Origin of the sequence: Aeromonas sp. DNRA1, assembly GCF_963888745.1 — a bacterium.
Classification (GTDB): Bacteria; Pseudomonadota; Gammaproteobacteria; order Enterobacterales; family Aeromonadaceae; genus Aeromonas; species Aeromonas hydrophila.
The window spans coordinates 228,818-286,488 of the sequence record NZ_CAWPKQ010000003.1; the positions used below are offsets into that span (position 1 = coordinate 228,818).

A 57,671-nucleotide genomic window follows, 5' to 3' on the forward strand; every position below is an offset into this window, starting at 1 on the left:
GGAGAGGATCGCCTGGCTGCTATCGAGCGGCAGCAGGGTCGCGCCGGTGGCCACGTTCATTTGGCCGCTTACCAAGGCTTGGCCATAGCTGGCGATATGAGGGGCAATCCAGGGGGCGCCCAGACCCAGCACCAGACAGACGGCGGCCAGCAGCAGGGTGCCTGCCACCATGGCGCCCGGCACTTCGCGGGCGTGGCTCGCGTGTTCGCTGCGCGGTGCGCCGCAGAAGCAGATGCCGTACACCTTGACAAAGCACATCACCGCCATGGCGCCGGTCACCGCCAGCATCACTACCGCGAGCGGCGCGACGACAGAGGTGCCGAGCTTGGTCATGGAAAGGAGCGACTGATAGATAAACCATTCGCTGACAAAGCCGTTGAGCGGCGGCAGCGCCGAGATGGCCATGGCACCGATCAGGAACGCCAGCGCCGTCCAGGGCATCAGCTTGGCCAGGCCCCCCATCTTGTCCATATCGCGGGTGTGCAGGCGGAACATCACCGAGCCGGTGCCCATAAAGAGCAGGCTCTTGAAGATGGCGTGGTTGAGCAGGTGATAGAGGGCGCCGAGCAGCCCCAGCACCACCAGTGCCGGTTGCTGGTTGGCGATGCCGATCATGCCGATCCCCATCCCCATCAGGATGATGCCGATGTTCTCCACCGTGTGGTAGGCGAGCAGCCGCTTGAGGTCATGCTCGGCCAGCGCAAACAGCACCCCGAGCACTGCCGAGCAGGCGCCGAAGATCAGCACCACATAGCCCCACCAGAGCTGGCTGGCGCCGAGAAAATCGATGCTGACCCGCAAGATGCCAAAGAGACCCAGCTTGACCATGACGCCGGACATCAGCGCCGAGATATGGGACGGCGCAACGGGCTCGGCCACCGGCAGCCAGCCGTGCAGCGGCACGAAACCGGCGCGCAGGCCAAAGCCGCAGAAGCTGAGCAGGAACACCAGAGAGGCCAAAGCGCCCGCCAGATGGTGCTCGCGTAGCGCAGCGAACTCCAGCGAGCCGCTTTCGCGGCAGAGCAGCCAGAAGGCGATCAGCACCAGTGCCATGCCGATATGGTTCATCACCAGATAGAGACGGCTCTGTTTAGCGGCCTCGGGGTTGGTCTTGACCAGCCAGTAGGTGGTGAGGGTCACCAGCTCGTAGCAGAGCAAGAAACCGAGCGCGTTGTCGGCCAGCACCATGCCCACCATGGCAAAGAGGAAGAGGTTCATCAGCGCGCCGATGGCCACATCCCCCTTGCCCTGATATTCGCGGATATAGGCAAAGGAGTAGAGGGCGACGGTGACCCCGACGGTGCTAATCACCAGTAGCATCAGCGCGGAGAGCATGTCGAGGTGAACCGAACCCAGCAGCCAGAGCTGGCCATCGACGGGTGCGCCATGAGCAAAGGTCTGGATGGCGGCGATCAGGCCCGCGAGCGAGCCCAGCAGGGCAAAGCCGCTATTGAGGCGGTTGGCCAGTGCGGGCAGCTTTTGCAGGAGCAAACCGGCGGCAGCGCCCAGCAAAAAAAGCAGGAGCGTGGCCATTACAAGGGGGGACAACATCAGCGAACTCCCTCTGTGGTGGATAAATCGGATGCAGGGATCGCCGTGGCAGGCGCCGAGAAGGCTGAGGCCCCTTGCGGGTTGGTGTCGGCCGCTTGCTGGCGACGGATACGGGCGGCGCGTTCGGTGTCGCCGTCATTGACCAGCTTCAGTGCCTGGGAGGGGCAGGCACCGACACAGGCGGGGCCGCCCGTGCGAAACTCGCACAGGTCACACTTGACCGCGATGCTGCGCACGCCCGGCTCCCAGCTCAGCAGATCCTCTCCAAAGCAGCGCAGGCCGGCAGAGGTTGAGGGGTTGCTGGAGCGGATGGAGCAGGGGATATAGGTGTCGTAACTGGTGGCCACGGCCACCGGACGGCTGCCGCCGCTCTGGATGGCGCCAAAGGGGCAGGCCACGGCGCAGAGATTGCAGCCGATGCAGAGCGACTCGTTGAGTTGCACGCAATCGCCGGTCTGGCGAATTGCCTCGACCGGGCACACCTTGATGCAGGGGGCATCGTCACAGTGACGGCACTGAACCGGCATGGTCGCCTGCTCGTGTCGCATAACGGTTAAACGGGGGGCTTGCTGCAAACCTTGTGCCTTGTGTACTTCACTGCAGGCCGCCATACAGGTGCCACAGCCGATACAAAGCTTGGGGTCAGCGATAACGAAGCGGTTCATAGCCTACCTTGTCGTGTCGCGAACGGAGAAAGTAGGGGCAGGTTGGCAAGATACGGGCCAGCTTGGCTTTGCCTGGCTGAATGAATCTAACTGTTTGTTTTTAAATGATGTTTAAAGTCGAGTCGACGGGTGTCGAGGGCTTGCCTCACTGTCGAACCGTGACGTTCGTCACTTGTGACGACGCCGCCGGGAGGGTTCGTCATCAGCAGTTTCCCACCGGGTTTGGTGGTCTGTTGCCTGAGCCGCGGGCCCTGTTTACCAGCAGCCGGCAACCAGTGGTGTGATGCCGTGAACACAGGGGATGTCGGACCGGGCTTGCTCAACCTTCCTCATCTCTCCTTAAAAAAGAAATAAAACACTGTCTTTTTGTCAATGTAATGAGGGAAATATGCGAATTTGGTTTTTATTTTGGAATTTAAATCTGGAGTTAAAGTTTTTAATTGCCTGGCTCTGCCGGATGAAATCGCTTTCGTGGGTTCGGTTGGAAACTATTGGGTGACATGCGAATCCATATGAGATATTTCTATTATTACTATTTGTTGGTGGTGATTATTTATGACGGCAGGTTGTGCCTATCGCAGAGATATATAAGTAGCCAGAGCATTATCCATGTAGCTGTTTATTTAGGGTGTCCTCGCCACTTTCACGTGCATGTTGATGCTATGTCTATGAGTCTTTCCGACGGTCAAGAGGCCAGTCAGGTGATATATGCCAGTGAATATCATCTGCCGATGCGCACAAGGGCATGAACACCAGCAATATATAAGCAGATGGTCACCCATGTGTGAATGGCTGACGTTGGTTATTCAACTATCTTGTCAATTATTGCGACCAGAACTGCAGTGACTTTATTTAAGAAGACATGCTGCTGATCCTGTTTCGCTGTGATGGCATGCGTCTGCACGTCGTCTGATATACCTGCACGCAAATATAACGCGGTCATCAACGCGGTAATTTTATATATGCAAATCAAGGAATGTATAAATGGAAGATCTTTTTGAAAAAAACATGTCACGGTATCGTGGGGATGGGCCCTATTTGTATGTCGATGGTTTTAAACTCATCGATGCCGCTTCCGGCACCTTCAACCTGCCGCTTGGGTATACACACAAGCGGCTGGCCGAGAAATTGAAACAACAGATTGATCGATGTGCGCATCTGAGTTCTGCTTTTACATGGGAGATCTCGCAACATATTCTCGAAAAGCTGACCAGATATACACCGCCAGCAATAGACAGGATCTGGCTGCGCGATGTGTCCGGCTCCGGGGCCGTCGAGTGTGCCATCCGGATGGCTCAGAAGTACACAAGACGCTCGGGCGTCATCTCGCTCTACCTGTCGCACCACGGGCAATCCCTGGCGACGGCCCAGATCTCGGGCAACGCGTTTCGCATCAAGCACTTCAATGTCAATATTGCTGGCTCGTTCAAGATCCCCACACCACCGAGCGTACTGGCGACGGAAGTTGATGAAACCTCGCTGGCAGGGTATCCCGACCTGGAGCAGATCCTGCAATTGGGATCCAACGATAATATCGCGTGCCTTATCATAGAGCCGGTGATGGGCAATGGCGGCAATATCGTTATTCCACAGGCGTTCTACCGGGCTCTGCGAGAATTTTGCCACAAGAATGGCATCGTCATTATTGCCGATGAGGTCCAGACGGGATTTGGTCGCACCGGTACTTTCTTCGCCAGCAACGGTTATGCCAAAGAGCTGGACCCGGATATCATCGTATTTGCCAAAGGGGCCGGTGGCATCGGCATTCCCACGGCAGGTGTATTGATGAAACAAAAACTCGACGTGCTGGAATCATTTGAACATTCCAGTACCTCAGGGGCCAACCCGTTATCACTGGTCGCCCTGAACGAGGTCATTGATATCATTGAGGATGAACAGCTTCTCGCCAATGTGCAACAGAATGAGGCATTTTTACGCGATGGTCTGTTGGCATTGCAGGATAACCACCCCGATATATCTGGTGTGCGTGGGCTGGGTTATATGTTCGGATTTGATACTCCCTCGCCGGAATATGCGGCCCAGGCAATCAAGGTCGCAGCCAGCCATGGTCTGATCATTCGTGGTGCCCGTTATGGCAAGAGCAATGCATTGAAGATTCGCCCTCCCTTGATCTGTACCCAGCAACATTTGCAGGAAATTCTCACCAAGCTGGATGAAACATTTACCCAGATGCGCCGGGTTTATTCCCTGGACAAGGAGGTGGCGTGATGCAGGCATTGAAATATGTGAAAACATGGCAGGTCGAGGTGATTGAGTGCGCCGATCTTGTGTGTCTCGAAGCGGATGATGTGGTGGTCGATATTGCAGTGTGCGGTATTTGCGGGACGGATGTCGGCATCATCAGCGGTGCCTATCCGGTCGCGGTGCCAGGGACGACGCTGGGGCATGAAACCAGCGGGGTGGTACGGCGGATTGGCCGTGGTGTGAGCCGGTTCCAGGTCGGTGATCGGGTCGTGGTGAACCCGACCTATGCCTGCGGTGAGTGCAGAATGTGCCAAACGGGCAATCCCAACCACTGCGAGCAAAAGATGGGTACCGAAGCCGGTGTCTCCTATGATGGCGCCTTTGCTCACCAGTATCGGGCCAGGGAGGGCTTCCTGCGCAAGCTGGATGATCACGTGAGCATGGAGGCGGCGTCACTGACCGAACCCCTGAGCTGCACCATCACAGGGGTCGACAAACTGGCGATCACCCACACCAATATCCGTGCCGCCGTGGTGGGTGCCGGCCCCATGGGCATGCTCTATCTATGGGTCTTGCATCATCGGGGGCTCAAGCCATTTCTGGTGGAAAACAACCCGGGTCGCCGTGAGTTCGCGAGGGCACACCTACCGCCGTCAACACCCATGTACGAGGATTTCGAGCAGGCCCTCGAGCAGGAATATGGCAGCAAGCAGAGCAATATCGACCTGTGCGTGGATACCACTGGACAACTGACCGAGCTTGTCTTCTCCCGGCTGGCACCGGGCGGCAAATTGCTCAACGTGGCCCTCAAAGACAAGCAGGCCAGGCTGGACGTGCTGCGCATTGCAGACAAGAGCCTGTCGGTGATCGGCTCCATCGACTCATTGAACAACAGCTTTGAACGGGCCTACGCCATGATCCGGGATGGTGCTGTGCCGGTTGCCGGATTGATCAGCCATGTATTTGATTTCTCGGACTATCAACAGGCATTCAAGACGGTCGGTTGTGACATTGCCAACCAGGCCATGGTGCCGTTCTCCACACCGAACTGCAAAGTGCTGGTGCGTCTTGCGGATATCCACTGACCATGAGAGACACCATGCAGTCCATGACGGTTATTTTTGATATCGACGGGGTGATCGTCGACAGCGAACAACTTCACTTCGATGTGTTGCGCCATCTTGCGCCAGAGCATGCCTGTTATTACCAGCCACAACAGCTGATCGGGTTGAGCCTGGAGGAGACGCTTGATCATATAAGGGTGCCGCGGGAGCACCATGCCGACATCACGGCGAAGACGGTGGCAACCTACAAGGCGCAGCTGGGGGAGGCGTACCTTCGCCCCGGCGTCCGAGCCTTGATCGCCGCCTTGCAAGTGGCGGAGATCCCGTTCGGATTCGTCTCGACAGCCCCTCGGGATATCTGTCTGGCCAATATCGCACTGCTTGGTTTGCAGGATCCTCCGAGGCTGATTTCCGGTGATGACGTCTTGCGGACCAAGCCCAGTCCCGACCCCTATCTGGCCATGCTCGACATCCTGGAGGCAAGGGCGGATCGCGTGATCGTGGTGGAAGACACCGACCTTGGTGTGCTGGCGGCGACGCGGGCGGGGATCGCCGCGGTGTATGGCTGGCCCCACGGGTTGTCTGAGCAACAGCACTACAGGGGTGCAACCGCCACCATCGAGCGGCTGGGCGACATTCCTGCCTTTGCCGCCTTGTGTCCCGCCATTTGATCGTTTGCTCCCTGGCAGCAGGGAGCTTGTTAGGAAGTCAATCATGTCAGAACTAGCCATGCCGGTGCTTATCCAGCAGCCCATCCAGGCCACCCGAAAAGCCTTTTTCATAGCCGGTTTCAGCCTGGCCACATGGGCCCCTCTTATTCCGCTTGCCAAAGAGCGGCTGCATGTCGATCACGGTGCCATGGGCGCCATCTTGCTGGCCTTTGGCCTCGGCTCTTTGCTGATGATGCCGTTGTCGGGTCTGCTGGCGGCACGCTACGGCTGCCGGCGCGTCTTTACATCGGCCTTGTTGGTGGTGTTGCTCACCATGCCCGCACTGGTGCTGTTGGAGCAGATGTTGCCGATGGCGCTGGCATTGTTCGTGTTCGGGGCAGGGGTTGGTGCCATGGATGTCGTGGTCAATATTCATGCGGTCATCACGGAAAAACGAGCCGAAAAGCCCATCATGTCCGGCTTTCATGCCCTGTTCAGTCTGGGCGGCATTATGGGGGCCGGCGTAGCCAGTGCGTTGCTGGTATCCGGGGGGTCGCCCCTCCATGTGATCTTCATGGTGCAGGCGTTGTTGCTGCTACTCATGCTGTCGGCCTGGCCGGGGCTGTTAAATGAGTCGGAGCAGCGGGATACCCCCTTTTTTGCGTTGCCCCATGGCAGCGTCATCATGCTGGGGGCCCTGTGCTTCATCGCCTACATCATGGAGGGCGCCATGCTCGACTGGAGCGGGATCCTGCTGCTGGGGCTGCCGGATATTCATGCCAGCCAGGCGGGGATAGGATATACCCTGTTTGCCATCACCATGACCATTGGCCGCTTTAGCGGCGATCGCCTCATTGCCCTGTGTGGGCAGCAGCGGGTGTTTGTCGCCAGCGCCCTCTTGGCGACCTGCGGCTTTGCCATGCTGGTGCTTGGCGCATCACTATGGGGGCTGGCTTGCGCCTTCTTGCTGACAGGCTTGGGTCTTGCCAACATAGCGCCCATGTTGTTCACCGCCACGGGGCGCCAGCAGGCCATGCCGGATGCATTGGCGGTGGCCGCCGTATCGACCATGGGCTATTCCGGCATTCTGCTGGGGCCGGCCATGATAGGGGGGCTTGCCCACCTGTTCTCATTGATGGGGGCATTTGCCTGTATCACGGCGCTCTCTTGCGCGCTGTTTCTCTGTGCCCGCCGGCTCCGGCTGGGTGGATGTCCCGAATAGATTGCTGAGGAGATAACGCCTATGAACAACGAACTCAAAGCATGGTCCTGGCTCAACGAGCCGGCCAGTTGGCAGCTGGATGGCGACCGCGTGCGGGTGGTGACCGACCATCAGAGTGATTTTTGGCAACGCACCTGGTACGGCTTTCAGCGCCATTCAGGCCACGTCTACGGCTGCGAGGTGGAGGGGGACTTCACCTTTCAAGTGTGTGTGGAAGGGGACTACACCACCCTGTATGACCAGGCCGGCCTGATGCTGATCCAGAATGAGCAGCACTGGCTAAAGGCGGGTATCGAGTTCAATGATGCCCAGCCCATGATCGGCAGTGTGCTGACCAACATCCAATCGGACTGGGCGACCGGGCTCTTTCCGGGGGACGCGGGCCGCTTCTGGCTGCGTCTGACCCTGGTCAACGGTGCCTTGCGTCTGCAGTACTCCTGCGACAAGCTGCACTGGCCCTTGTTGCGTCTGTGTCCCTTTCCGGCCGGCCCCCGCCACTTCATCGGCATCATGTGCTGTACACCGGAGCGCGAGGGGCTGGCGGTCACCTTCTCCGATATTCGTCTCTCCCCGCCGCTTGGCAAGGCATTGCATGATTTGAGCTGACGCCACCCTCTGTTCGCCATGGTTCGCATCAGAAGGGCCGGGGATGAGGGAAAGTCAGCCATATGATCGCCGTGGTGTGCTCCCTTCTCCCCTCGTGGGAGAAGGGTTGGGGATGAGGGGGCAGCCATCGGGGTTCATGCCAAAAAAGAGGGAGGCCAATGCCTCCCTCTCTCTTTAGCGCAACTCATGTCATCAGATATCCACCTGGGATCCCAGCTCGATGACCCGGTTGGGCGGGATCTCGAACTGATCCGGTGCGCGCAGGGCGTTGCGCTGCAGCAGCATAAAGAGTTTGCCGCGCAGGTAGAGGTACCAGGGGCGCTCCTTCATGATCAGCGACTCGTGGGCCATGAAGAAGGAGGTCTCCATCATCCGGCAGCTCAGCCCCTCGGCGTTGCAGCGGTGGAAGATCTCCTCCACGTTGGGGGTCTCGCGCCAACCGTAGCTTGCCACCACCCGCCAGAAGGTGGGAGAGAGCTGCTCGATGCAGACCCGGCGCACGTTGTGGACGTAGGGCACCTCTTCCACCCGCAGGGTGAGCAGGATGATCCGCTCGTGCAGCACCTTGTTGTGCTTGAGGTTGTGCAGGAGCGCGTGTGGGATCACGTTGACCACCCGCGACATATAGACCGCCGTGCCGGCCACCCTGGTCGGCGGGGACTTTTCCAGCGAGGCGATCATTGGCTCCAGCGAGTTGCCGTGCTCGTTCAGGCGGCGAATAAGCTGAAAGCGCTCGCTCTTCCAGCTGGTCATCACGGTGAACATCACCGCTCCCAGGGTGAGCGGCAACCAGCCGCCGGAGAAGATCTTGGCGAGGTTGGCGGCAAACAGCGGCACGTCGATGGCCAGCAGCGCGATAAACAGGGCGGCCACCAGGTACTTGTTCCAGTGCCAGCTGTGGCGAGCCACCGAGCAGGAGAGGATCGAGGTCAGCACCATGGTGCCAGTGACGGCGATGCCGTAGGCCGCCGCCAGGTTGCTGGAGTGCTCGAAGCTCATGATGACGATCACCACCGAGATATAGAGCATCCAGTTGATGACCGGAATATAGATCTGGCCGGACTCCTGCTCGGAGGTGTGCACGATGCGGATGGGTGAGAGATAACCGAGCCGCACCGCCTGCCGGGTCAGCGAGAAGACCCCGGAGATCACGGCCTGCGAGGCGATCACCGTCGCCAGGGTTGCCAGCAGCAGCAGCGGCAGCAGCGCCCATTTCGGTGCGAGCAGGAAGAAGGGGTTGGTGATGGCCTCGGGATGGGCCAGCAGCAGCGCCCCCTGGCCGAAGTAGTTGAGTACCAGGGAGGGCAACACCACCATAAACCAGGCGCGCCGGATCGGGCTCTTGCCAAAATGGCCCATGTCGGCGTAGAGCGCCTCCACCCCTGTGATGGCCAGCACCACGGCACCGAGAGCAAAGAAGGAGGCGGTCTGGTACTTGGCAAAGAAGCGCAGCGCCCAGACGGGGTTGAGCGCCCCCAGCACCTCGGGGTGCTGGAAGATGCTGTTCAGGCCCAGCACCGCCAGGGTGATGAACCAGGTGAGCATGATGGGGGCGAACAGCTTGCCCACGGTGGCGGTGCCGTGTTTCTGGATGGCGAACAGCAGGGTCAGCACCAGCACCGAGAGCGGCACTATATAGGGGTCCAGGGAGGGGGCGGCGATGTTCAAGCCCTCGATGGCCGACATCACCGACATGGCCGGGGTGATCACCACCTCGCCATAGAAGAAGCTGCCGCCAATCAGCCCCAGGATGATCAGCAAGGGGGTCCACTTGGCCGGGGTGTTGCGGGTGGCCAGCGACATCAGGGTGAGGATGCCCCCTTCGCCGGCGTTGTCGGCCCGCATCACGAAGGAGAGGTACTTGACCGAGACCACCAGGATCAGCAGCCAGAAGATCAGTGAAAGAAAGCCCAGGATGGAGGCGGGCTCCACCCCGAAACCGAACTGGCCGGAGAGGCACTCGCGCAGGGTATAGAGCGGGCTGGTGCCGATGTCGCCATAGACCACGCCGATCGCCGCCAGCGTAACGCCGGACAGGGCTTGTTTGTGATTACCGTTCATGAAGTTGTCTGTCAGTTTGATGGTGACGATTGGCCAGCACGGGCCGCCCCCGTCTATCGGGCGTGCGGCAGGTGCCGCAGGAACGTATTAATGGATTGCGATGGGAAAGGGAGCTAACTGGATATAAAGAGGCTCATCATGGGACACAGTCTGTTCATCTGCCGTTAAGGGTATAATGACACACCCATCGTGGGTTTATGCTCAGGTATAAATAATCAAAAAGGGGTGGCTAACGAAATTATTAATTGGCCACTGATTGAAATACCCCGTCCAGCCCCTGGCAAGTGATTGTTTTAGCTGGCTATCCATTTTTGCCAGCGTTTTGCATCAAGCTGGCTAAGAAATAAACGATAAAATGCTGACCAATAAATTACCTGCCTGAATCGTAAATAAAGTGGAATAGGGAGGCAATGGAGTCTTTATTTAGAGAGGGAGAGTAAATAGCAGGAGTGGAAAGTGATCGCACCAAGGGTGGTTACTATACAACAAAAGATAAACAGAGATACTAAATATAGTGGTGCAATGAACGAAATGAGTTGCACCACTATAAAGCGGTGCAATGTACTTATCATATCTTATATGTACTTGTTCATATATGGTCAGAATAGTTAGGTGTCTGCCGCACCAGACCATCGAATATAAAATAAGAAGTATGGGTCACGGATATCGAAAACATCATGCTCACCATCCCATTCGACAATTTTTGTACCAGCGGCATCATTAACTATCTTTGCTGAGTGAGAGCAAGCACTTGTAATACTTGAACCACTTGGACTTTCTCTTGTACACATACCTAATATTCTTTCACTAAGTGGGCTATATCTAAATGTTAATTTCGGTGGGTCAAGTGAGATCGCTTTAACAAGAAGTCGATATACATCACCATTCCAACCAAATGTCGTAAAATAAAGATTTCTATCAGAGCCACGAGTCTTTGGACCTTCTTTCATAAGCTGTACAACAGAGCCATAATCTGTTGATTGTACAGTTCTGCCGCATATTTTTTCGTGAAGATCTGGCGCATCTAATTGCTCAGGCGCTATTGTTTTTTCGCCTTTGAATTTTAGTCCAAGCTCATGACAGGCATTTAAGCAGAGATATTGCATTAGCTGCGGAGAACCTGCGGCTTCTGCAGCCAAATGTTCTATTGCTGTATCTCTATAATCTATACCAAGTTCTAGGAAACCTTTGTATGCAATTTTTTTGAGAGTTTCCCCTCCCCAATACTCAAAGTCAATGGTAAATACTCTTCCACGTAAATCTGGATTGCTTCTTATTACATCATCGGAATGGTATGGAACAGAAGCACATATAAATTTCACATTGTTTCTAATAGCTTCTTTTATTTGACGAGCCACCTCAACTTGAACCTCTCTTGGGATGTAGTGGAAATCATCAATAAAGACAACAAAATCCGTGTTAGTGAGCTCACGGATTAGCAGTTGTAAGCAATCTGAAGCCAATGATGCTGATGTTGTTTGGGATTTAGTATTGGTTCTGTCTATTGATACTTCAGCCTTTCCTTTTGCTACTAATATACCTCCTTCTATTGCGCCTTTACCGCCTACGCTACTCTGCGCTGAGGTAACATTAGAAATAGCACTTGGTACTTCTGTTCCAATAATATCAAAAACCCGCATCCACAGATCTGACGCCTCCGTTACACCAGCACCAGTGACTTGAATTAGGCTTGTTCGACCAAGGCATTCCTCTATAAATACAGTTTTACCTGATTTAGATGGGCCAGAAATAGATACTAGCATTGCGCCAGCATCAAGGGTATCTAGAAGTTGAGTCCTTTTATCTTGCAAATGGTCATCAACGTATGTGTAAGTTGGGTACCTGCCAGGTGTAAAAACATCGGATACTTTCATTGGTGCTCCTGTATTTTACGTTTAAATTTTAAAAAATGTAGAGCTCTATCATGCGAACAGTTACCACATAATAACAAACCATTTTTTATATGTTCAAAAAAATAGTTTGTTATTTTAAATAAACATCTTTTAATTCTACGTATCGATAGTTCAGGGATGCCATGTCTATATATGACAAAGCCTGTTCTATATCCATGTTAGAGGTTGATGTTCTAGTTGCCCAATGTGTGCAGACAAGGAAGGTCATTTCTAGTTAGCATGTTTATTAGCTCCCGCTCCTGAATTACAGTCCCCAGTTTTCTGCTATTAACCCGCGCTGTTTGATCTATCCATTTCATGGAAACACCCTCAACGGAGTTGGTTGTCATCTGGGACATGTTAACTGTTCGGATAAAAAACAGAAGCAGGAAGCGTTGGAAACAGGATCTTGCTCAATAAATTTATCAGTAGAGGATTTTTTTGTTCGATCTTTCTTTGTGTATCCTTTTACCTGGATGGCAAAGTTAAACAACTTTTTCCCCATTTTTCCTCACCAGAGCCTGTGGGCGCTGTCTTGAGCCCTCTTGTCGCCACTCCCTCCATGAGCCATCGACATGTCGTTGAGAAGTCGGTCAATCCGATGGAGCAGGGGAGTGGCCATTGGGTGTCGACCTCGTCACTTTTGTCATGTCGAGCAGGGAGTTGGCCCCTTCGTCACCCTCGTCAGTTGCGGCAAATACCGCCTTTATCATCAAGATTATCTCTTTATTTTCATTGGCTTGTGATTTTATGACGGGCCATCTGCCCGTGTTGGTCTGATAAATGCTTTGTGGGGGCAGACCGCGTTGTCGCCTGCCAGGTGGGTGAGGGCGGTCGGGTGTAACGAACCATTTAGGATCCCTCTCTATGAACAGCTTCGTGATTGCAGATCCCAGTCTCTGTATTGGGTGTCGTACCTGTGAGGTGGCCTGCGCCGTTTCACACCAGTCAGGGTCCTGCAGCGGGACCCTTGAGCGGGAGGGCGGCTTGCATCTTGCCATCGAGGATGGACATCTGGTCTCCAAGGACAGCCATTTTCAGCCGCGCCTGAAGGTGATCGTGGGCAGCAAGGTGACCACGCCGGTGCTCTGCCGCCAGTGTGAAGACAAGCCGTGCGCCATGGCCTGCCCCAACAATGCCATCGTCACCGAGGATGGTTGCGTCAAGGTGCTGCAGGCGCGCTGCATCGGCTGCAAGTCCTGCGTGGTGGCCTGTCCTTACGGCGCCATGGCGGTGGTGGTGAAAGAGGTGGCCCCCACGGCCGATTCGCTCTTCAAGCGGCCGCAGACCAAGGCGCAGGCGCTCAAGTGCGATCTCTGCCAGCACCGCGAGGCGGGCCCGGCCTGTGTCGAGGTGTGCCCGACCCAGGCGCTGCGGCTGGTCACGCCGGCCCACCTTGACACCCTGAACCGGCAGAAGCAGCTGGCCAGTGCCGAGGCACTGCTGGCAATGCCGGCGCGGGTGTGAGCGGGCTTGCCGAGCCGTTTTTCGTTAACAAACAAGAGTGTGAGTCATGAAAAAAGTCATTACCGTGTGCCCCTATTGCGGCACCGGTTGCAAAATCAACCTGCTGGTTGAAAACGACAAGGTGGTGGGGGCCGAAGGCGCCAACGGCCGGACCAACGAGTGGCAGCTCTGCCTCAAGGGCTATTACGGTTGGGATTTCTTGAACGACACCAACCTGCTGACCCCCCGTCTCAAGAGCCCGATGATCCGCCGCGAGCGCGGTGGCAAGCTCGAAGCCGTCTCCTGGGACGAAGCCATCGAGTTCGCCAGCAGCCGTCTCTCCGCCATCAAGGCGAAATATGGCCCGGACGCCATCATGACCACCGGCTCTGCCCGTGGCCCCGGCAATGAAGCCAACTATGTGATGCAAAAATTTGCCCGCGCCGTGCTTGGGACGAACAACGTCGATCACTGCGCGAGGGTGTGACACGCACCCTCAGTCTCCGGTCTGGAGACAACGGTAGGCAACGGCGCCATGAGCAACGCCATTCCCGAAATTCAAGAGACCAAGTGCCTGCTGGTGTTTGGTTACAATGCTGCTGACTCTCACCCCATCGTCGCCCGCCATATCCTCAAGGCGAAGGCCAACGGGGCCAAGGTAATTGTGTGTGATCCCCGCATGGTGGAGACCGCCCGTATCGCCGATCAGTGGCTGCCGCTCAAAAACGGTTCCAACATGGCGCTGGTCAACGCCTTCGCCAACGTCTTGATCAATGAAGGGCTCTACAACAAGGAGTTCGTCGCCAACTACACCGAAGGGTTCGACACCTTCAAGGCCACGGTGGCCAAGTACACCCCGGAATATGTCGAGGGGATCACCGGCCTCAAGGCCGCCGATATCCGCGCCGCCATTCGCACCTATGCCGCATCGCCTGCGTCCATGATCCTGTGGGGCATGGGGGTGACCCAGTACGGTCAGGCGGTGGACGTGGTCAAGGGGCTGGCGGGGATTGCGCTTTTGACCGGCAACTTCGGTCGCCGTGGCACCGGCTGCGGGCCTGTACGCGGTCAGAACAACGTGCAGGGCACCTGCGACATGGGGATGCTGCCGCACCAGTTCCCGGGTTATCAGTCGGTGGCCGATCCCGCCATCAGCGCCAAGTTCGCCAAGGCGTGGGGGGTGGATGCGCTCTCCCAAAAGCCCGGCTATCGCCTGACCGAGCTTGGCCACAAGGTGGAGGAGGGCAAGTGCAAGGCCTTCTATATCTTTGGGGAAGATCCGGCCCAGACCGAGGCCGATCTCGGTCAGTTCCGCCGAACGCTGGCGGGGATGGAGCTGGTGATCGTGCAGGATATCTTCATGACCCAGACCGCCGAGATGGCCGACGTCATTTTGCCCGCCACCAGCTGGGGCGAGCACGAAGGGGTTTACAGCTCGGCGGATCGCGGCTTCCAGCGCTTCTACAAGGCGGTGACGCCGCCGGACAACGTGAAGCCCGACTGGGCCATCTTCTCGCTGATGGCGACCGCCATGGGGTATCCCATGGAGTATCGCGATACCCAACAGATCTGGGATGAGCTGCGCGGACTCTGCCCGCTCTACGCCGGGGTCAGCTATGACAAGATGGCCGATCTCAAGAGCGTACAGTGGCCCTGTCCGACCGAGGATCACCCGGGCACCAGCACCCTGTTCGAGGGGAATGTGTTTACTACCCCGAGCGGCAAGGGCCAGCTGATTGCCTCCGAGTGGCGGCCGCCGCTGGAGCAGCCCTGTGCCGAGTACCCGCTGGTGCTCTCCACCGTGCGCGAAGTCGGCCACTACTCCTGCCGCTCCATGACCGGCAACTGCTCGGCGCTGCAAACCCTGGCCGATGAGCCTGGCTATGTGCAGATCCACCCGAGCGATGCCAAGAAGCTGGGGGTGAAGGATCAGGCGCTGGTCTGGATCTCGTCGCGCCGCGGCAAGGTGATCACCCGGGCCAACTACAACGAGCGGGTCAACGCCGGGGTGGTCTACATGACCTACCAGTGGTGGATCGGGGCCTGCAACGAGCTCACCATCGAGCACGTGGACCCTGTCTCCTACACGCCGGAGTACAAGTACTGCGCAGTGAAAATTGAGCGTATCGAGGATCAGCCGGGGGCGGAAGTGTACGTCCAGACTGAATACAGCGCGCTCAAGGCGAAATTGCGCAGCGCCGCCAAAGGGTAATCGTCGTTAATAAAGTGGATCCAGGCTCTGTATACAGGGCCCGGATCCGCTCATCCTTTTTTCAGCTGGCAGGTGTCCATCATGAAAAATGAATTAAATCTTTCGTTCGGGATCTTTTATGTCTCCGCTTATTTGCTGGTGATGTTGTTAGGGATTGGGTGTTTTCTATGGCACGACGAATTGATATTTCTGCTGGGGTTTGCCTTCTTCGGCTGTTTTATCTCCGCGCGCATCGCCATGAGCGCCGTGCTGGCGGCGCTGAGCGTGCAGGCGGCCTGGCTCATCGCCTTTCTCTCCACCACCCTGGTCAACTGCCTGCTGGCGGGCGTGTTGGGGCTCGGGGCCTACCTCACCCATCGGGTGGTGTCGGTGGAAATAGCTGACAATATCAGTGGGTTATTGCTGGGGCTTCAGCTCTTTTCGGCCGCCTTCATCTTCGGCGGGCTGAAGCTTCACAACTACCGGCTGCTCTCCTCATGAGCCTGCGACAGCGTCAACAGGGGCAGAGGATGGGCCAGTTGGCGGCGATATGCGGCGAATGACGGCGATAGTGACGCCATATTTGGGCGTGGCGGGAAATATCCGCTGACGGAGCTGTAATATGTGCCAGGGCCGGCTTGGTTGTAATGGGGATGGGGCTAACTTATTATGCCAGCCATCCTGCGATAATCTGCGCGATGCTATTTCGCTGCATGTTAGTTTTTATAATTAAGCGTTAAGTTTTTAAAAATTAATTATAACATCTGACTGCGATGGCTGATGCATTGTTTACCGTTGTTGCCGTGCTGCAATTGACCGGCAAGGGTACCCATCTAGATGTAATGCGAGGCCTGAATGCTGAATGTGAGTGCCATTCCGTTGACCGACATCTCACCCATCTGGGATGACGGCTTTCTCTCCCTCTCCAAGAACCTGCTCTCCGCCGTCACCCTGGATGACTTCATCAAGAAGCTGAACCGGATCCAGCCCTGCTTTCACCAGGTGGATCGGGTCAACCTCATCCTCAACCTGGGGACGGGGGAGGAGGCTGTCTTCTACTACTTGGGGGAGCAGGGGCCGGCTCACCTCATCTGCCGCAAGGCCGATCTCCATTTTTCCCGCGAGCAGGCCATCGTGCTGCCGGCAAGCCGCTTTCGCCACCGCTGCGAACAGCTGGCGAGCACTCCTGTCTATGACGGCTTGCACTCCTACTGCCAGCTGCCCATCACCACAGCCCGCAGCCACTTGGGCGGGGTGGAGTTCATCAGCCGCGAGGCCAATGCCTTCCCGATGGAGACCCTGGCCAAGCTGACCCAGCTGGCGGCCATCGTCGCCATTGCGCTGGAGAACGTGCTGGACAAGGAGCGCACCCTGGAGCAGGCCAACTCCCTGCGCCTTGAGCGCGACAGCTGCAAGATCCTGGTGGACGTGACCAACGCGGTGATCAAACTGGTGCGCATCGCCGAGCTGCCCCAGAGCCTGTTCACCATCCTGCACCACCACTTTGGCATCAGCAGCCTGTGCCTGGCCGAGTACAACGCCACCTCCGACAGCTTCAAGAGCTACCTGGTCAATCAGCAGCAGCGCGAACAGCCCGGCATCATCAACCATTCGTGTTTTGAGAAGAACTGCCTGCAGGGGGCCCTCGGTCACAGCGAGCCCTTCTTCCTCTATCGCGAGCAGGGCCACGGCTGCCAGTCTAGCTGCCGTTTCACCTCCCAGATCCTGCCCCCCGACGCCGACAGCTCCTGCATCCTGCCGCTGCGCTATCGGGGCAACCTGCTGGGGGTGCTGATCCTCTCCCACCCACAGGCGGATTTCTTCGCCGATCTCGACATCTCGCTGCTCGAACAAGTGGCGGCGCGCACGGCGATTGCCATGAACAACGTGCAGGCGCAGCAGGAGATCTCCAACACCACCGGTGCCAGGGAGAAGACGCTTCGGGTCGACGGACCCGCGCCGCAGGGGGACTTTGCCAACATCATCTACCAGAGCGCCGTGATGGAGAAGGTGCTGGAGAAGGTGAAGCTGGTGGCCCAGAGCGACTGCACCGTGCTCATTCTGGGGGAGACCGGCACCGGCAAGGAGCTGATCGCCCAGGCCATTCACGCCCTGAGTGCCCGCCACGATCACGAGATGGTCAAGGTGAACTGCGCCGCCATTCCCACCGGCCTTATCGAGAGCGATCTGTTCGGCCACGAGAAGGGGGCCTTCACCGGGGCGCTGACCCAGCGCATCGGCCGCTTCGAGCGGGCCCACAAGGGCACCCTGTTCCTCGACGAGGTGGGGGACATGCCGCTCGATCTGCAGCCCAAACTGTTGCGGGTCTTGCAGGAGCATGAGCTGGAGCGGGTGGGCAACAGCAACCCCATTGCCATCGACGTGCGGCTGGTAGCAGCCACCAACTGCGATCTGCTCTCCATGGTCAAGAACAAGCGCTTTCGCAGCGACCTCTATTACCGCCTCAACGTCTTTCCCATCGAGCTGCCGCCCCTGCGCGAGCGGCGCGAGGATATTCCGCTCTTGGTCAATTTCTTCATCAAGAAGATCGCCAAGCGGATGCGCCGCACCATCACTTCCATCCCGGCCGACGCCATGAAGATGCTGGTGTCGCTCCCCTGGTACGGCAACATCCGTGAGCTGGAGAACATCATCGAGCGGGCGGTGGTGATGACCCGCGGCCACGTGCTCAACCTCTCGCCGGACGAGCTGCTGCCCCTCAAGGGCTTTCACAAGATAGAAACCCTGGTCTATGACGAGCCGGCCCGGGAGCTGTTTCGCGAGCCGCTGCCCGCCTTGCCGGAGGGTGAAGGTGAACAGGGCGAGGATGAGCGGGTCAGCATCATCCGGGCGCTGAAGGCGTGCAACGGCATCGTTGCCGGCGAGCGGGGCGCGGCCCAGCGCCTGGGCATGAAGCGCACCACCTTGCTGTCGAAAATGAAAAGGCTCGGGATCTCGGCCAAAGATCCCCGCACTCTCAACTAAGGGGCCCCAGATGTTGCTTGAACCCGACCCCGATACCCCGCAGGCGCTCAGCGCCCATCGCGAGGTGGTCCATTACCATCAGCGCGGCGTCACCACCGACAGCGCCATGCAGTTGCCCTGTGAAACTCCGGTGGCGCTGGTCTACAACGGCATCGCCCACAGCGTGATGATGTGCTCGGCCGCCGATCTGGAGGATTTCGCCATTGGCTTCTCGCTCTCCGAGGGGATCATCGACAGTCTGCTCGATATCCACGACATCGAGCAGCAGAGCGCCTGCCGCGGCATCGAGCTGCAGATCACCCTGGCCAATCGCTGCGTTCATCGCCTGAAAGAGAAGCGGCGCACCCTGGCCGGGCGCACCGGCTGCGGCATCTGTGGCAGCGAGAGCCTGGAACAGGTGGTGCGCGCCCAGCCAAGGCTGCCCGACAGCCAGCGCTTTGCGGTGGGTCATATCGACAAGGTGCTGGCGGCGCTGCGCCCGCTCCAGCTGCTCGGGCAGAGCACGGGGGCGACCCATGCCGCCGTGCACGTGGACGGCGAGGGCAACATCCTCGCCATTCGCGAGGACGTGGGGCGCCATATCGCGCTGGACAAGCTGGTGGGGCACCTGCAGCGAAGTGGCCGGCGCGACGGCGCCATCCTGGTGACCAGCCGCGCCAGCTTCGAGATGGTGCAAAAGTGCGCCAGCGCAGGGGTGGAGATCTTGCTTGCCATCTCGGCCGCCACCGAGCTTGCGGTCGAGCGGGCCGAGCAGACCGGGCTCACCCTGGTGGGTTTTTGCCGCCCGGGGCGGGCGGAGATCTACAGCGGTCGCCAACGCATCCTGCTGGCAAGCGCAACATCATCCCCCGTTTCGGCAGAGGGCTGAGGGCACAAGGCCATTGGCGCTCGGGGTCGGCTCGGGTATAGTCCTGCGCCAACAAGATAGGTTCGGTCGCGCTCCTTGCCCGTCAGGGCGCCGCGGCCGACACAGCGTCAAAGGATACCAAGCCCATGAAATTCAGCCCGCTGCTGGATGAGATGATGAAAGCCCTGCAGGTGCTGCCGGGTGTCGGCCCCAAGTCGGCCCAGCGCATGGCATTTACCCTGCTCGAGCGTGAGCGCAGCGGCGGCCTGCGGCTGGCCCAGCTGCTCTCTCGTGCCCTGACCGAGATTGGCCACTGCAGTCACTGCCGCACCTTCACCGAGAACGAGCGCTGCGAGATCTGCGCCAATCCCAAGCGCGAAGAGAATGGCCTGCTGTGCGTGGTGGAGAGCCCGGCGGACGTGGCTGCCATCGAGCAGACCGGCCAGTTCTCCGGCCGCTACTTCGTGCTGATGGGTCACCTCTCGCCGCTGGATGGCATTGGCCCCGAGGAGCTGGGGCTGGAGATCCTGGAGCGACGGTTGAAAGACGAGGCGATCAGCGAGCTGATCCTGGCCACCAACCCCACCATCGAGGGGGATGCCACCGCCTGGTACATCGCTGACATGGCCCGCGCCGCCGGCGTCAAGGTGAGCCGGATTGCCCACGGGGTGCCGGTGGGTGGCGAGCTGGAGCTGGTGGACGGTACCACGCTCTCCCACTCCCTGATGGGGCGCCAGCCTTTGAACTAAGTCAGCGTCAGCCCCTCAACTCAGTCAGCGTCTGTTCTTCAACAGGCGGCCCTGCGTCACGACTCAGCAGCAATACCAGAACCCGCCCCGGCGGGTTTTTTGTTGGGTAACAGGGTCGATTGGCGCAAAAATCGCCATTCGCACGCCTCGGCGTTTTGTCCCCCTTGAAATGGCGATCGCTGGCCCCATCTTGGATCGGGAATATGTTCAACCCGAATCGCCTGAGGATAGTGTCGATGACCCAAAGCGTTCATGCCGAAACCCACGGGTTTCAGACTGAAGTCAAACAACTGCTGAGCCTGATGGCTCACAGCCTCTACTCCAACAAAGAAGTGTTCCTGCGTGAGCTTATTTCCAACGCCTCCGATGCGGCGGACAAGCTGCGCTTCAAGGCGCTTTCCGATGCCTCTTTGTTCGAAAACGACGGCCAGTTGCGCGTTCGCCTGGTGGTTGATAAAGAAAATCGGACCCTGACCATCTCCGACAACGGGATCGGTATGACCCGTGATCAGGTGATCGAGCACCTGGGCACCATCGCCAAGTCCGGCACCGCCGAGTTCTTCAAGAACCTCTCCGGTGATCAGGGCCGCGACTCCCAGCTGATCGGTCAGTTCGGGGTGGGCTTCTACTCCGCCTTCATCGTCGCCGACAAGGTGACCGTGGTGTCCCGTGCCGCCGGTACTGCTCCGGAGCAGGGCGTGCAGTGGGAGTCGGAAGGGGAAGGCTCCTTCACCGTGGCTGACGTGACCAAAGAGGGTCGCGGTACCGACGTCATCCTGCACCTGCGCGCCGAAGAGGACGAGTTCCTCGACGACTGGCGTCTGCGCTCCGTGGTGAGCAAATATTCCGACCACATCAGCGTGCCGGTGGAGATGTTCAAAGAGGGCACCCCGGATCGCGAAGAAGACGGTGAAACCATCGTCGGCACCCCGGGCGAGTGGGAGCAGGTCAACCGCGCCACTGCGCTGTGGACCCGCAACCCGAAAGAGATCAAGGACGAGGAGTATCAGGAGTTCTACAAGCACGTCGCTCACGACTTCGAAGATCCGCTGTTGTGGGGTCACAACCGGGTGGAAGGGGCGCAGGAGTACACCAGCCTGCTCTACGTGCCGGCCCGCGCCCCGTTCGATCTCTACAACCGGGATCAGAAACACGGCCTGAAGCTCTACGTGCAGCGCGTCTTCATCATGGACGACGCCGAACAGTTCATGCCGGCTTACCTGCGCTTCGTCAAAGGGGTGCTGGACTCCAACGATCTGCCGCTCAACGTCAGCCGTGAGATCCTGCAAGACAACAAGGTGACCGTCTCCCTGCGCAAGGCCTGCTCCAAGCGCGTGCTGACCATGCTGGCCAAGCTGGCCAAGGACGATGCCGAGAAATACGCCAAGTTCTGGAGCGAGTTCGGCAATGTGCTGAAAGAAGGCCCGGCCGAGGATTACGCCAACCGCGAAGAAATTGCCAAGCTCTTGCGCTTTGCCAGCACCGCCGGCGAGGGCGAAGCCCAGACCGTGTCGCTGGAAGATTACGTTGGCCGCATGAAGGAAGGCCAGCAGAAGATTTACTACATCACCGCCGACTCCTACGCTGCCGCCAAGAACAGCCCGCACCTCGAGATCTTCCGCAAGAAGGGCGTCGAAGTGCTGCTGATGTGGGAGCGGGTCGACGAGTGGCTGATGAGCCACCTGACCGAGTTCGATGGCAAGCAGCTGGTCTCCGTCACCCGTGGCGAGCTGGATCTCGGCGATCTGGAAGATGAAGCCTCCAAGCAGGCGCAAGAAGAGGCCGAGAAGGCCAACGTCGGTCTGGTGGAGCGGGTCAAGCAGAGCCTCGGGGATGCGGTAAAAGAGGTACGGGTCACCCACCGTCTGACCGATTCACCGTCCTGCATCGTCACCGATGCCCACGGCATGAGCACCCAGATGATCAAGCTGATGCGCGCCGCCGGCCAGCCGGTGCCGGAGCAGAAGTACATTCTGGAACTGAACCCCGACCATGCCCTGGTGAAGAAGTTGGGCGCCATCGAAGACGAGGCGCTGTTCGGCGAGTGGGTCACCCTCTTGCACGAACAGGCCCAGCTGGCCGAGCAGGGCGGGCTCAATGATCCGGCGAGCTTCGTCTCCCGTATCAACCGTCTGTTACTCCAGGCATGATGTTTGGGCCCACTGCGTGCAGTGGGCTCTTTCTTTTCTGGCGCCTGCCCCGTCCGGGACGGGCGCCAGTTGCGTGCAGCGCTGCTGCATTTTCACTCATTTTTCGTACACGGATCTGCGCCGATGGTCGTATTGCCATGTCGGAAAGATGGTGAAAAATAAGCCACTCACACGGGGCAAGCTTGTGAAAATGGGCGAAACCGTGTAGTTTTTTGCCTTCTCAAGAATTGAATAACCAATCAATAGGAGCGTGTATGCGCATTGTTCTGTTGGGGGCTCCGGGTGCCGGCAAGGGTACTCAGGCTCAGTTCATCATGGAAAAACACGGTATTCCGCAGATCTCCACCGGCGACATGCTGCGTGCCGCGATCAAGGCGGGCACCGAGCTGGGCCTCAAGGCCAAAGCCGTGATGGACGCAGGTCAGCTCGTCTCTGACGACATCATCATCGGCCTGGTCAAAGAGCGTATTGCCCAACCGGATTGCGCCAACGGCTTCCTGTTGGACGGTTTCCCGCGCACCATTCCCCAGGCGCAGGCCATGAAGGACGCCGGTGTTGCCGTGGACTTCGTACTGGAGTTCGACGTGCCGGACGAAGAGATCGTCAAGCGCATGAGCGGTCGTCGCGTTCACTCCGGCTCCGGCCGTACCTACCACGTGGTGTTCAACCCGCCGAAGGTGGAAGGCAAGGACGACGTGACCGGTGAAGATCTGGTGATCCGTGCCGACGACGAAGAGACCACAGTGCGCAAGCGTCTGGATGTATACCATCAGCAGACCGCACCGCTCATCGGCTTCTACGGCAAGGAAGCGGAAGCGGGCAACACCCGTTACGTCAAGATTGATGGCACCCAGCCGGTAGATCTGGTCAGCAAGCAGCTGGCGACCATCCTGGGCTAAGCCCGCCATTGCCATCGTCCCCAAGGGGCCTGCGGCAATGTGCCAGTGAGACAAGGGCCCGGCATGGGCCCTTTCTTGCATTCAGACATAACAACAGAACGACAGGAAGCATACGTGACCACGAAAACCGGGATCTTGCTGGTCAATCTGGGTACCCCAGCCGCGCCCACCACGGCCGCCGTCAAGGCGTTTCTCAGCCAGTTTCTGCACGATCAGCGGGTCGTCGACCTGCCGCGCTACCTCTGGTGTCCTCTGCTCCACTTCATCATCCTGCCGACCCGCTCTCCCAAGGTGGCCAAGCTCTATCAGCAGGTGTGGACCGCGCAGGGCTCGCCGCTGATGGTGATAAGCAAGCAGCAGCGCGCGGCGCTGGAGCAGGAGCTCAAGCGCGAAGGGGTCGAGGTGCCGGTGGAGCTGGCGATGACCTACGGCTCTCCTTCGCTGGATGAGGGCTGGCAGGCGCTCAAGGCCAAGGGAGTCAACCGGGTGATCCTGTTGCCGCTCTATCCCCAGTATTCGGTCAGCACCACCGCCTCGGTGTTCGATGGCTGGGCCAAGGCGATGAAAAAAGAGCGCAACCTGCCGGTGGTGCGGCTCATTCGTGATTACCATGCTCACCCCGAATATATCCAGGCGCTGGCCATGAGCGTGCGCCGCCACTGGGAACAGCACGGCCAGGGCGAGCACCTGCTGATGTCGTTCCACGGCATTCCCGAGCGCTACGAGCGGGAAGGGGATCCCTATGGTCACCAGTGCCGGCGCACCGCCGCCTTGCTGGCCGAGGCGCTCGGGCTGGAGGCCAGCCAGTGGACCGCCAGCTTCCAGTCCCGCTTTGGCAAGGAGGAGTGGCTCAAGCCCTACACCGACGTGACCATCGGTGGCCTGCCGGCCACCGGGATCAAGCGGCTTGACGTGATCTGCCCCGCCTTTGCCGCCGACTGTCTCGAAACCCTGGAGGAGATCCAGGTGCAGAACCGGGAGATCTTCATGGCCGCCGGTGGCGAGCAGTTTGAATACATTCCGGCCCTCAACAGCGATCAGGCCCACATCCGCATGATGGTGTCGCTGATCTGCCGCGAGCTGGCCTGATAGACATGCAGCCGGTGCCGCCCATCGGCACTGGCTGCCAGCCGTTCGCTATCCAAGGAGAAGGAGTTTCACCATGATGCATATCACCCTGATTTACGCCGGCCTCTTGGGGCTGCTGTTCCTCTTGCTCTCCTTCTGGGTGGTCAAGCGCCGGGCCCAGTTCAAGGTGATGATAGGGGAAGGGGAGGCGCCGGAGATGCGCGCCGCCATCCGGGCCCATGGCAACTTTGCCGAGTACGTGCCGCTCACCCTGCTGCTGATGGCACTGTGCGAGCTGGCGGGCGTCGGGGCATTCTGGCTTCATGTCGGTGGCCTGGCGCTGCTGGTGGGACGCATCCTGCACGCCATCGGCATCCAGATCCCCAAGGCACCGAACATGCCGCGCCTCTTCGGCACCCTCTTCTTCTGGCTCTCGCTCGGGCTCTTCTCGGTGCTGGCGCTGGCACAGGGGCTCGCCGCCGGCTGAGTCTTGTTCGCTGCAAAAACCACCTCCTTGTGAGGTGGTTTTTTTGATGGGTTCTGGTAAACGTTTTCCTCTGCAGGCCGTGTCTATACTGACTTCATATTTTAATCAGGCGACTTTTCGGCGCGGCGGATTGTGTTAAAATCCCGCCCCTCTTTCCCCCAGAGCACAAGAACATTGCCATGAAATTTCCCGGTCAGCGCAAGTCCAAACACTACTTTCCTGTGGATCGTCGTGATCCCCTCATCTCCCAGAGCGCGGTGCTTGCGGAGCGGGGCAAGGCCTATGTGGTCGGGATTGACCAGACGCTGGTCGACATCGAGGCGCACGTTGATCTGGCATTTCTCGAGCGTTACGGCCTGAGCCGCGGCCACTCCATGCTGATCTCCGATGACGTGGCCGAGCAGATCTACGACGAGCTCAAGAGCAACAACATGGTGGTGAGCGAATTTGCCGGCGGCACCATCGGCAACACCATGCACAACTACTCGGTGCTGGCGGACTCCCACTCCATCCTGCTCGGCGTCATGAGCCAGGACATCCGCATCGGCAGCTACGCCTACCGTTACCTGTGCAACACCTCGTCACGGGTGAACCTCGACTACCTGCAGCCGGTAGACGGCCCGGTCGGCCGCTGCTTCACCTTCATCACCGAAGGGGGCGAACGCAGCTTTGGCATCAACGCCGGCAAGATGGATCATCTGGATGTGGCCCACATCCCCGAGACCATCATCAAGGAGTCCTCCGCCCTGGTCATCACCGCCTACCTGGTGCGCGGTGAAGATGGCACCCCGATGAAGGACGCTGCCATGACTGCGGTGCGTTATGCCCGCGAGGCCGGCGTACCGGTAGTGCTGACCCTGGGTACCCGCTTTGTCATCGAGTCCGACCCCCAGTGGTGGCGCGATTTCATCAGCGAGAACGTCACCGTGCTCGCCATGAACGAGGAAGAGGGCGAGGCTCTGACCGGCTTCTCCGATCCGCTGGCTGCCGCCGACAAGGCGCTGGACTGGGCCGACATGGTGCTCTGCACCGCAGGGCCGGTGGGGCTCTACATGGCTGCCTACACCGAAGAGGACTTCAAGCGCGAGACCACGCTGCCGCTGCTGCCCGGTGTCATCCCCGAGTTCAACATGTACGAGTTTAGCCGCCCCATGACCCGCAGCGGCTGCCGCGTGCCCAAGCGCATCTACTCCCACATCTCTCCCTACATGGGCGGGCCGGAGAAGATCAAGAACACCAACGGGGCAGGGGACGGGGCACTCTCCGCCGTGCTGCACGACATGGTGGCCAACGCCTATCACCGCAGCGCCGTGCCCAACTCCGCCAAGCACGTGGCCGAGTTCCTCACCTACTCTTCGCTCTCCCAGGTGTGCAAGTACGCCAACCGGGTGAGCTACGAGGTGCTGGCCCAGAGCAGCCCGCGCCTGTCGCGCGGTCTGCCGGAGAAGGAAGACAGCCTGGAAGAGGTGTACTGGGAGCGTTGATCCCGCCCCTTGCGCTGAAAACGCCTCCTTCGGGAGGCGTTTTGTCAGGTAAAACCCGGCAGCGGGCAGTTTTTTGTGTGATAAACCCCAAGATGCTTGAGTCCATGTCACTTTTACGACACCATTTGGCCACCGCATTGCCACTCGGCACTGCCGTGGCCGCAGCACCCGATAGAGAGAGAGCCCCATGAGTAAGTTAACTGACAATCTTGACGCCAATTTCCAACTGTTCATCGAAGAAGTCCGCGAGTCGGGTCAGGTATGGGGCTTGCGTTACGGTGAAGACTGGGTCGTCTGCCGCTCTGCCGAGTTCGAAGATGCCGACGTGATGCCGCTCTGGTCCGCCGAAGGGGATGCCCGCTTGCACTGCGTGGACGAGTGGGCCGACTACGAGCCGGAAGTGATCGAGCTGGAAGAGTTTCTCGATATCTGGATCAACGATCTGGACGAAGACGACGTGCTGGTCGGCCCGAACTGGAACGCCGATCTGGAAGGGCAGGAGCTCGAGCCCATCGAGCTGGCCAAGGCGCTGGTGGAACTGGACGCCTGAACCACACTGCATTGAGCCGGGCCAGGGCCCGTCTGACGAGAACCGATATCCGCAAGGATGTCGGTTTTTTTATGGCCGGCTTGCAGAATACTGAATGAAAAGGCGATTTGGCTTTGCACCCGTCAGAGGGATGGTCCATCATCAACCTTTTGCCGAGCGGGAGGAGCCATGTTTGTATTCGACGTCACCGGCGTTGCAGGGGCGCGAGCCGAGATCCGGGTTCAGGCGCTGGACTGGGGGCAGAGCGGCCCCGTCACCTTCCGCTGCGATGACGATCAACTGGCGGTGCTGCTGCTGACCGACTGCCGCTGCGATGCGGTGGGCTTCTTCAATCTGCTGGCGGGCTGCAAGCCGCTCTACCTGGAGCAGTGGCTCAGCTACCTGCAGGAGACCGGCCGCATCGCCAAGCAGAGCTGCCAGCTGGAGAGCCCGGCCCAGGAGGATTACCTCGCCAAGGCTGGCCTTGAACACGAGGAGCTCAATGCCCTGCTGGGGCAGGTCTATCAGGTGGCGGGTTTCAACCGGCTGCAGATCAACCGTTACCTCAAGAATCGCCACAATCCCACCACCCTGGCGACCCGCTACGATCAGAAGGAGCTGGAGCGTTATCGCCAGCTCAACGACATCATTCTGACTCTGTTGAAGTTGAAGCATCCTCAGTAAACAGCCCGAGCTGGCTGATATCCGGTCGCAACTGCTGGGGCTTGGCGATGAGATAGCCCTGCAGTCCGTCCACATACATGCCCTGCAGCAGCTGCTTCTGGCCCAGCTGCTCCACCCCTTCCGCAATCACCTGACACCCCATCCGGTGTGACACGTCGACGATCATCCGCACGAACTGCTGATTGGTCAGATCCTGCTCCAGCCCGGTGATGAGGGCGGGATCCAGCTTGATGTAGTCGGGCTTGAGCTCGCGAAACAGGTTGAATGACCCTATCCCCTTGCCGAAGTTGCAGATGGCGGAGCGGCTGCCGTTGCGCCTGAGCAGTTCGAACACCCGCTTGGCCCCGGTCAGGTTGCGCTCCAGATGCTCTTCATCCAGTTCGAACACCAGGTTGGCGCTGGTGTTGGGGTCGTTGAGCAGTTGTCGGTCAAGCCAGATCAGAAAGGCGCTGTTTTGCAGCAGGTTGCTGGAGAGGTTGATGCCCCAGCGACTCTGATTCGCGCCAAAGGCCCGGTACTGGCGCATGACGTGGGTCACCAGCATCTGCTCCAGCCGCATCACCATGTCCAGCCGCTGGGCCATGGCGAACAGGGTGTCGGTGGGCAGCACAGTGCCGTCGGCACTGCTGAAACGGGTGTAGATCTCGTTGTAGGCCAGCATGCTGCGGTGCATCGGCTGGATCGGCTGGTAGGTGAAGCTGATGCGCTCCTGCTCCAGCAGCTCGGTCAGCACCAGCTTCCAGTGATGCTGCCCCTGCAGCTCCACCATGCTGTCATCCTGCTGGATGGCCCAGCCGTTGACCGTCTCGGTCTGGGCGCGGGCCAGCGCCAGATCCGCCCTGGCCAGAATGGCCTCTATCTTCTGGCCGCTGCTGAGCCGGGTCAGCCCGGAGTAGGCGGCGCTCTCCAGTTCATGCTGCTGCTGATAGTGATCGAAGGCGATCTTCAGATCCCGCCCGAGCAGGGGGGGCGGGATGTTGGCGACCGGCTGCACCAGCACCGCGAAGTCGGCCCCCGAGATGCGATAGACCTGATGGCCCGGGAAGCGGCTCACCACCCTGGTGATGATATTGGCGATATCCTTGATGTAGGCATCCCCCGACTGAAAGCCGCGCTGGGCGTTGAGCTTGCCAAGCTCGGTGGCGCGGATCAGCACCAGGGTGGCGGTCTGGGTGTCCTGATCCCGCTGCAGCAGTTCGGTCATGTCGCGGCGAAAGGCGTGGCGGTTTTGCAGTTGTGTCAGCTCGTCCTGGGTTGCCTGGTTGTGAAGCTCGCTGATCTGGCGGTGGGCATCGCGTTCGGCCTCGTTGAAGTGGGCGAGCAGTTGCTGCAGGGCGGCCTGGGCCTCGGGGGGGGTCAGGCAGGTGGGGTCACGCAGCTGCAGTGCCCGGCACCACACCTGTTCCTGGTGGCTGCGCTCCACCTGTTGAAGGCGCAGGGTCAGCATGCTCAGCAAGCCGAAGCCGAGCAGGCTGGTGGCGAGGATGATAAGCAGGGTCAGCAGCGTACTGGTGAAGGCGAGCCAGAGCCCCTGCAACAGCAGCAGGGGAGCACAGAGGAGAGCGATCACCAGCAGCTGGTTGCTCCCGAGCTTGTTCAACATGGTGTCATCCTTGATGATGTCGTTGATGCTGAAATTCTAACCAAGCTCGCGCTGCAAAGCATGAGATCCCGCTCAACTCCTGGAAAAGGGCCAATTGAAATCAGTTAAATGTGAGTGAAACCACTTTCATGGCGCCGGAAACAGGCGAAGATGAATCGAAAATGGACCAAAACAAGGCAGAGGTAATTATGTTGTTAGAACCCGTAAATACTGCCAAAGCACGGCAACTATTGAACCAGAGTATGGCCTTGGTGCTCGCGGGGGGACGGGGCAGTCGCCTGAAGCAGTTGACCGACAACCGCGCCAAGCCTGCCGTCCATTTTGGCGGCAAGTTCCGCATCATCGACTTCGTGCTCTCCAACTGCATCAACTCCGGCATTCGCCGGGTCGGGGTGGTGACTCAGTACAAGTCCCACAGCCTGCTGCGCCACCTGCAATCGGGCTGGTCCTTCCTGCGCTACCAGATGAACGAGTTCATCGACTTGTTGCCCGCCCAGCAGCGGGTGGACGAGGTGCACTGGTATCGCGGCACCGCCGACGCCATCTACCAGAACGTCGACATCATCCGTGACTACGGCCCCAAATACATAGTGGTGCTGGCGGGGGATCACATCTACAAGATGGACTACGCCGCCATGCTGCTCGATCACGTGCGCCTCGGCGCCAAGGTGACGGTGGCCTGCATCGAGGTGCCGCGCGCGGAGGCCTCCGCCTTCGGGGTGATGGACATCGACGAGCAGCGCAAGATCCGCGCCTTCGTGGAGAAGCCGGCCAATCCGCCCGCCATGCCGGGCAACGAGAACGTTTCCCTGGCCTCCATGGGCATCTACATCTTCGAGGCGGAGTACCTCTATCAGCTGCTGGAAGAGGACATCCACAACCAGGAGTCCAAACACGATTTCGGTATGGACGTGATCCCGCGCATCGTGGGAGAGGGCAAGGCGTTTGCCCACCCGTTCACCATGTCCTGCGTGGGGGCCAAGGAGGGGCAGAAACCCTACTGGCGCGACGTGGGTACCCTGGATTCGTTCTGGGAGGCCAACATGGATCTCGCCTCCGTGGTGCCCGAGCTCGACATCTATGACGAGAACTGGCCCATCTGGACCAGCCAGACCATGACGCCGCCGGCCAAGTTCGTGCAGGACAGAAACGGCCAGCACGGCATGACCATCAACTCCATGTTTGCGGGGGGCTCGATCGTCAGCGGCTCCTTCGTGCTCAACTCCGTGCTGTTCACCCATGTGCGGGTGCACTCCTTCTGCACCCTGGATCAGGCCATCATTTTCCCCGGCGTCGAGATTGGCTCGGGTTGCCGGTTGCGGCGGGTGGTGGTGGACAAGGGCTGCAAGCTGCCCGACGGGCTGGTGGTGGGGGAAAACGCCGACGAGGACAGCCGCCGCTTCTATCGCTCCGAGCAGGGTATCGTGCTGGTGACCAAGGAGATGCTGGCCAAGCTGGGGTGATGTCACGCCCAACGCCAGACGCCACAACTAAAAAGGGAGCCGATATGGCTCCCTTTTTCTGTTCAGCGAGTGGCTGATTATTTTTCGGTGATCAGCGCCTTGGCGGCCATCACCATGGCGGTGCCGTGCTTGCCACCGGCGGCGGTCACTTGTGGGACGCCATCTTCGTCGGTGTCACCACCGGCCCCTTCGATGACGTTCTCGCCGGAGTCGCCGATCCACTCGGCCATCTGCATGCCGCCGTTGACGGTGCCACGGAACCAGCTCACGTAGCGCTGGGTCAGCTGGGCCAGCTCCAGCGCCGGGGCTTTCTCGCCGCCTTCGTTGCGCAGGTTCAGCATGGCGGAGCGCAGGGCACCGGAGATGGCGGCCTGGGTCCAGGGGGTGTATTCACCCTGCTTGCCGGCGAGCCAGGTACCAGCCTTGGCATTGAAGTAGGCCTTATCGGCGGCGATGAACAGCTCGCGCGCCGCCGTGCGGTACTTGGCATCCGAGGTTGCCAGGAAGGCGGCGGTCAGGCCGCGGATGGCGGCAAACTGCGCGTCGATGGACTGGCCGGCATCGAGCTTGCCACCCAGGGTGATCCCATCGTGCACCAGCCCATTTTTGCCCTTGAGATTGGCCAGGATGAAATCTGCCTGCTGGCGAATGAGCACCAGCGCCTGCTGGCCTTGAGCGGTTTTCAGGTTCAGCTCGCCATTGTCACCGGCGGCGTAGCCGACCGGCAGCGCATCCTGGGCACGCTGGAAGATCTGCAGGGCGACCAGGCTGTAGGCAGCGTCAAAAGTGGTGACGTGCTTGCCCTGTTTGCCGGCCTGCCAGCTGTCCACCAGGGTGCCGGCCTTGGGTTCGAAGTGCAGGGCATTGAGGTTCTTGAACACCATGCCGGAGAGGTTAAGTGCCAGGGAGAAGGCATCGTCACCCGCCACCAGCTTGGCGGCATCGCTGCCCTTGTTGGCGGCCGGTGCAGCGGCGAACGGGGCACCGTCGAACACGGCGTGGAAGGCCGGGTTCTGGTTGGTGTTGGCGCTGCGCTGATCGGTGAAGGCGTAGAACTCGGAGAGCGGCCACAGCATCATCCAGGCGTCGCGCAGCTGGGCGGAGCCGTCCACCACCTCGAGCTTGCCGATGGCGCCAACGTCATTCTTGCCAGTCTCGGTCACTTTCACCTGATGGGGGAAGTAGACGATCCCCTTGGCCGGATCGTACTGCGGGGTGATCTTGGCGCCCAGCTGCTTGCCGTCAAAGCCGAGCTGACCCTGCAGGATGGCCAGCTTGTCGATGGACTGCTCGGTCAGCATCATGCCGTTGAAGCCGTCGGCGGCAGAGACCCCCAGCTTGTGCTTGCCGTCCTGATCCATGGTGGCGGACGCGGCTTCCACCTCTTCATCGGTCTCGGCCACGTGCATGCCGCCGAGGAAGTCCTGGGACCACATCACCTCTTTGAGCAGGATGCCGCCCACGGCCGCCGGCACCAGCAGGTTGTCACTACCGCTCCAGCGCAGGGTGGCGTAGTCGCGGAAGTAGGCAGGCACCTGGGTCTTGACGCTCTTCTCGTTGCCCTTGGCGGTCTTGATGGTGATCTGGTCGCCGTTGACCGGGGTGGCGTTGACTGCTTGCGCGAACTCCGGGTTGGCAGAGGAGTAGGGCAGGGAGAGGGGGTACATGCCCTGTGGCACTTCATCGGCCGGGAAACCGACCGCATCGGCCATGGCCAGCACCCGCTGGCCGAGGGAGGCCATGGTGCCGCCGCGAGCCTGGTTTTGCGGCCCGTTCACCAGATGGGGACCCATGCCGGATTGGTAGTTGAGGGCGTACATCGCCTCTTCGGAGTATTCGTAGGATTCGATGCCGGCGGCGAAGTCGAACGGCGTCGGCTCATCGGCGCGGTTGGCGTCCAGCACATCCAGATCCAGACCGAGGGCCTCGGCCAGCGGCTCGCCGGAGAGTTCGAACTCGGTGTAGGCCAGCATGTTGGCGGCGGTGTTGAATGTCTTGTCTTCTACCTTGACGGCGGCGTGTGCGGCGCTGCTCAGGATCGCGCAGGCGATCGCCTGGACCAGTACGGTTTTTCTCATGTCCCTTCTCACCATATGTTTGATTTTATTATGACGCTTCTCATGAATCTAAATGAGAATGGTGTGCATTATGAGGCAAAGGGGGGAGCTTGAGAAGAAAAAACCGCGCCCCTGGAGGTGAAGAGAAGAGGGGCGCGGTTGGGGGTCAGAGCAGCTTGAAGGGGATGACCAGCCGGCCGGGCTCCACCTTGAGCGCCTCGACTTTATCCTTGATCCTGGCTTCGTTCTTGCGACTGCCGTCGAGCCGGTAGACGGGGGTCTGGGAGAGGAACAGCGAGAGCGATTGGTTGAAGGTGGGCAGCAGCGGAGTGAGGGCGGTGCCCACGTCGGCCGGCTCGGTCTTGACCGAGATGAGCTCGAGATCGCGCAGATAGATGGCGCCCTGCTCGGCCACGTAGTCGGGGCGGGCGCTCAGGGAGAGGCGGATCTTCATCTGCTGGTTGCCAAGGGGGCTCGCTACCTGCAGATCGCCGGCGGCATCCAGTTCGACCCGGTCGGCCTGGCGGCGACCGATGCGACTTTGCATCTCATCAAGGCGGATCTTGCTCGACATGATGCCGGGGATCCCCAGCTGTTTTTCGAAGGCGACCCTCTCTTTGAGGTATTGGTTGATCTCCCCTTCGCTGACGTTGTACTGGGTGAGTGAACAGGCGGCCAGCAGCAGGCTGAGGGGGAGCAGAAGCAGGTGCTTTAACATCGAGGATCCCGTGGGTTGAGGCAATGGTCATAAAGATGGCGCCATCTTAGGGGGAAATGGCGTTCGCTGCCAGCGTGGGCGGCGAGCCCGCGGTTTTTGTCGCAGCCTTATATGGGGGGTTGGCTGCGGTGCTCATACGGGCAAGGCTGGCCGGACCTGCACGGCGGGCCAAGACGGGCAATATCCACAGATAAGTTCCAGTTTTATCGGCATAAAAATCCCATTGACCGGGGGATTTCAAAGCGAGTATTTTACCGCCGCACAAATACAAATTGATAATCATTATCATTTTGAATCATGTTTGAGGGTGTAACGTGGATACTCTTGTGATGGAAAATAGCGCGCCTGCCCAGGCTGCGTCTTCGCCCGAATTCTTGTTTACCTCGGGTCAGGGCACGATCAGTGCCACTGACCTGGGCCAGCCTATCACCACCCCCGCCTGTGAATGGCCCTTGCTGGAACAACAGATTGCCGACGCGCTGGCAGCGGCCAGCGCCGCCGGCCAGAGCAACCCCCTGCTGATCGGTGCCTTTGCGTTTGATCCGGCAGAGGCCTCCTGCCTCTATGTGCCCGGCCGCTATAAGCGGGGCGAGAAACTGGCCCCGACAGAGCCGTCATCGGTGACCGCGGCAGAGCAGGCCGTCGAGGCCAACCGGGTCATCTCGGTGCAGAGCACCCCGCCGGCCAGCGAATTCCAGGCCTCGGTCAGCGCGGCGCTGGATGCGTTTGCCGAGGGCCGGCTCGCCAAGGTGGTGCTGTCGCGCAAACTCACCCTTACCCTGCACCAGCCCGCCGACCCTAAGCGGGTGATGGCCCGCTTGATGGCTCAGAATCCCCACGCCTTCCACTTCTCCCTGCCGCTCGGCAAGGACCGCCGTCTGCTTGGCGCCAGCCCGGAGCTGCTGCTGCGGGTCAGCGGGGGAGAGGTGTTCACCCATCCGCTGGCGGGCTCCGCCAGACGGGCGAGCGAACCGGCGCAAGATGAAATGGTGGCCAGGGATTTGCTGGCTTCTCGCAAGGATCTGCATGAGCACAAGTTGGTGATCGACGAGATCCGCCGGGTGCTGACCCCCCACTGCCGCGAGCTGGCGATCCCATCCAGCCCCTCCCTGATGAGTACGGATACCCTCTGGCATCTGGGCACCCCCATCGCCGGCCGGCTCAATGGCGGCGAGGCATCGGTGCTCTCCTTGGCCTGCCAGCTGCATCCCACCCCGGCCCTGTGCGGCTATCCCACCGATCTGGCCCGCCAGTTCATACGCGAGCAGGAGCCCTTCCGGCGCGCCCTGTTCAGCGGCATCGTTGGCTGGTGCGACAGCCAGGGCAACGGCGAGTGGGCCGTGGTGATCCGTTGCGGGGTGCTCGATGGCCATCAGGTCGAGCTGTTTGCCGGCGCCGGTATCGTCGCGGGCTCGGATCCCGCCATGGAGTGGGCCGAGACCGGCACCAAGCTTGGCACCATGCTCAAGGCACTGGGCCTGGATTTGGAGGTGGCGCAATGACGCAGCTTCAATATCTGGGCTGGCAGAGTGGACAGCCGAATCTGGAAGCCCTGGGCCTGAGTTCGGAGGTGGCGCAATGAGCCAATTAAACCACTTCCTGCCCTATACCCGCTGGCCCGACGAATTGGCCCGGCAGTACCGCGCCAAGGGCTATTGGTGTGGCGAGCCGCTGACCGCCATGCTGGCGCGTCAGTGCGAACTGGCCCCCGACGCCGAGGCGATCCTCTGCGGCAAGCGCCGCTTCAGCTATCGCGAGCTGGACACCGCCTCGAGCCGGCTGGCCGCAAATCTGGCCCGCCACGGCCTGGGGGTGGGGGATACCGCGCTGGTGCAGCTCCCCAACGCGGCCGAGTTCTATCTGGTGTTCTTCGCCCTGCTTAAAGTCGGCATCGCGCCGGTCAACGCGCTCTTTAGTCACAGCCGGCTGGAGCTCCTCTCTTATGCCGAGCAGATCACTCCGCGCCTCTTTATCGGCTCGCTGGCTCACCCGCTGTTTGCGAGCAAGGGTCGCGAGAGCGAGCTGCTGACAACCATCGGCACCGAGCTGGTGCTGCTGGATGGCGACGCAGGGGCGCTGGGGCTGACCCACTGGTTGACGAAGGGGGATGAGAGTGAGCCAGTGAAATATGGCCCGACCCCGGCGGACGAGGTGGCCTTCTTCCAGCTCTCCGGTGGCAGCACCGGCACCCCCAAGCTCATCCCCCGCACCCACGACGATTACCTGTACAGCGTGCGCCGCAGCAATGAAATCTGTGAATTGGGGCCCCACACCCGCTATCTGTGCGCCCTGCCGGCGCCCCACAACTTCCCCCTGAGCTCCCCGGGCGCCCTCGGGGTATTCGAGGCGGGCGGCACCGTGGTGCTCGCACCCGACCCCAGCCCCATCAGCTGTTTCCCGCTGATCGCCCGCCACCGGGTCAATCTCACCTCGCTGGTGCCGCCGGCGGTCTCCCTCTGGCTGCAGGCAGCAGAAGCGGACCCCACTGCGCGCACTCAGCTCGAGAGCCTCGACTTGCTGCAAGTGGGCGGCGCCAAGCTGGGGGAGGCGGTGGCCAGCAAGATTGGGCCACTGCTCGGCTGCCGGCTGCAGCAGGTGTTCGGCATGGCGGAGGGGCTGGTCAACTACACCCGGCTGGACGACCCCGACGAGAAGGTCATTCACACCCAGGGCCGCCCCATGAGCCCGGACGACGAGGTACGCATCCTCGATGAGACGGGTAACCCGGTCGCCCCCGGCGAGCCTGGCGCCCTGCACACCCGTGGCCCCTATACCTTCCGCGGTTACTACCAGAGCCCGGCCCACAACGCCCGGGTGTTCGATGCCGAGGGCTTCTACTGCTCCGGCGACCTGGTGGTACAGGATGCCGATGGTTACCTCACCGTGGTGGGGCGGCAGAAGGATCAGATCAACCGGGGCGGCGAGAAGATCGCAGCGGAAGAGGTGGAAAACCAGCTGCTGCACCACCCGGCCATCACCCATGCGGCCCTGGTCTCCATGCCCGACAGCGCCATGGGGGAGAAGAGCTGCGCCTTTATCGTCAGCACGGATCCCGCCTTGAAGCCGCTGGCCTTGCGCAAGTTTCTGCGCGAGCGCGGGGTGGCGGACTTCAAGCTGCCCGACCGTTTCGAAACCCTGGACGCCCTGCCCATGACGGCGGTGGGCAAGATTGACAAGCAGGGGCTGCGGGCGCGCATTGCGCACGCCATCGCCGCCAGCAAACCCCTGACAACAGCATAAAACTAAAAAGGAATCATGACGTTATGGCTATCCCAACCCTGAACAATTACGCCATGCCCAGCCAGTGGAAGGCCAACAAGGTCAACTGGTCTCTGGAACCCAAACGCGCCGCCCTGCTGATCCACGACATGCAGGAGTACTTCACCGCCTTCTATGGCGAAAACAGCCCGCTGATCGCGGCGCTCACCGAGCAGCTGGCCGCCGTGCGCAAGCAGTGCAAGGCCCTCGGCATTCCGGTCTTCTACACCGCCCAGCCCAAGGATCAATCCCCTGAAGATCGCGCTTTGCTCAACGACATGTGGGGCCCGGGTCTCAACAAGCGGCCCGAGCAGCAGCAGGTGGTGGCCGCTCTGCGCCCGGAGCGTGACGACACTGTGCTGGTCAAGTGGCGCTACAGCGCCTTCCAGCGCTCCGAGCTGGAGCAGATGCTCAAAGCGCTGGGACGGGATCAGCTGATCATCGGCGGCATCTACGGCCATATCGGCTGCATGATGACCGCCTGCGACGCCTTCATGCGCGACATCCAGCCCTTCTTCCTGGCGGACGGGGTGGCGGATTTCTCTCTGGCCGATCATCAGATGGCGCTCGACTACGTGGCGACCCGCTGCGGCAAGGTGATCCGCTGCGAGGAGGTGCTGGCCCTTGCCCCGGCTTCCGCTTCTGCCGCCCAGCCCACCAATCCCTTGCTGACGTATGAGGGGCTCAAGGCGCGGCTGCTGAGTCATATCGACGAGGATGAAGGGGAGTTTGACCCTGACGAGAACCTCATCGACTACGGTCTGGATTCGGTGCGGATCATGGCCCTGCTCACCGAGTGGCGCGCCGCCGGGGTGGAGCTCGGCTTCGTGGATCTCGCCAAGCTGCCGACCCTCAACGGCTGGTGGCGCCTCATCGAGGCCAAGCTGGCAGCCCAGGCGCTGGAGGTGACCCCATGAATCGCTTCCCCTTGACCATCCCCCAGCAGGGGCTCTGGTCCGGACATCTGCTCAATGACGACAAGGCGATGTTCAACACCGCCGAGTGCATCGCCTTCGACGGCAAGGTCGAGGCGGCCGTGCTGGCCGCGGCCCTTGCCAAGGCGGTAGGGGAGTGCGAGGCGCTCAAGGGCCACTTCGAAGACGATAAAGAGGCGGTCTGCTTCGTCTCGCATGAGCTGCCCCTGGCCTATGAAGAGGTCTCCCTCGAGCGCGACGACGAGACGCTGGCCCGCGCCTGGGCCTGGGCCGATCTGCGCCGCCCGTTCGAGCTGACCCAAGAAGCGCCCTGCCGTTTCGCCCTGCTGCGCGGCCCCGGCCGCGATTATCTCTACAGCTGCGTGCACCACATTGCCCTCGACGGCTTTGGCACCACCTTGCTGTTCCAGCGCATCGCCGAGCTGTATGCAGAGGGGCTGGCTGGTAAGATGAACTCCCCATCCCCCTTCGGCTCGTTGGCTGAGGTGCTGGCAGAAGAGGCGAGCCGCGAGCAGAGCGGCAAGAACGCCGCCGCCCGCGCCTTCTGGCAGGAGCAGCTGCAAGGCTGGCCCGAGGTGAAGTCCTTTGGCGAGACCCGCGCACCGATTGCCGCCGAATTTATCCGCGAGAGCCGTCCGCTACCGGCGGCGCTGTGGCAATCCCTGACCGGCTTTGCCGACGAGCACAAGCTGGGCTGGCCCGATCTGCTGCTGGCCGGTCTCTCTGCCCAGCTGTCGCTGTCGAGCGGCCAGGATAAGACCCTGCTCGGCCTGATGATGATGAACCGCATCGGCTCGGCGTCGCTGACCGTGCCCTGCATGCAGATGAACATCACCCCCCTTGCTCTGGAGCTCGAAGAGGGGCTGAGTCTGGCGGAGGCCGCCGGCGCCGTGGCCAAGGCCAAGCGCGGGGTGCGCAAGCACCAGCACTACCGCTACGAGCTGCTGCGCCGCGACCTTGGCCTGGTGGGGGGCGACAAGCGGCTGTTCGGTCCGCTGGTCAACATCATGCCGTTTGATCACGCTCGCCGCTTCGGGCCGCTATCTGCCCATATTCTCAACATCAGCGCCGGCCCGGTGGAGGATCTCACCATCGAGGTGCAGGTCGGCGTCGATGGCCAGCCACGCCTGGATCTGGACGCCAACCCCGACTGCTACCAGCAGGCCGATCTGGCGGCCATCGCCGATACCCTGTTTGCCCTGCTGGAACGCTGGCTGGCCGAGCCCGCCCAGACCCTGGGAACGCTCAAGGCCGACTGGCTGGCCGAGCAGCGAGCCAGCGCCCTGATCGCCGGTCCCGCCCATGAAGCTCTCCAGGTGCGGCCTGTGCTGGAGGCGCTCTGCCACTTCGCCGCCCAGACCCCGGACAAGATTGCCTTGATTCAGAGCACGGCGCAGGGAGAGGTCCGCTTCAGCTACGAGGCGCTGCTGGCCAGAGCCGAACAGATGGCGGCCGCCCTGCAGGCCGCAGGCGTCGTCCCCGGCGACAAGGTGGGGGTCATGCTGGCCCGCACCCCCCAGGCCATCTTCGCCCAGCTGGCGGTGCTGCTGGCGGGCGCCGTCTATGTGCCCCTCGACCCCGAGCAGCCGCTGGAGCGTCAGGGCCATATCCTGCGGCTGGGGGAGGTCAAGACCTTGATCACCCAGGCCGAGTACCGCCACAAGCTGGCCAGCCTGTTTGAGGGGCGCACCCTGCTGGCGGGGGATCTGGTGAGCGGTGATCGGCTCAACCAGCCGGCCGCCGGCCGCGCCGTCGCCTACCTGATGTTCACCTCGGGCTCGACCGGTCTGCCCAAAGGGGTGGCGGTGAGCCACGGCGCGCTGGATCACTTCGCCGCCGCCGCCCGCTGCCGTTATCACCTGGATGAAGAGGCGCGGATGCTGCAATTCGCCCCCTTCAACTTCGACGCCAGCATCGAGGAGGTGTTCGCTACCTTGAGCGCCGGCGCCACCCTGGTACTGCGCACCGACGCCCTGCTCGAATCCATGCCCGCCTTTGCGGCCGGGGTGGAGCAGATGGGGATCACCCACCTCGACCTGCCCACCGCGTTCTGGAACGAGTGGGTGGTGGCGCTGACGGCGGGTCAGGCCCATATCCCTGCCGGGCTTACCACCGTCATCATCGGCGGCGAGGCAGTCTACCCCGAGCAGCTGGCCCAGTGGCAGCGTCAGGGCCGCTCCGATGTGCGCCTGTTCAACACCTACGGCCCCACCGAAACCACAGTGGTGGTGACCACCCAGGAGCTGCAACAGGAAGACCCGAGCCAGGCCCAGCTGCCCATCGGCCTGCCGCTGCCCGGCATGCAGGCGCTCATCCTGGGGGCGGGGGAGCAACCCGCCAGCGAGGGGGAGCTGGTGCTGCTCGGCCCACAACTGGCCAATGGTTACGTGGGCGGTGTGCAAGGGAGCTTTGGCACCCTGCGGATCGGCGAAGAGGTGCTGCCCGTCTATCGCACCGGCGATCGGGTGCGCTTGGTGGCCGGCCGGCTGGTCTACCTCGGCCGGCGCGACAACGAGTTCAAGATAAGCGGCTATCGCATCCAGCCCGGCGAGGTGGAGGCCCAGCTGCTGGCCCTGCCGGGGGTGGATGAGGCCTGCGTGCAGGGGGTGAGCATCGGCAGCGTGCGCCGGCTGGTGGCCTTCGTGGCGGGGCCGGAGCGCGACAGCCGGGTCATCAAGGCGCAGCTGGCCAAGGTGTTGCCTGCCGCCATGATCCCCACCGACTATCGCCACTATGACCAGCTGCCTCGCACCGGCTCCAACAAGCTGGATCGCAAGGCCCTGCTGGCCGCCTACCAGGCGGGCGGCGAAGCCCTGACCCTGGGCAGCGAGACCGAGAACCGGGTCGGCGCCATCTGGCAGCAGATCCTGGGGCTGGCCACCATGGCGCCCGCCGACAACTTCTTCGAACTGGGGGGCCAGTCCCTGCAGACCATCCAGATCGTCAACCGGCTTGGCGCCGAGTTCGGGGTGCAGGTGAAGGTCTCCGATGTGTTCGATCACCCGCGCCTGGATGACTTCTGCCGTTTCCTCGACGGCCTGCTTGCCGAGGACGAAGAGAGCGTGGAGATGGTGTGGTGATGGATAAGGAGCAACAAGCAATGGCCTTTGATTTCACTGGCAAGCGGGTCTGGGTGACCGGGGCCGGACGCGGCATCGGCAGCGAGGTGGCAACGCAGTTCGTGGCTGCCGGCGCAATCGTGGTGGGGCTGGATCTGGCATTTCCCGAAGCCGACTACCCCTATGCCACCCGGCTGCTCGATATTGGCGATTCGAAGGCGGTCAACGCCTGCTGCGCCGCGCTGCTGGCGGACGGCGGGCTCGATGTGCTGGTCAACGGGGCCGGGGTGCTGCGCCTCGGCCCCACCGAAACCTTAAGCGATGACGACTGGCACGACTGCATGACGGTCAACGCCAGCGGCGTCTTCTATCTGCTGCGGGCCCTGGTGCCCCACTTCAAGGGGCAGCGGCGCGGCGCCATCGTCACCATCGGCTCCAACGCGGCCCATGTGCCGCGCATGCAGATGGCGGCCTATTGCGCCTCCAAGGCGGCGGTCACCAGCCTGACCCAGACGGTGGGGCTGGAGCTGGCCCCCTTCGGCGTGCGCGCCAACCTGGTGTCGCCGGGCTCGACGGATACCCCCATGCTGCGCGGCATGCTGCCAAGCGAGGAGGCCATGGCCCGCACCATTGCCGGGCTGCCGGAGCAGTTCAAGCTCGGCATCCCCCTGCGCAAGGTCGCCACCCCGGCGGAGATCGCCCATACCGTCCTCTTCCTGGCCTCGGATCTGGCCAGCCACATCACGCTGCAGGATCTGGTCGTCGACGGCGGCGCCACCCTGAGTGCCTGAGGCTTGAGAAACAGATGAACAATATGATTTTGCTGTTGAAACAGCTGGAACGGCAGGGAGTGAAGCTGGCTTTGAACGAGAAAGGCCAGCTTATCTCCCAGTCGAGCAAGGAGGCGGTGACACCGGCCATCGGCGCCACCATCAAGGCCCACAAGGATGAGCTGGTGCGCTGCCTGGCGGCCCGCGCCGCCTTCGAAGAACCTATCGCCACCGAGGGCGCCCGGCAGGGGCCGCTCTCCTCGTCCCAGAGCGGGCTCTGGTTTATCGAGCAGTACGAGGAGGCCTCCCACCTCTACAACATGCCGGTCTATTTTCGCGTCAAGGGAGAGCTGGACACGGCGGCGCTGGAGTTTGCTTTCGACCACCTGTTTGCCCGCCACCCCAGCATGCGCACCCGCTTCATCAAGGACGAGGCGGGCAGGGGGGCCCAGGAGATCCTGCCCCACACGCCCTTCACGCTGCAGATTGAGGATGTGAGCGAGCAGCCGGCAGCCGAGCGGGAGGCCTATGTGGCTCGCCGGGTGCGCGAGGAGATTGGGCGCCCCTTCTCCCTGACCCAGGGGGATCTGAGCCGGGTGCACCTGATCCGGCTCGGCAGCCGCGAGCACGTGCTGCTGATCACCCAGCACCACATCATCTCCGACGGCTGGTCGGTCAAGAACATGTTCGCGGATCTCAAGCGCGCCTTTCTTGCCCACCAGAACCGCGAGCCTCTGCAGGTGAGCGAGCTGCCGCTCACCTACATCGACTATGCCCGCTGGTTCAACTCACCGCGTTTTCTCGATTATCACGCCGAGTTCAAGCCGTTCTGGGTCGACCGGCTCGGTGGCAGCCCCGAGGTGCACGGTCTGCCGCTCGACAAGCCGCGCCCGGCCCATCAGGACAGCGGCGGCGAGCTGGTCTTCTCCACCATCGAGAGCGACCTGTGGGAGAGCTTCAAGCGCCTGTGTCAGGGCCATAGCACCTCCAACTTCATCGGTCTGCACGCCCTGTTTGCCCTGCTGATGGTGCGCCAGAGCGGTGAGAAGGAGGTGGTGATCGGCACGCCGCTCGCCTATCGCGAACGCCACGAGATCGAGTCGCTGGTGGGCTTTTTTGTCAACACCCTGGTGCTGCGCACTCAACTCAGCGGCAAGCCCAGCTTTGTCGACTATCTGCAGCAGTGCCGGGAGGAAGATCTGGCGGCCTTCGATCACCAGCTCTACCGCTTCGAGGCGCTGGCCGAGGCCATCGGTGCCGATCGCACCACCGCCATCAACCCCATCTTCCAGATCATGCTGGTCTATCAGGCCAAGGTGGACTTCAACGATCTCATCCCCGGTTGCCAGCTGGTGGAGGAGACCTCGCCGGTGCTGCCGGCCAAGACCGACATCTCGGTCAAGGTGACCGAGCTGATGGATTCGGTCAGAGTGGACTGGCTGTTCGCCACCGCCCTGTTCGAGCGAGAGACCATCCAGGCTTATGCCGATCGCCTGCTGCACCTGATGCGCGCCGTGGTGGCGGCCCCCGAGACCGACATCTGGCAGTTGCCGCTGGAGGAGGGCACCGACCAGGCAGCGCTGGCCGCCGAGCTTGCAGACCTGCCGCCGGATTACCCGAGCCGCGACACCCTGCTCTGTCATATCGAGCGGCGCGTTGGGAAGTGCTCGGACGCGTTGGCGGTGAGCGACGGTGTGCAATCGTTGACCTATGGCGAGCTGGAGGTGCTAGCCAACCGGCTGGCCCACTGGCTGCAGGCTCAGGGCGTCACCCCGGGCGCCGCCATCGGCATCCAGGCCAGGCGCGATGTGGCCTTCGTCATCGCCCTGCTCGCCTGCTGGAAGGCGGGGGCGGCCTATGTACCGCTCGATCCTGCCTATCCCGCCGAGCGGCTGGCCCATATCCTTGGCGATGCATCCATCAGCCTGGTGCTGGGTGGCGTGCCGGATCCGCGGCTTGGCGAGGCGCTGGCGGGCACGACGGCCGAATATCACGATCTGCAAGGGCTGGTGCTGGACAAGATGCCAACCAGCACGCCCGCACTGCCTCGGGACGCCGCCATGCTGGCCCAGATCATCTACACCTCCGGCAGCACCGGCCTGCCCAAGGGGGTCATGGTGGAGCAGGGCAGCCTGGTCAACCTGATGGCGGATCACAGTGAGCGCATCGCTCTTGATCAGAATGGGGCCATGTTCAACTGCATGTCCCTCTCGTTCGATGCAGGCAACATGACCAGCTTGCTGCCGCTCTACTGCGGCGCGGCCCTGCACTTTGGCGAGCCGGGCGAGGGGGTGATCAGTGCCGCGATCGCTTGCGGTGCCAGCCATATGATTTTGCCGACTGCCCTGCTCGCGAACCTGCTGCCACCGGCGGAACTCGGCTCCCTCAAGGCCATCGGCTTTGGCGGCGAGGCGTGCCCGAGCAGCCTGGTGGAGCGCTGGGGGGAGCGGGTGGCGCTGTTCAACATGTACGGCCCGACCGAGTGCACCGTCACCGCGCTCTGCGCGCGGCTCACCCCGGGGGCGCCCATCACCATAGGTCGACCCGTCAACCACCTGAAGGCGCTGATCCTGGACGAGGCGGGCAACCTCTGCCCGGTGGGGGTGCCCGGCGAGCTCTGCCTGGCAGGGCTGGGGCTGGCCCGCGGCTACCTCAATCTGCCGGCGCGCACCCAGGAGGCCTTTATCGAGCTGGCCTTTGATGCAATGAATGAGGAACGTACCCATCGCCTTTATCGCACCGGCGATCGGGCCTTGCTGCGCCGCGACGGCAACATCCAGTATCTGGGCCGGATGGACGAGCAGATCAAGCTGCGCGGCTATCGCATCGAGCCGGGGGAGATAGAGACCCGGCTCGCCGAATTGTGCCCGGCCATTCGCCAGATCAAGGTGGTGGTGCAGGAGGGGCGCCTGCTGGCTTACGCCTGTTTGCAGGCCGGGGCCAGGGAGCCCGACGGCGATGCCCTGCTGCAGCGGGCCGGCGAGTGCCTGCCCGAATACATGGTGCCGGCGCGCCTCTGCTGGCTGCCCGAGATGCCGCTCACCCCCAACGGCAAGCTGGACTTGCGCCGCCTGCCCGCCATCGTCTGGCAGCAGAGCAAGGGCGAGCCGCAAAACGAACTGGAGCAGACCGTACTCGCCATCTGGCAAGGGGTGCTCAAACAACCGCTCGGGGTGGAGGATGACTTCTTCCGTCTGGGCGGTGACTCCATCCTCAGCATCCAGCTCACCACCCGGTTGCGGGATGCGGGACTGCACTGCAGCGTGAAGGACGTGTTCGAAGCCAAGACGGTGCGCCGCCTCTGCCGCCAGCTCGGCCAGCAGCAGGCGGTCAGCCACAGGAGCGAGCAGGGCAGCCTGACCGGCGAGTTCCCGCTCCACCCCATTCAGCACTGGTTCTTCGAGCAGGGCTTTGCCAAATCCGGTCACTGGAACCAAGGGGTGATCCTGCGCCTGCCGGCCGGGGTGGACGATGAGGCCCTGCGCGGCTGGTTGAATACCCTGCGCCAGCACCACGATGCCCTGCGTCTGGCGGTGACCCCGACCAGTCAGCGCTACCTGGCCGAACTGCCATTGCCGCCGTTGCCGACCCTGGATGCCGCCAATCTCGATGAGACCGAGCTGCAGACCCGTCTGACCGAGCTGCAGGGAGATTTCGACCCTGCCAGCGGCCACACTTTGGCCTGGGCCCGCCTGCGCAATCTCTCCCTCGAGGGGGAGCTGGAGGGCGAGCGCGAGACGGTGGAGGGGCTCTTCCTCGCTTTCCATCACCTGGTCATCGATGCGGTCTCCTGGCGCATCCTGGCCGAGGATCTGGCCCGGGTGAGCAGGGGTGAGCCGCTGCCCGCCAAGGGCAGCAGCTATCGCCAGTGGGGCGAGGGGCTCGCAGCCTATGCCAAACGGGAAGAGGATCAGCTTGGCTTCTGGCTGGCTCAGGGGGAAGGCAGCCAGGGTCACCTGCTGGAAGCGGCGCGCGCCGCCGATGGCCGCGCCGCCGCCAGCCTGCTGCAGTTGAGTCAGGAGACCACGGCCCGTCTCATCGACACCGCCAACCAGGCCTACTTCACCCGGGTGCCCGACCTGCTGCTGGCGGCCCTGACCCGTACCCTGAGCGAGCAGGGTTACGGCAGCCGTCATTGCGTGATGCTGGAAGGACACGGCCGTGAGGCCATCGATGCTGAACTGGACGTGAGCCGAACCCTGGGCTGGTTTACCAGCGCCTATCCGCTGGCGCTGGCGGATGCTGGTGCGTGGGACGCGCTGGTCTGCGCCACCAAGGAGCAGCTGCGCGCCGTGCCGGACAAGGGGGTGGGCTTCAACGCCCTGCGATTGCACCACCCACGAGGCTGGGCACTGCCCGAAGCCCTGATCGTCTTCAACTACCTGGGGGTCAGTCATCAGGGCGAGGCCGCTCAGCCTTGGCAGCCTCTGCCGCTGGCGCCGGGGGCACCCAGCTCCCCTGACAACTTGCCGCGTGAGCTGGTCAGTCTGCATGGGGGCGTGTTTGATGGCCGCCTCACCCTGCGCCAGGTGGGCGCCCTCAACCAGCAGGCGAGCGACGCCCTGATGGCGCGGCTGGCGGACAACCTGACGGCGCTGGTGGAGCACTGCTGTAACCTGAAGGCCCCACGTCACACCCCGAGCGACTTCCCGGGGCTTGGCCTCTCGCAAGCCGCGCTCGATCGGGTGCTGAGCGGGCGCGAGGTGGAGACCCTGCTGCCCATGACCTCGCTTCAGCAGAGCATGTTCCATCACAGGGCGCTGCTGCCCCGGGATCACGCCTATCACCTGCAGACCGAGATTGACTATCACCAGCCGCTGGACGTGGCGGTCTACCGTCAGGCCTGGCAGGGGCAGATCGCCCGCTGGCCGGCCCTTCGCAGCGAACTGGTGCTGGCAGACGGGGTGGCGCTGCAGCGCATCCTCAAGCGCGCCGAGTTGCCGTTCCACTATGAGGATTTGTCTGAAGTGGAAAATGCAGAGGCTCGAGTTCAAGCCTATCGTGAGCAGGATCTGGCCCGCCCGATCCCGCTGGAGCAGGCCCCCCTGCTGCGCCTTGCCTGTTTCAAATTGGCCCCCGATCACCACAAGGTGATCTTCAGCGCCCATCACGGCGTGCTGGATGGCTGGAGCGGCCCCGTGTTGCTGGGTTCCTTGCATCGTGGCTATCAGGCGCTGATGAACGGCCTGTTGCCGCAGGGCGAGCCGGATACCGCCTGGCTCGAATTTGGCCGCCATATCGCCAGCCAAGCCCGCAGCGCCGAGACCTACTGGCAGGGGCGGGAGGAGCTGCTAACAAAGCCTAACGATCTCGCCTGCCTGTTCGGGGTGACGCTGGACGCTCGCGCAAGCGGGCGCCACACCCAGCAGCGACCGGCGGTGCGCGCCACGGCATTGCCGGCCGAGGTAGCGACCTTGCTCGCGCGCCGAGCCTGCGAGCTTGGCGTGACCGCAGGCCTGTTGGCCCAATATGCCTGGCACCGTCTGCTGGCATGCCGCTCTGGCGATGCCGTTACCCTGGTGGGCAACGTGACTCCGGGCCGGGATTACCCCATCGAGGGGATCACCGCAAGCGTCGGGCTCTACATCAACAGCCTGCCGTTGGCCCTGGCGTGGCACACCGAGTTGAGCTTGGCCGAGCATATCGCCCGATTGCAGGCCGATCTGATGGCGCTCAATGAGCACGGCACCCAGTCGCTGGCGGCACTGACCAAAGGCCGGGCGCGTCTGTTTCAGAGTCTGTTCGTGTTCGAGAACTACCCCATGCCGGCGGCCCCTGCCGCCCCCGAACCTCACCAGCTGGTGCCACGTTTTGGCGCCGTGGTGGAGAAGGTGGAGCTGCCGCTCTCCTTGGTGGTCAGCAGCCGGGGCGAGACGCTCCAGCTGCGCCTCGAGTTCGACGGCGAGCAGATCCCCGAGGCCCGGGCCGAGGCGGTGCTGGCTGACTGGCTGGCTGAGCTCGCCTGGCTGGCGCAGGCGGATCTGGGCCAGCCGGCCAGCGTGGTGGTGGCACAGCCCCCGGTGATGCCGCAGGTGGCCGCCACACCATCGACTGTCACACAAGTGGCTGCCCCCGGTCTGGCTCAGCCGCCGGCCGAGGCCCGCGCGCTGGTGGCCCTGTGGGAGCGCCAGTGCGGCGTGCCCGGCATCTGGCAGCAGACCCTGTGTGAACTCGGGGTGGATTCGGTGCAGCAGCTCGCCCTGCTGGCGGCCCTTAACGAGGCGTTCGCGCAGGATCGGGTGCCACTTACCCTGCAGACCCTCAAGGCCCATCCATCCCCCAGCCGGCTCTATCGGCACTGGCTGGTACGCCAAACGGAGGCCGCGCTATGACGGTGACCATCAAGCATAAGGCTCCGCTCGTGCAAACCCGGCCTGCCCCCCGTGAGGGGGCGGCCAACCTGGGCGCGCGGCTGGCGGCCTGTTTGGCCGCCAGCCCGCTGGCCCCCGCCATCCGCATGGGCGTGGCTGGCATCAGTGAGGGCGGATCAGATGAGCAGTGGCTCAGCTACGGCGCGCTCAATGCCAGGGTCGGCGAGATTGCCGCCCGCTTGCAGGGGCTGGCGGTGGGGGAGCGGGTCGGTCTCTATCTCCCCCGCGGCCCCGATCTGGTGGCCAGCCTGCTGGCCTGCCTGCGGCTCGGCCTCACCTTCGTGCCCCTTGAGCCGGATTTTCCGGTGGAGCGGCTGCAGGGGATCGCCCGCCAGGCGCGCCTGTCGGCGGTGATCTGCGACGGCGACAGGCTGGCTCCCGCCTTCGGCTGTCCGCTGCGCACCCTCGATGGGCTGGCAGCGGCAGGGCCCGTTTCCTGGCCCCAGGTGGATGACGCCCTGGCCGCCTACATGATGTTTACTTCGGGCTCCACCGGCGAGCCCAAGGGGGTGGTCATCAGCCGGCGGGCCCTGCTCTGCTTCCTCGACGGGATCCGCGAGCGGCTCGGGCTCTCACCGAACTGCCACTGGCTCTTCATCACCACCCCGGCCTTCGACATCTCTCTGCTGGAGATGCTGGGGCCGCTCTGGGGCGGTGGCCGGCTGACGGTGGCTGGCGGTGAGCACAACAAGGATCCCCTGGGGATGCAGGCCTTGCTCGAGGCGGATCCTTCCATCAACTGGCTGCAGGCCACCCCGGCCTGCTGGCGCATGCTGCTCAAAGCGGGCTGGCAGGGGCGCAATACCCTCACCGCCCTGTGCGGCGGCGAGGCGCTGGACTCAGGGTTGGCCGAGCAGCTCTGTGCCCGCACCCGGCGGCTGTGGAACTGCTATGGGCCGACCGAGGCCACCGTCTGGTCCCTGGTGAGCGAGGTGCGCTGGCCACCGGTCGATGGTCAGATCACCATCAGCCACAGCCTGCCAGGCTATCGGCACTGGGTGCTGGACGAGGCGGGGCAGCCGGTGGCAGAGGGGGAGTGCGGCGAGCTCTGCATCGAGAGCCCAGCCCTGTGCGAGGGGTACTGGCGCAAGCCGGCCTTGACCAGCGCCGCCTTCCTGCGCCTTGCCACCCATCGCCTCTATCGCACCGGCGATCGGGTGCGCCTCCTTGGGGCGGACCGCTTCCTCTATCTGGGGCGGCGCGACGATCAGGTCAAGCTGCGCGGTTTTCGCATCGAGCTCGGCGAGGTGGAGGCGGGACTGCGCCGCCAGGCCGGGGTGCAGGAGGCGGCGGTGCGTCTGGTGGGCGAGGGGGACGAGGCCATGCTGGTGGGCTACGTGGAGGCGAAAAGCGGGGTGACTCTCAATCGCCTAGCCCTGCGCAAGGGGCTGCAGGCGACGCTGCCGCACTACATGGTGCCGGCGCGGCTCATCCTGCTGGATGCCCTGCCCAAGACCGGCAGCGGCAAGCTGGACAGAAAGGCGCTGCCCTTGCCGGGATAAGTTGGACGTTAAAAGCCATGAATAAAAAAGAAGCCCGCATATGCGGGCTTCTTTTTGGGCGCTGATCACGCGGGCTTATTGGGTGATGGGGGCCGCATCGGGTTTGGCCAGCAGCTGTTCGACGTCGTCGATCACCTTGAGGGCCGCCTGAGGGCCGCCGGTGGAGGTCCACAGGGATCCGTCCACGGCACCGAAGCGCTTGCTCTTGATGGCGCCGAGCTGCTGGAAGGCCGGGGTCTGCTCGGCCTGCTTCATGGCATCCACCGCATCACCGCTGGCGCTCAGGGTGCCGATCACCAGCCAGTCGCCGTCCAGCAGGTTGAGGGATTCGAGGCTCAGGGCCGGGGAGTGGGGGGTCTTGTCACCGATCTGGTGGGTCGGTCGGGTCAGTCCCATCTCTTCCACCACGCTGCTGGCGAAGGTGCCGCTGTGCATGTAGCTCGGGCCCTTGGGGTTCCAGCGCACTATGCTCAGGCGCTCGCCCTGATGCTTGGCAAGCTTGCTGCGGGCTTGCTGCAGGCGGGCGTCATACTGGGCGAGGAAGGTCTTGGCTTCGGCGTCCCGGTTCAGTACGTGGGCGCTGCGATTGAAGATCTCCTTCCAGGAGTCACCCCAGTTGCCGGTGACGACGGTGGGAGCTATCTCCTTGAGCAGAGCCAGCAGCTCGGGCTTGGTCTGGCCGGTGAGGATGAGGTCGGGTTCCAGATCGATCAGCTTCTCCAGGTTGGGGTTGTCCAGATCGCCGACCACGGCGATCTCCTTGCCCGCCTGTTGTAGCAGGTAGCGGGGCAGGGTGGACTGGCCGCGGCCATTGACGGTGCCGACCGGTTGCAGCCCCAGGGTCAGGGCGCTGTCCAGATCGATTTCGCTCAGTACCACCACCCGCTTGGGCTGGGCCGGTACGACCTGGGTCTTGCCGTCGGCATCGGTCACCTGACGGGTCTCGCTGCCGGCCTGTACCTGGAAGCCGACCAGACTGGCCAGCATCAGCACGGCAGCCAGGGGAGAGGAGATCTTCATCGTTACATCCTTCTTGGTGAAATCAGTGGAACACTGGGTCCCAAACGGGCGAACTCATGCTACCACAAATTCAAATGATAAGAATTGTCATTTGTGTTTGTGGCGTGAGGAGGGGACGGTTTGCTACCATGCTGGCTCACCCACCAAGGGCTCTTCGTGATGTTGATTGCCACTGCGCCAGCCTGTTCACTGGACCGCTTTATCGTGCAGGCCGACAGCCTGCCGCTGCCCGGCGCGGCGCATCTGGCGCTGCAACGGGTCTGCTTTGACCCCGCCGCCTTCACCCCGGCCTGTTACGATGCAGCCGGCATGGTGCTGCCTGCCAGCTTGCAGCGCGCGGCCCCCAAGCGGCTGAGGGAGTTTCTGGCCGGCCGGCTGGCGGCGCGCCGGGCCTTGCACCCCTTTGGTCTGGGCCAGCAGCAGGTGAGCATAGGGGCGGCTCGCGAACCCTGCTGGCCTGCCGGGTTTGAGGGCAGCATCAGCCACAGCCTGTTGCAGGGGCGCGGCATGGCGCTGTGTGCGGTGCGCCCGGGTCGGGCGGGAATGGGGCTGGATCTGGAGGGCTGGCTGGCAGAGGGGCAGGCGAGCGAGCTCTGGCCCGGCATTGCCAGCGGGGAGGAGTGGGCCCGACTGGCGGCAACTGCCCCTGCCACCGGCCTGAGCAGGGCTGAGGCGCTCACCTTGATCTTTTCGGCCAAGGAGAGCCTGTTCAAGGCGCTCTACCCCAGGGTGGGGCGCTATTTTGACTTTCTCGATGCCCGCTGGCTGACCATGACGGAGCAGACCCTCACCCTCGAACTGGTGGGCGGACTGACCCCAGAGCTCCCTGCCGGTTGGCGCTGTACGCTCTACTGGCAGGCAATGTATTGGCAAACAGGGCACTGCCAAACACGGCCGGGCGGGGTGCTCACCAGTCTGCTGCTGTGAGTGACTGTGCAGCCGAGCTGCAAACATCAAAAAACCGCCTCTCGGCGGTTTTTTGATGGGGCTCAGGCCGGTTGGCGCATGGCAAAGGCGTGCGGTCTGCGGCGCGGCACTATGATGGGGGCGCCGTCGCCGGGGGCGTGCAGTATGTCCACGTCGGTCTGGTAGAGGCGGTCGATGAGGGACTTAGTCACCACCTCGCGGGCCGGCCCCATGGCCTGGATACCGCCATCTCCCAGCGCGATCAGCTCGTCGCAGTAGCGGGCGGCGGTGGCGAGATCGTGGATGACGATGAGCACCGTCTTGCCCTCGGCGGTGATCTGGTGGATGGCCTCCATCACCTCGGTCTGGTGGCCGATGTCGAGGGCGCTGGTGGGTTCATCCAGCAGGATGATGTCCGCATCCTGGGCCAGCACCATGGCGAGCCACACCCGCTGGGCCTGGCCGCCGGAGAGAGAGCTGGCGCTCTGCTGCAGAATGTCGCCGAGCTGCATCCGCTCGCAGGCCCAGCGCACCATGTGCGCATCCTCCTCGCTCCACTGATTGAACCAGCCCTGATGGGGATGGCGGCCATACTGCACCAGCTGCTCGACCTGGATGCCGGCGGGCACCAGGGGACGTTGGGGCAGGTAGGCGAGCTCGCGGGCCAGCGCCTTCTTGCCGTAGCTTGCCAGCGGCTTGCCCTTGAGCAGGATCTCGCCGGCTTGCTGCTCCTCCTGGCCCGCCAGCAGTTTGAGCAGGGTGGACTTGCCGCCGCCGTTGGGGCCGACGATCCCCACCAGCTTGCCCTGGGGAATGGTGAAGGAGATGTCGTTGAAGACGGGCTTGTGCTGATAGCCAAATTGCAGGTGATTGATGGTGAGCGTCATCAGGCGGCCCTCGGTCTGTCTTGAAAATGGGTGAATGGCATCGTCAGTCGGCCTTCTGGCGGTCTTTGAGCAGGATGAACAGCAGCAGCAGGCCGCCGAGAATTCGGGTCATGATGCCGGTGGCCACCTCGTGGGGGCTGGCCAGCACCCGCACCAGGGTGTCGCTGGCCAACAGCAGCAGGGCGCCGCACAGGGCGGCAATCCACAGCGGCACGATGCGATCCCGGCTGAGCCAGGAGGCGAGCACCGGGGCCGCCATGGCGATGAATACCACGGGGCCGCCGATGGCGGTGCCGAGCGCCGCCACGACGATGGCCTGGGCCAGCACGCCGAGCTGCACCCGATAGACGTTTATCCCCAGACTCTGGGCGGTGACGGGGCCCAGACGCAGCACGCCCAGAGCCCGGGAGAGATAAATGATCCAGGGGCAGACCAGCAGGATTAGGATCCCCACCGGCAGCACGGTGCTGTAGCCCTGGCCGACGAAGTTGCCCATGTTCCACAGATAGAGGCTGGTGAGGTGCACCAGCGACTGGGTGGACATCACGAACTGGCCGATGGCGTTCATCAGCTCGGAGACGCCGATGCCGATCACCACGAACAGGTAGCCCTGTTCTCCCGGCTTGTTGCACAGGGCATAGAGCACGGCGGCGGCAAACAGGGCGCCGAGCGGCGCGGCCCACCAGGGCCAGCTGCCGAGGGTCAGGTAGAGGGAGAAGGCGATGATGGCCAAGGAGGCCCCCTCGTTGACCCCGATCATGTCCGGAGTGGCGAGGCGGTTGCGAATGAGGGTCTGCACCAGGCAGCCGGAGAGGCCCATGGCCGCTCCCGCCACCAGCACGGCGACGATGCGCGGTAGCCGGATCTTGAAGACGGTCACTTCGCTCAGCCGGTTGCCCTCGCCAAGCAGGGTCTGGATCACCCCCAGCATGGTGAGCTTGCCGGAGCCCAGGGTCAGCGCCAGCAGGGAGAGCAGCACCAGGGCCACCAGTAGCCCCAGCGTGATCAGCCAGGCGCGGCGGTGCAGCAACAGGGTGCGGCTGCCAACGCGCAGGCAGACGGTGCCGGTGGGAAGCGCCGTGTTGAAGGAGGGATGGATGGAATTGTTCATGAGGCAGGCAACCTTATTTGACGGCCAGCAGGGAGCGGAAGCCGCCGCTGCGCACCACCAGGATGAGCACGGGGGCACCGATCAGTGCCAGGATCACCCCGTTGGGCAGTTCGAACGGCTGGATCAGCCAGCGGGCCAGGATGTCGGCGCCGAGCAGGAACAGCACCCCGAACAGGGCGGAGAAGCGTACCTGGATGGCGAGGCGTACCGGCTCCACCAGACGGGCGCAGTAGGCGGCGAGAAAACCGACGAAGCCGATGGGACCGGCGATGGCGATGGCGCAGGCGGTAAACAGGGTGGCGGCTAGCAGTACACCGATGCGTACCCGGGTCGGCCGGATGCCGAGCGCCAGCGCCTGGTTGTCACCCATCTGCATCAGGGTGAGCTGACGGCAAAGCGCCAGGGTCAGCAGCAGGCCGAGCAGGGCAAAGGGCATCACGGTGAGCACCGCATCGAGATCCGAGGCGGCCAGCGACCCCAGATTCCAGAAACGGAACTGCTCCAGCACCACCTGGTTGGAGAGCAGCAGGAAGTTGGAGAGGCCGCCGAAGGTGGCGGAGAGGGCGACCCCCACCAGGATGAGCTTGAGGGGGTTGGAGCGCCCCACCATCAGGCCGAGGCCGAGCACGATGAGGTTGCCGAGCAGGGCCCCCATGCCGGACCAGAGCAGGTAACCGTAGGCGGATTCGACGCCAAAATAGGTAAGGCCGATCACCAGGGCGAACACGGCGCCGGCGTTGACCCCGAGCAGGCCGGGTTCGGCCAGCGGATTGCGGGTGGCGCTTTGCAGCATGGAGGCCGCCAGCGCAAGACAGACGCCCACCACCAGGGCACACAGGGTGCGGGGCAGACGCAGGGTATGAACGATCATGGCGAGCTTTTCATCGGCCATGAGGGCGGGATCGCCCAGCAGAAATCCGGCGACCTCGCGGCCACCATAGACACCGGCGCCGGTGGCCAGTGAGAGACAGATGAGCAAGAACAGGAGAACCACTCCCAGCCAGAACAGGTGTGTTTGGTGTCTGTGCACCCGGCTACTCCTTCACGTCGAGGCAATAACAGCAGAAAAGGGAGCCCTGACGGGCTCCCTGCGGGGTTTACAGCTTGTAATCCACGCCGGCGTAGACGGTACGACCTTCCAGAATGAAGTCGGCGTCGGTGGCGACCTGGTCACGCTTGGTGTTGGTGAGGTTGGTGATGCCCAGCTTGAAGTCGAGCGCCGGGGTGACCTTCCACTTGGTGTTGACGTCCAGGGTCTGGTAGCTGTCGGACTTGAGCGCCTGGGAGTTGTGCATCGGCACCTTGATGAACTGGCTGCCTACGTACTGCCAGGCCAGGTTGGTGCTGACGATCTCGGTGGCCTGCCAATCCAGGCTCAGGTTGCCGGTGTGATCCGGGGTCTTGGCCAGATCGTCGCCGGTGCTCTTGTCTTCGGAGTCCAGCATGGTCCAGTTGCCGGTCAGCTTGAGGTCGTCCATCACATCGACCCAGCCGGTCAGCTCCAGCCCCTTGACCCGCGCCTTCTTGACGTTGAGGTAGGTCATCACGCTCGGACGGTAGCCCGGGCCCCACTGATCGCTCTGGATCAGATCCTCGATGTCGTTGTGGAAACCGGTGAGGCCGGCGCCAAAGCGATCGGCTTCATAGGCGGTGCCCAGCTCGTAGCTGACGGCGGTTTCCGGTTTCAGGTCCGGGTTGCCGATCACCTTGCAGGCGCCGCGGCAGGCGGTGGTGGCGAAGCCTTCGCTGGACTGGGCCAGGGTCGGGGCCTTGAACGCCTTGCCGGCGCCGCCCTTGATCACCCACTCGTCGCTCAGCTTGTAGAGCGCATAGGCGCGCGGGCTGAACTCGTTGCCATAGGTCTCGTGGTGATCCAGACGACCGGAGAGGGTCAGCGCCAGATCCCCCAGGCTGAACTCGTCCTGCAGGTAGAGGGCGCTCTGGCTCGCATCCACGCTGCCGCTGGTGATGCTGCGGCTGTGCTCCAGCTCGGTTTTGCGGAATTCCGCGCCTGAGGTCAGCAGGTGATCCCCGAGGTAGCCGCTCAGCTGGCCGTCGACCGTGTGGTTGGTCTGGGTGACATCGGCGGCGCCGCCGTTGAGCTGGGAGTCATCCATCAGATCGGTCTGCTCGAAGTAGTAGCGGGCACGGCTGTCGAAGTGCTCCCAACGACCGTTGTGGGTCAGCCCCAGGCTCAGGCGATCGAGTTTTTGCACGTTGTGCGGGGTGGCCGGGGCAGTGGGGGCGCGCGGCACGTTGTTGAAGTAGCTGTCCATGTCGTTCTGGTTGTAGCCCAGATTGAACTCCACATCCTGGTTGTCGGCCACCAGCCACTTCAGGCTGGAGAGCATGTTGACCACTTCCCGTTTCTCCAGCGCATCGGCGTCCGGGTTGTTGGACTGATCGCTGTGCCAGCGGTCGCGCTGATAGCCTTCCACCACCAGGCTGCCGAGCAGCTTGTTGTCGATCAGGGCGCCGGAGACGAAGGCGTTGCCACGGTTGGCATCGCCACCATCACCCTTGGTGGGCATGGTGTGGGTGTAGCCGAAGGCCGCCTCGGTCTGCTCCTTGGCCTGGCGCAGGATCACGTTGACCACGCCGCCGAGGGCGTCGGCGCCATAGAGGGAGGAGACGGGACCGCGGATCACCTCGATGCGCTCGATGGCGGCCATGGGGATGGAGCTCAAGTCGAAGTCATTGCCAAACGAGCTGCCCAGGGTTTCACGGGCGTTGACCCGCTTGCCGTTGATCAGCAGCAGGGTGTAGTCGCCGCCCATGCCGCGGATCTTGATCTCGCTGCGGCCGGTGGGGTTGGTGCCGATGATGTTGACGCCGGGCACGTGCTTGAGTGCTTCACCGATGTTGTTGGCGTTCATCTTGTCCAGATCGGCGCGGGTTACCACAGAGACGCTGGCCGGGGCGGAGAGTTCGGTGTGCTGGGTCTGGGTGGCGGTGACCACCATGGTCTCGTTGGCCTTGACCGCTTCGGCCTGGGCCAGGCCCGGCAAGGAAAACAGGCCGAGGGAGAGTAAAATCGGGTTCAAGCGAAATACGCCAGGCTGCAACTGCATAGTCAAAACTCCATGAATAAAACAGAGGTTATGGGGTCCGGCTCTGGGGCCGGTGGCTCACTGACTTCCTTGTCTGGCGGTGCCAGACTCGGGGTTCTTGTTGTTCCTTGTCTGTGCCAGCCCCTTGAGCAGGAGCCAGACACCGCCGCAGGCCAGCAGGCCGCAGCCGATATTGATCCAGGCCAGATGGGCAAATCCGTGCAGCACGCCGCTCTGATCCGACACCAGCAATCTGGCGGAGAGCAGACTGCCGAGCCCGGCCGCCACATTGGTGACCGTGCCCTGAAAAGACATGAAGGCGGCACGCTGATGGGGGGCCGGGATGGAGGCCGTGATGGCGAGGGTAGTGCTGGAGCGGGCCGAGCTCAGCGCCATGAACAGGGTGAACAGCAGGTAGACGGGCACGCCGACCGGCATGGCAAAACCGAGCAAGGTGATCAGCGCCAGCAGCAGGCTGGTGATCAGGATGGCGGCCTGGGCCCGGCCCTGATCAATCCAGCTGCCGCACAGCCGCATGGTGGCCATGCTGGCGAGGCCGCCGCACAGATAGAGGGCGGCGATCTGCTCGCGCGGGAACGCCAGGTTGAACTGGAAGTAGTTGGCAAAGTGCGGGATCAGCAGGAAGTGACCGAACATTTGCAAACAGAGGATGAACAGGGCGCCCTGGCAGAGCGGGGAGGCCAGCAACTGGCGCAGGCCGCTGCCGTGAGGGGCGCGGCTGACCGGCAGCGAAGGCAGCAGGGTGGCGCAGAGCAGGGCCAGCAGCAGGCCGCAGACGCCAAACAGCAGGAAGGGGCTCTGCCAGCCAAACCACTGGGCCAGCACCAGGGCGATGGGCACCACCAGGATGGCGGCCAGCGAGAACGCCATGCCCACGTAGGCGAGACGACGGCCCCGCTCGGCAGGCGGTACCAGATCCAGCACGGCTGCCATCAGGATGGCGGCGAGCGGTCCGGCCACACAGCCCGACAGGACGAACAGCACCAGCAGCTGCTGGCTGTTTTGCACCAGGGCGCAGGCCATCAGCAGCAGAAAACGTAAGGTGAGCAACACCAGCAGGGCGGGCTTGCGGTTGACCCGATCGAGCAAGGGGGCGGCGATGAGCCCCATCAGGGCGGCACCCAGAGTAGCACCACCGCTGAAGTAGCCGGTCTGTTCCGGTTGCATGCCGAGGCTGATGACCAGATCCGGTCCGAGCGGCATCACCATCATCATGCTGCCCATGGAGAGCATGTTGACAAGCAGGGCCAGGTGGATAGCGGCGGGGGTGGTGGTCACTGGCTTCATCGACGGCAAGCTCAAAAAAATGAGACCGAATTGTATCCGAGCGTTTTTTTCGTGACAACAAATGGTAATCATTTTTATTTGTGTTATTTGATCTGTCTCCGCTCTTTTCATAGAAAAATGAAGGGCCTGACTTTCACCGGATTCTCCGCTCGCGGGCAAAATCATTGAAAAGCGGGGCGGATGGCCCATGATGACGAGGTGATGAGCAGGCCATGATC

41 protein-coding genes (1 of these 41 cut by a window edge) are annotated in these 57,671 nt (G+C 62.2%); 27 read left to right on the forward strand and 14 right to left on the reverse strand.

The genetic code is table 11. From position 1 onward, the window contains the following. Both hyfB and AACQ43_RS11130 read right to left on the reverse strand, forming a co-directional pair. Positions 1-1,551, reverse strand: the 5' portion of a protein-coding gene (hyfB, locus tag AACQ43_RS11125) for a hydrogenase 4 subunit B (RefSeq protein ID WP_168967287.1). The gene continues 321 nt to the left of window position 1, outside the view; only the first 1,551 of its 1,872 coding nucleotides appear in the window; it begins with the start codon at positions 1,549-1,551; its stop codon lies off the left edge, out of view. Continuing rightward, on the reverse strand, positions 1,551-2,216 hold the full coding sequence (locus tag AACQ43_RS11130) for a 4Fe-4S dicluster domain-containing protein (protein WP_168967288.1): 666 nt from the start codon (positions 2,214-2,216) through the stop codon (positions 1,551-1,553). The genes hyfB and AACQ43_RS11130 overlap by 1 nt, the downstream gene beginning before the upstream one ends. A 984-nt stretch (positions 2,217-3,200) precedes the next feature. On the opposite strand from AACQ43_RS11130, the gene AACQ43_RS11135 reads away from it, so the two are divergent. From AACQ43_RS11135 to AACQ43_RS11155, 5 genes are read left to right on the forward strand one after another with little or no spacing between them, the layout of a single operon-like run. Beyond that, the gene (locus AACQ43_RS11135) at positions 3,201-4,445 is read left to right on the forward strand and encodes a class-III pyridoxal-phosphate-dependent aminotransferase (protein ID WP_168967289.1); all 1,245 of its coding nucleotides are present in this window, start codon (positions 3,201-3,203) and stop codon (positions 4,443-4,445) included. After that, the gene (locus tag AACQ43_RS11140) at positions 4,445-5,506 is read left to right on the forward strand and encodes a zinc-dependent alcohol dehydrogenase (RefSeq protein WP_168967610.1); all 1,062 of its coding nucleotides are present in this window, start codon (positions 4,445-4,447) and stop codon (positions 5,504-5,506) included. Before AACQ43_RS11135 ends, AACQ43_RS11140 begins: the two co-directional genes overlap by 1 nt. A gap of 14 nt (positions 5,507-5,520) precedes the next feature. Continuing rightward, positions 5,521-6,156, forward strand: coding sequence for an HAD family hydrolase (locus AACQ43_RS11145; RefSeq protein ID WP_146062779.1), 636 nt, complete (start codon positions 5,521-5,523; stop codon positions 6,154-6,156). Positions 6,157-6,199: 43 nt separating this feature from the next. Further along, entirely contained in the window at positions 6,200-7,357 is a 1,158-nt protein-coding gene (locus AACQ43_RS11150) for an MFS transporter (RefSeq protein WP_168967290.1), read from the forward strand. Between the two features lie 21 nt (positions 7,358-7,378). Next, positions 7,379-7,963: a DUF1349 domain-containing protein gene (locus AACQ43_RS11155; RefSeq protein ID WP_168967291.1), complete on the forward strand. Its 585-nt coding sequence runs from the start codon at positions 7,379-7,381 to the stop codon at positions 7,961-7,963. A gap of 192 nt (positions 7,964-8,155) precedes the next feature. On the opposite strand, the gene kup is transcribed toward AACQ43_RS11155, so the two are convergent. Then, positions 8,156-10,024, reverse strand: coding sequence for a low affinity potassium transporter Kup (gene kup / locus AACQ43_RS11160; RefSeq protein ID WP_010633733.1), 1,869 nt, complete (start codon positions 10,022-10,024; stop codon positions 8,156-8,158). Between the two features lie 608 nt (positions 10,025-10,632). After that, a complete protein-coding gene (locus AACQ43_RS11165; RefSeq protein ID WP_168967292.1) occupies positions 10,633-11,898 on the reverse strand; it encodes an ATP-binding protein in 1,266 nt (421 codons plus the stop codon). An 885-nt stretch (positions 11,899-12,783) separates the two neighbouring features. On the opposite strand from AACQ43_RS11165, the gene AACQ43_RS11170 reads away from it, so the two are divergent. The 13 genes from AACQ43_RS11170 to AACQ43_RS11230 all read left to right on the forward strand — a co-directional run bounded on the left by AACQ43_RS11170 (position 12,784) and on the right by AACQ43_RS11230 (position 27,435). Continuing rightward, complete coding sequence (locus AACQ43_RS11170; RefSeq protein ID WP_005301859.1) at positions 12,784-13,383, forward strand: 4Fe-4S binding protein; 600 nt, start codon at positions 12,784-12,786, stop codon at positions 13,381-13,383. A 46-nt stretch (positions 13,384-13,429) separates the two neighbouring features. Continuing rightward, positions 13,430-15,574, forward strand: coding sequence for a formate dehydrogenase subunit alpha (fdhF, locus tag AACQ43_RS11175; RefSeq protein WP_168967293.1), 2,145 nt, complete (start codon positions 13,430-13,432; stop codon positions 15,572-15,574). 81 nt (positions 15,575-15,655) lie between these two features. Continuing rightward, the gene (locus tag AACQ43_RS11180) at positions 15,656-16,054 is read left to right on the forward strand and encodes a hypothetical protein (protein ID WP_168967294.1); all 399 of its coding nucleotides are present in this window, start codon (positions 15,656-15,658) and stop codon (positions 16,052-16,054) included. Positions 16,055-16,408: 354 nt separating this feature from the next. Continuing rightward, a complete protein-coding gene (locus AACQ43_RS11185; protein WP_168967295.1) occupies positions 16,409-18,538 on the forward strand; it encodes a sigma 54-interacting transcriptional regulator in 2,130 nt (709 codons plus the stop codon). Positions 18,539-18,548: 10 nt separating this feature from the next. Next, a complete protein-coding gene (gene fdhD / locus AACQ43_RS11190; RefSeq protein ID WP_168967296.1) occupies positions 18,549-19,406 on the forward strand; it encodes a formate dehydrogenase accessory sulfurtransferase FdhD in 858 nt (285 codons plus the stop codon). 125 nt (positions 19,407-19,531) lie between these two features. Then, a complete protein-coding gene (gene recR, locus AACQ43_RS11195; RefSeq protein WP_010633741.1) occupies positions 19,532-20,134 on the forward strand; it encodes a recombination mediator RecR in 603 nt (200 codons plus the stop codon). 236 nt (positions 20,135-20,370) lie between these two features. Then, positions 20,371-22,284 (forward strand): molecular chaperone HtpG, encoded by a 1,914-nt coding sequence (htpG, locus tag AACQ43_RS11200; protein ID WP_168967297.1) that lies wholly within the window; start codon positions 20,371-20,373, stop codon positions 22,282-22,284. A 254-nt stretch (positions 22,285-22,538) separates the two neighbouring features. After that, the gene (gene adk, locus AACQ43_RS11205) at positions 22,539-23,183 is read left to right on the forward strand and encodes an adenylate kinase (protein WP_011706319.1); all 645 of its coding nucleotides are present in this window, start codon (positions 22,539-22,541) and stop codon (positions 23,181-23,183) included. Between the two features lie 114 nt (positions 23,184-23,297). Beyond that, entirely contained in the window at positions 23,298-24,272 is a 975-nt protein-coding gene (gene hemH, locus AACQ43_RS11210) for a ferrochelatase (RefSeq protein ID WP_168967298.1), read from the forward strand. 73 nt (positions 24,273-24,345) lie between these two features. Next, positions 24,346-24,738, forward strand: coding sequence for an MAPEG family protein (locus AACQ43_RS11215; protein ID WP_101150025.1), 393 nt, complete (start codon positions 24,346-24,348; stop codon positions 24,736-24,738). A 179-nt stretch (positions 24,739-24,917) separates the two neighbouring features. Then, the gene (locus AACQ43_RS11220; protein WP_011706316.1) at positions 24,918-26,222 is read left to right on the forward strand and encodes an inosine/guanosine kinase; all 1,305 of its coding nucleotides are present in this window, start codon (positions 24,918-24,920) and stop codon (positions 26,220-26,222) included. 187 nt (positions 26,223-26,409) lie between these two features. Continuing rightward, a complete protein-coding gene (locus AACQ43_RS11225) occupies positions 26,410-26,772 on the forward strand; it encodes a DUF2750 domain-containing protein (RefSeq protein WP_010674427.1) in 363 nt (120 codons plus the stop codon). Between the two features lie 168 nt (positions 26,773-26,940). Then, entirely contained in the window at positions 26,941-27,435 is a 495-nt protein-coding gene (locus AACQ43_RS11230; protein WP_017408190.1) for a hypothetical protein, read from the forward strand. Here AACQ43_RS11230 and AACQ43_RS11235 read toward each other — a convergent pair. Next, a complete protein-coding gene (locus AACQ43_RS11235) occupies positions 27,398-29,038 on the reverse strand; it encodes an EAL domain-containing protein (RefSeq protein ID WP_168967299.1) in 1,641 nt (546 codons plus the stop codon). The two genes, AACQ43_RS11230 and AACQ43_RS11235, sit on opposite strands and share 38 nt — an antisense overlap. Before the next feature lie 188 nt (positions 29,039-29,226). Between AACQ43_RS11235 and glgC the strand changes: the two genes are divergently transcribed. After that, complete coding sequence (glgC, locus tag AACQ43_RS11240; RefSeq protein ID WP_011706313.1) at positions 29,227-30,501, forward strand: glucose-1-phosphate adenylyltransferase; 1,275 nt, start codon at positions 29,227-29,229, stop codon at positions 30,499-30,501. Positions 30,502-30,578: 77 nt separating this feature from the next. On the opposite strand, the gene AACQ43_RS11245 is transcribed toward glgC, so the two are convergent. The 3 genes from AACQ43_RS11245 to AACQ43_RS11255 form a co-directional block, all read right to left on the reverse strand. After that, complete coding sequence (locus AACQ43_RS11245) at positions 30,579-32,579, reverse strand: hypothetical protein (RefSeq protein ID WP_168967300.1); 2,001 nt, start codon at positions 32,577-32,579, stop codon at positions 30,579-30,581. Positions 32,580-32,724: 145 nt separating this feature from the next. After that, complete coding sequence (locus tag AACQ43_RS11250) at positions 32,725-33,276, reverse strand: lipoprotein (protein ID WP_073350571.1); 552 nt, start codon at positions 33,274-33,276, stop codon at positions 32,725-32,727. Positions 33,277-33,322: 46 nt separating this feature from the next. Continuing rightward, complete coding sequence (locus tag AACQ43_RS11255; protein ID WP_168967301.1) at positions 33,323-33,565, reverse strand: hypothetical protein; 243 nt, start codon at positions 33,563-33,565, stop codon at positions 33,323-33,325. Positions 33,566-33,590: 25 nt separating this feature from the next. Between AACQ43_RS11255 and AACQ43_RS11260 the strand changes: the two genes are divergently transcribed. The 7 genes from AACQ43_RS11260 to amoH all read left to right on the forward strand — a co-directional run bounded on the left by AACQ43_RS11260 (position 33,591) and on the right by amoH (position 49,171). Next, a complete protein-coding gene (locus tag AACQ43_RS11260) occupies positions 33,591-34,778 on the forward strand; it encodes an isochorismate synthase (RefSeq protein ID WP_168967302.1) in 1,188 nt (395 codons plus the stop codon). A 76-nt stretch (positions 34,779-34,854) separates the two neighbouring features. After that, on the forward strand, positions 34,855-36,516 hold the full coding sequence (gene amoE, locus AACQ43_RS11265) for an amonabactin biosynthesis (2,3-dihydroxybenzoyl)adenylate synthase AmoE (protein ID WP_168967303.1): 1,662 nt from the start codon (positions 34,855-34,857) through the stop codon (positions 36,514-36,516). A gap of 23 nt (positions 36,517-36,539) precedes the next feature. After that, positions 36,540-37,451 carry an amonabactin biosynthesis bifunctional protein AmoB gene (gene amoB / locus AACQ43_RS11270; protein ID WP_168967304.1) on the forward strand — a complete coding sequence of 304 codons (912 nt, stop codon included), beginning with the start codon at positions 36,540-36,542 and terminating at the stop codon, positions 37,449-37,451. Further along, a complete protein-coding gene (gene amoF / locus AACQ43_RS11275) occupies positions 37,448-40,549 on the forward strand; it encodes an amonabactin biosynthesis non-ribosomal peptide synthetase AmoF (RefSeq protein ID WP_168967305.1) in 3,102 nt (1,033 codons plus the stop codon). The genes amoB and amoF overlap by 4 nt, the downstream gene beginning before the upstream one ends. Positions 40,550-40,569: 20 nt before the next feature. Further along, a complete protein-coding gene (gene amoA, locus AACQ43_RS11280; RefSeq protein WP_168967306.1) occupies positions 40,570-41,319 on the forward strand; it encodes an amonabactin biosynthesis protein AmoA in 750 nt (249 codons plus the stop codon). Positions 41,320-41,333: 14 nt separating this feature from the next. Beyond that, positions 41,334-47,630 carry an amonabactin biosynthesis non-ribosomal peptide synthetase AmoG gene (gene amoG / locus AACQ43_RS11285; RefSeq protein WP_168967307.1) on the forward strand — a complete coding sequence of 2,099 codons (6,297 nt, stop codon included), beginning with the start codon at positions 41,334-41,336 and terminating at the stop codon, positions 47,628-47,630. Further along, positions 47,627-49,171, forward strand: coding sequence for an amonabactin biosynthesis glycine adenylation protein AmoH (amoH, locus tag AACQ43_RS11290; protein ID WP_168967308.1), 1,545 nt, complete (start codon positions 47,627-47,629; stop codon positions 49,169-49,171). Before amoG ends, amoH begins: the two co-directional genes overlap by 4 nt. 75 nt (positions 49,172-49,246) lie before the next feature. On the opposite strand, the gene AACQ43_RS11295 is transcribed toward amoH, so the two are convergent. Then, positions 49,247-50,191 (reverse strand): amonabactin ABC transporter substrate-binding protein, encoded by a 945-nt coding sequence (locus AACQ43_RS11295; protein ID WP_011705834.1) that lies wholly within the window; start codon positions 50,189-50,191, stop codon positions 49,247-49,249. Positions 50,192-50,347: 156 nt separating this feature from the next. Between AACQ43_RS11295 and amoD the strand changes: the two genes are divergently transcribed. After that, on the forward strand, positions 50,348-51,118 hold the full coding sequence (gene amoD, locus AACQ43_RS11300; protein ID WP_339354063.1) for an amonabactin biosynthesis phosphopantetheinyl transferase AmoD: 771 nt from the start codon (positions 50,348-50,350) through the stop codon (positions 51,116-51,118). Between the two features lie 62 nt (positions 51,119-51,180). On the opposite strand, the gene AACQ43_RS11305 is transcribed toward amoD, so the two are convergent. The 5 genes from AACQ43_RS11305 to AACQ43_RS11325 form a co-directional block, all read right to left on the reverse strand. Beyond that, positions 51,181-51,984, reverse strand: a complete 804-nt coding sequence (locus AACQ43_RS11305) for an amonabactin ABC transporter ATP-binding protein (protein WP_168967310.1) — start codon at positions 51,982-51,984, stop codon at positions 51,181-51,183. A gap of 43 nt (positions 51,985-52,027) precedes the next feature. Then, entirely contained in the window at positions 52,028-53,095 is a 1,068-nt protein-coding gene (locus AACQ43_RS11310) for an amonabactin ABC transporter permease subunit 1 (RefSeq protein ID WP_168967311.1), read from the reverse strand. Positions 53,096-53,108: 13 nt separating this feature from the next. Continuing rightward, positions 53,109-54,125 (reverse strand): amonabactin ABC transporter permease subunit 2, encoded by a 1,017-nt coding sequence (locus AACQ43_RS11315; RefSeq protein ID WP_011705838.1) that lies wholly within the window; start codon positions 54,123-54,125, stop codon positions 53,109-53,111. Between the two features lie 67 nt (positions 54,126-54,192). Continuing rightward, complete coding sequence (locus AACQ43_RS11320) at positions 54,193-56,166, reverse strand: siderophore amonabactin TonB-dependent receptor (protein ID WP_168967312.1); 1,974 nt, start codon at positions 56,164-56,166, stop codon at positions 54,193-54,195. A gap of 57 nt (positions 56,167-56,223) precedes the next feature. Beyond that, complete coding sequence (locus tag AACQ43_RS11325; protein WP_168967313.1) at positions 56,224-57,453, reverse strand: siderophore amonabactin export MFS transporter; 1,230 nt, start codon at positions 57,451-57,453, stop codon at positions 56,224-56,226. Between the last annotated feature and the right edge of the window lie 218 nt (positions 57,454-57,671).

Coding starts and splice junctions, on each gene's coding strand:
- AACQ43_RS11130 (WP_168967288.1), bottom strand. CDS start 2,216: ATGAACCGCTTCGTTATCGCTGACCCCAAGCTTTGTATCGGCTGTGGC.
- AACQ43_RS11135 (WP_168967289.1), top strand. CDS start 3,201: ATGGAAGATCTTTTTGAAAAAAACATGTCACGGTATCGTGGGGATGGG.
- AACQ43_RS11140 (WP_168967610.1), top strand. CDS start 4,445: ATGCAGGCATTGAAATATGTGAAAACATGGCAGGTCGAGGTGATTGAG.
- AACQ43_RS11145 (WP_146062779.1), top strand. CDS start 5,521: ATGCAGTCCATGACGGTTATTTTTGATATCGACGGGGTGATCGTCGAC.
- AACQ43_RS11150 (WP_168967290.1), top strand. CDS start 6,200: ATGTCAGAACTAGCCATGCCGGTGCTTATCCAGCAGCCCATCCAGGCC.
- AACQ43_RS11155 (WP_168967291.1), top strand. CDS start 7,379: ATGAACAACGAACTCAAAGCATGGTCCTGGCTCAACGAGCCGGCCAGT.
- kup (WP_010633733.1), bottom strand. CDS start 10,024: ATGAACGGTAATCACAAACAAGCCCTGTCCGGCGTTACGCTGGCGGCG.
- AACQ43_RS11165 (WP_168967292.1), bottom strand. CDS start 11,898: ATGAAAGTATCCGATGTTTTTACACCTGGCAGGTACCCAACTTACACA.
- AACQ43_RS11170 (WP_005301859.1), top strand. CDS start 12,784: ATGAACAGCTTCGTGATTGCAGATCCCAGTCTCTGTATTGGGTGTCGT.
- AACQ43_RS11180 (WP_168967294.1), top strand. CDS start 15,656: ATGAAAAATGAATTAAATCTTTCGTTCGGGATCTTTTATGTCTCCGCT.
- AACQ43_RS11185 (WP_168967295.1), top strand. CDS start 16,409: ATGCTGAATGTGAGTGCCATTCCGTTGACCGACATCTCACCCATCTGG.
- fdhD (WP_168967296.1), top strand. CDS start 18,549: ATGTTGCTTGAACCCGACCCCGATACCCCGCAGGCGCTCAGCGCCCAT.
- recR (WP_010633741.1), top strand. CDS start 19,532: ATGAAATTCAGCCCGCTGCTGGATGAGATGATGAAAGCCCTGCAGGTG.
- htpG (WP_168967297.1), top strand. CDS start 20,371: ATGACCCAAAGCGTTCATGCCGAAACCCACGGGTTTCAGACTGAAGTC.
- adk (WP_011706319.1), top strand. CDS start 22,539: ATGCGCATTGTTCTGTTGGGGGCTCCGGGTGCCGGCAAGGGTACTCAG.
- AACQ43_RS11215 (WP_101150025.1), top strand. CDS start 24,346: ATGATGCATATCACCCTGATTTACGCCGGCCTCTTGGGGCTGCTGTTC.
- AACQ43_RS11220 (WP_011706316.1), top strand. CDS start 24,918: ATGAAATTTCCCGGTCAGCGCAAGTCCAAACACTACTTTCCTGTGGAT.
- AACQ43_RS11225 (WP_010674427.1), top strand. CDS start 26,410: ATGAGTAAGTTAACTGACAATCTTGACGCCAATTTCCAACTGTTCATC.
- AACQ43_RS11230 (WP_017408190.1), top strand. CDS start 26,941: ATGTTTGTATTCGACGTCACCGGCGTTGCAGGGGCGCGAGCCGAGATC.
- AACQ43_RS11235 (WP_168967299.1), bottom strand. CDS start 29,038: ATGTTGAACAAGCTCGGGAGCAACCAGCTGCTGGTGATCGCTCTCCTC.
- glgC (WP_011706313.1), top strand. CDS start 29,227: ATGTTGTTAGAACCCGTAAATACTGCCAAAGCACGGCAACTATTGAAC.
- AACQ43_RS11245 (WP_168967300.1), bottom strand. CDS start 32,579: ATGAGAAAAACCGTACTGGTCCAGGCGATCGCCTGCGCGATCCTGAGC.
- AACQ43_RS11250 (WP_073350571.1), bottom strand. CDS start 33,276: ATGTTAAAGCACCTGCTTCTGCTCCCCCTCAGCCTGCTGCTGGCCGCC.
- AACQ43_RS11255 (WP_168967301.1), bottom strand. CDS start 33,565: ATGATAATGATTATCAATTTGTATTTGTGCGGCGGTAAAATACTCGCT.
- amoE (WP_168967303.1), top strand. CDS start 34,855: ATGAGCCAATTAAACCACTTCCTGCCCTATACCCGCTGGCCCGACGAA.
- amoB (WP_168967304.1), top strand. CDS start 36,540: ATGGCTATCCCAACCCTGAACAATTACGCCATGCCCAGCCAGTGGAAG.
- amoF (WP_168967305.1), top strand. CDS start 37,448: ATGAATCGCTTCCCCTTGACCATCCCCCAGCAGGGGCTCTGGTCCGGA.
- amoA (WP_168967306.1), top strand. CDS start 40,570: ATGGCCTTTGATTTCACTGGCAAGCGGGTCTGGGTGACCGGGGCCGGA.
- amoG (WP_168967307.1), top strand. CDS start 41,334: ATGAACAATATGATTTTGCTGTTGAAACAGCTGGAACGGCAGGGAGTG.
- amoH (WP_168967308.1), top strand. CDS start 47,627: ATGACGGTGACCATCAAGCATAAGGCTCCGCTCGTGCAAACCCGGCCT.
- AACQ43_RS11295 (WP_011705834.1), bottom strand. CDS start 50,191: ATGAAGATCTCCTCTCCCCTGGCTGCCGTGCTGATGCTGGCCAGTCTG.
- AACQ43_RS11305 (WP_168967310.1), bottom strand. CDS start 51,984: ATGACGCTCACCATCAATCACCTGCAATTTGGCTATCAGCACAAGCCC.
- AACQ43_RS11310 (WP_168967311.1), bottom strand. CDS start 53,095: ATGAACAATTCCATCCATCCCTCCTTCAACACGGCGCTTCCCACCGGC.
- AACQ43_RS11320 (WP_168967312.1), bottom strand. CDS start 56,166: ATGCAGTTGCAGCCTGGCGTATTTCGCTTGAACCCGATTTTACTCTCC.
- AACQ43_RS11325 (WP_168967313.1), bottom strand. CDS start 57,453: ATGAAGCCAGTGACCACCACCCCCGCCGCTATCCACCTGGCCCTGCTT.